At 59.7% G+C, this 54,273-nt stretch carries 60 protein-coding genes and 4 tRNA genes (1 of these 64 running past the window's edge); 59 read left to right on the top strand and 5 right to left on the bottom strand.

The features are described 5' to 3' along the window. The first annotated feature begins 206 nt into the window (after positions 1–206). The 49 genes from M0D67_RS23745 to dsbD all read left to right on the top strand — a co-directional run bounded on the left by M0D67_RS23745 (position 207) and on the right by dsbD (position 38,258). A tRNA-Tyr gene (locus tag M0D67_RS23745) sits at positions 207–292 on the top strand. Positions 293–333: 41 nt separating this feature from the next. After that, positions 334–407 (top strand) — tRNA-Gly (locus M0D67_RS23740). Positions 408–423: 16 nt separating this feature from the next. Then, positions 424–498: transfer RNA gene (locus tag M0D67_RS23735), tRNA-Thr, on the top strand. 63 nt (positions 499–561) lie between these two features. Beyond that, complete coding sequence (gene tuf / locus M0D67_RS23730) at positions 562–1,752, top strand: elongation factor Tu (RefSeq protein WP_063497539.1); 1,191 nt, start codon at positions 562–564, stop codon at positions 1,750–1,752. A 65-nt stretch (positions 1,753–1,817) separates the two neighbouring features. After that, positions 1,818–1,893: transfer RNA gene (locus M0D67_RS23725), tRNA-Trp, on the top strand. A gap of 36 nt (positions 1,894–1,929) precedes the next feature. Further along, positions 1,930–2,310, top strand: a complete 381-nt coding sequence (gene secE, locus M0D67_RS23720; RefSeq protein WP_046567533.1) for a preprotein translocase subunit SecE — start codon at positions 1,930–1,932, stop codon at positions 2,308–2,310. Between the two features lies 1 nt (position 2,311). Then, positions 2,312–2,869, top strand: coding sequence for a transcription termination/antitermination protein NusG (gene nusG / locus M0D67_RS23715; protein WP_007180147.1), 558 nt, complete (start codon positions 2,312–2,314; stop codon positions 2,867–2,869). 165 nt (positions 2,870–3,034) lie between these two features. Continuing rightward, a complete protein-coding gene (gene rplK / locus M0D67_RS23710) occupies positions 3,035–3,466 on the top strand; it encodes a 50S ribosomal protein L11 (protein WP_025496715.1) in 432 nt (143 codons plus the stop codon). Next, positions 3,467–4,165 carry a 50S ribosomal protein L1 gene (gene rplA / locus M0D67_RS23705; RefSeq protein ID WP_011490061.1) on the top strand — a complete coding sequence of 233 codons (699 nt, stop codon included), beginning with the start codon at positions 3,467–3,469 and terminating at the stop codon, positions 4,163–4,165. 302 nt (positions 4,166–4,467) lie between these two features. Beyond that, positions 4,468–4,971, top strand: a complete 504-nt coding sequence (gene rplJ / locus M0D67_RS23700) for a 50S ribosomal protein L10 (protein WP_054043370.1) — start codon at positions 4,468–4,470, stop codon at positions 4,969–4,971. A gap of 63 nt (positions 4,972–5,034) precedes the next feature. After that, entirely contained in the window at positions 5,035–5,409 is a 375-nt protein-coding gene (gene rplL / locus M0D67_RS23695) for a 50S ribosomal protein L7/L12 (protein ID WP_054043372.1), read from the top strand. A gap of 370 nt (positions 5,410–5,779) precedes the next feature. After that, on the top strand, positions 5,780–9,886 hold the full coding sequence (rpoB, locus tag M0D67_RS23690; RefSeq protein ID WP_054043374.1) for a DNA-directed RNA polymerase subunit beta: 4,107 nt from the start codon (positions 5,780–5,782) through the stop codon (positions 9,884–9,886). Positions 9,887–9,907: 21 nt separating this feature from the next. Beyond that, complete coding sequence (gene rpoC, locus M0D67_RS23685; RefSeq protein WP_093647725.1) at positions 9,908–14,146, top strand: DNA-directed RNA polymerase subunit beta'; 4,239 nt, start codon at positions 9,908–9,910, stop codon at positions 14,144–14,146. 252 nt (positions 14,147–14,398) lie between these two features. After that, positions 14,399–16,246 carry a DNA helicase RecQ gene (recQ, locus tag M0D67_RS23680; protein WP_154566893.1) on the top strand — a complete coding sequence of 616 codons (1,848 nt, stop codon included), beginning with the start codon at positions 14,399–14,401 and terminating at the stop codon, positions 16,244–16,246. 221 nt (positions 16,247–16,467) lie between these two features. Beyond that, positions 16,468–16,848 carry a 30S ribosomal protein S12 gene (rpsL, locus tag M0D67_RS23675; RefSeq protein WP_006998493.1) on the top strand — a complete coding sequence of 127 codons (381 nt, stop codon included), beginning with the start codon at positions 16,468–16,470 and terminating at the stop codon, positions 16,846–16,848. 182 nt (positions 16,849–17,030) lie between these two features. Further along, positions 17,031–17,501 carry a 30S ribosomal protein S7 gene (gene rpsG, locus M0D67_RS23670; protein ID WP_006053291.1) on the top strand — a complete coding sequence of 157 codons (471 nt, stop codon included), beginning with the start codon at positions 17,031–17,033 and terminating at the stop codon, positions 17,499–17,501. Positions 17,502–17,635: 134 nt separating this feature from the next. Beyond that, complete coding sequence (gene fusA, locus M0D67_RS23665) at positions 17,636–19,738, top strand: elongation factor G (RefSeq protein ID WP_054043378.1); 2,103 nt, start codon at positions 17,636–17,638, stop codon at positions 19,736–19,738. Between the two features lie 47 nt (positions 19,739–19,785). Continuing rightward, positions 19,786–20,976: an elongation factor Tu gene (tuf, locus tag M0D67_RS23660; RefSeq protein ID WP_063497539.1), complete on the top strand. Its 1,191-nt coding sequence runs from the start codon at positions 19,786–19,788 to the stop codon at positions 20,974–20,976. A gap of 165 nt (positions 20,977–21,141) precedes the next feature. Continuing rightward, positions 21,142–21,453: a 30S ribosomal protein S10 gene (rpsJ, locus tag M0D67_RS23655; protein ID WP_006998489.1), complete on the top strand. Its 312-nt coding sequence runs from the start codon at positions 21,142–21,144 to the stop codon at positions 21,451–21,453. A 201-nt stretch (positions 21,454–21,654) separates the two neighbouring features. After that, the gene (gene rplC / locus M0D67_RS23650) at positions 21,655–22,314 is read left to right on the top strand and encodes a 50S ribosomal protein L3 (RefSeq protein WP_007180137.1); all 660 of its coding nucleotides are present in this window, start codon (positions 21,655–21,657) and stop codon (positions 22,312–22,314) included. Beyond that, positions 22,314–22,934, top strand: a complete 621-nt coding sequence (gene rplD, locus M0D67_RS23645; RefSeq protein WP_007180136.1) for a 50S ribosomal protein L4 — start codon at positions 22,314–22,316, stop codon at positions 22,932–22,934. Before rplC ends, rplD begins: the two co-directional genes overlap by 1 nt. Continuing rightward, entirely contained in the window at positions 22,931–23,245 is a 315-nt protein-coding gene (rplW, locus tag M0D67_RS23640; protein WP_007180135.1) for a 50S ribosomal protein L23, read from the top strand. The genes rplD and rplW overlap by 4 nt, the downstream gene beginning before the upstream one ends. A gap of 2 nt (positions 23,246–23,247) precedes the next feature. Next, positions 23,248–24,075: a 50S ribosomal protein L2 gene (rplB, locus tag M0D67_RS23635; protein WP_063497538.1), complete on the top strand. Its 828-nt coding sequence runs from the start codon at positions 23,248–23,250 to the stop codon at positions 24,073–24,075. Between the two features lie 10 nt (positions 24,076–24,085). Next, positions 24,086–24,361 (top strand): 30S ribosomal protein S19, encoded by a 276-nt coding sequence (gene rpsS, locus M0D67_RS23630; RefSeq protein ID WP_054036552.1) that lies wholly within the window; start codon positions 24,086–24,088, stop codon positions 24,359–24,361. A 7-nt stretch (positions 24,362–24,368) separates the two neighbouring features. Further along, positions 24,369–24,701 carry a 50S ribosomal protein L22 gene (gene rplV / locus M0D67_RS23625; protein ID WP_197070230.1) on the top strand — a complete coding sequence of 111 codons (333 nt, stop codon included), beginning with the start codon at positions 24,369–24,371 and terminating at the stop codon, positions 24,699–24,701. 11 nt (positions 24,702–24,712) lie between these two features. Next, positions 24,713–25,519, top strand: a complete 807-nt coding sequence (rpsC, locus tag M0D67_RS23620) for a 30S ribosomal protein S3 (RefSeq protein WP_011490053.1) — start codon at positions 24,713–24,715, stop codon at positions 25,517–25,519. A gap of 2 nt (positions 25,520–25,521) precedes the next feature. Beyond that, positions 25,522–25,938: a 50S ribosomal protein L16 gene (gene rplP / locus M0D67_RS23615; RefSeq protein ID WP_007180131.1), complete on the top strand. Its 417-nt coding sequence runs from the start codon at positions 25,522–25,524 to the stop codon at positions 25,936–25,938. A gap of 10 nt (positions 25,939–25,948) precedes the next feature. Further along, positions 25,949–26,143, top strand: coding sequence for a 50S ribosomal protein L29 (gene rpmC, locus M0D67_RS23610; protein WP_007180130.1), 195 nt, complete (start codon positions 25,949–25,951; stop codon positions 26,141–26,143). After that, positions 26,140–26,412, top strand: coding sequence for a 30S ribosomal protein S17 (rpsQ, locus tag M0D67_RS23605; protein ID WP_007180129.1), 273 nt, complete (start codon positions 26,140–26,142; stop codon positions 26,410–26,412). The genes rpmC and rpsQ overlap by 4 nt, the downstream gene beginning before the upstream one ends. A gap of 290 nt (positions 26,413–26,702) precedes the next feature. Continuing rightward, a complete protein-coding gene (gene rplN / locus M0D67_RS23600) occupies positions 26,703–27,071 on the top strand; it encodes a 50S ribosomal protein L14 (RefSeq protein ID WP_006052212.1) in 369 nt (122 codons plus the stop codon). A gap of 9 nt (positions 27,072–27,080) precedes the next feature. After that, positions 27,081–27,389, top strand: coding sequence for a 50S ribosomal protein L24 (rplX, locus tag M0D67_RS23595; RefSeq protein ID WP_028199569.1), 309 nt, complete (start codon positions 27,081–27,083; stop codon positions 27,387–27,389). Positions 27,390–27,406: 17 nt separating this feature from the next. Next, on the top strand, positions 27,407–27,946 hold the full coding sequence (gene rplE / locus M0D67_RS23590) for a 50S ribosomal protein L5 (RefSeq protein ID WP_006052214.1): 540 nt from the start codon (positions 27,407–27,409) through the stop codon (positions 27,944–27,946). A gap of 7 nt (positions 27,947–27,953) precedes the next feature. Continuing rightward, a complete protein-coding gene (gene rpsN, locus M0D67_RS23585; RefSeq protein WP_006052215.1) occupies positions 27,954–28,259 on the top strand; it encodes a 30S ribosomal protein S14 in 306 nt (101 codons plus the stop codon). A 14-nt stretch (positions 28,260–28,273) separates the two neighbouring features. After that, on the top strand, positions 28,274–28,669 hold the full coding sequence (rpsH, locus tag M0D67_RS23580; protein WP_006052216.1) for a 30S ribosomal protein S8: 396 nt from the start codon (positions 28,274–28,276) through the stop codon (positions 28,667–28,669). Between the two features lie 18 nt (positions 28,670–28,687). Next, a complete protein-coding gene (gene rplF / locus M0D67_RS23575; protein ID WP_028199570.1) occupies positions 28,688–29,218 on the top strand; it encodes a 50S ribosomal protein L6 in 531 nt (176 codons plus the stop codon). Positions 29,219–29,230: 12 nt separating this feature from the next. Continuing rightward, entirely contained in the window at positions 29,231–29,596 is a 366-nt protein-coding gene (rplR, locus tag M0D67_RS23570; protein WP_006052218.1) for a 50S ribosomal protein L18, read from the top strand. A 14-nt stretch (positions 29,597–29,610) separates the two neighbouring features. Next, on the top strand, positions 29,611–30,129 hold the full coding sequence (rpsE, locus tag M0D67_RS23565) for a 30S ribosomal protein S5 (protein ID WP_006052219.1): 519 nt from the start codon (positions 29,611–29,613) through the stop codon (positions 30,127–30,129). 10 nt (positions 30,130–30,139) lie between these two features. Next, entirely contained in the window at positions 30,140–30,322 is a 183-nt protein-coding gene (gene rpmD, locus M0D67_RS23560; RefSeq protein ID WP_007180126.1) for a 50S ribosomal protein L30, read from the top strand. Positions 30,323–30,351: 29 nt separating this feature from the next. Beyond that, on the top strand, positions 30,352–30,786 hold the full coding sequence (gene rplO, locus M0D67_RS23555; RefSeq protein ID WP_054036556.1) for a 50S ribosomal protein L15: 435 nt from the start codon (positions 30,352–30,354) through the stop codon (positions 30,784–30,786). Between the two features lie 46 nt (positions 30,787–30,832). Beyond that, entirely contained in the window at positions 30,833–32,179 is a 1,347-nt protein-coding gene (gene secY, locus M0D67_RS23550) for a preprotein translocase subunit SecY (protein WP_007180124.1), read from the top strand. 8 nt (positions 32,180–32,187) lie between these two features. Beyond that, positions 32,188–32,406: a translation initiation factor IF-1 gene (gene infA / locus M0D67_RS23545; RefSeq protein WP_004521905.1), complete on the top strand. Its 219-nt coding sequence runs from the start codon at positions 32,188–32,190 to the stop codon at positions 32,404–32,406. Between the two features lie 20 nt (positions 32,407–32,426). Further along, complete coding sequence (gene rpmJ / locus M0D67_RS23540) at positions 32,427–32,543, top strand: 50S ribosomal protein L36 (RefSeq protein ID WP_004199844.1); 117 nt, start codon at positions 32,427–32,429, stop codon at positions 32,541–32,543. Between the two features lie 41 nt (positions 32,544–32,584). Further along, positions 32,585–32,950: a 30S ribosomal protein S13 gene (rpsM, locus tag M0D67_RS23535; protein WP_006052223.1), complete on the top strand. Its 366-nt coding sequence runs from the start codon at positions 32,585–32,587 to the stop codon at positions 32,948–32,950. A gap of 28 nt (positions 32,951–32,978) precedes the next feature. Further along, on the top strand, positions 32,979–33,383 hold the full coding sequence (gene rpsK, locus M0D67_RS23530) for a 30S ribosomal protein S11 (RefSeq protein ID WP_006052224.1): 405 nt from the start codon (positions 32,979–32,981) through the stop codon (positions 33,381–33,383). A 156-nt stretch (positions 33,384–33,539) separates the two neighbouring features. Beyond that, positions 33,540–34,163, top strand: a complete 624-nt coding sequence (gene rpsD, locus M0D67_RS23525; protein ID WP_007180123.1) for a 30S ribosomal protein S4 — start codon at positions 33,540–33,542, stop codon at positions 34,161–34,163. 124 nt (positions 34,164–34,287) lie between these two features. Next, positions 34,288–35,265 carry a DNA-directed RNA polymerase subunit alpha gene (rpoA, locus tag M0D67_RS23520; RefSeq protein WP_006052226.1) on the top strand — a complete coding sequence of 326 codons (978 nt, stop codon included), beginning with the start codon at positions 34,288–34,290 and terminating at the stop codon, positions 35,263–35,265. A gap of 183 nt (positions 35,266–35,448) precedes the next feature. Beyond that, on the top strand, positions 35,449–35,841 hold the full coding sequence (gene rplQ / locus M0D67_RS23515; protein WP_006052227.1) for a 50S ribosomal protein L17: 393 nt from the start codon (positions 35,449–35,451) through the stop codon (positions 35,839–35,841). Between the two features lie 196 nt (positions 35,842–36,037). Continuing rightward, a complete protein-coding gene (gene cutA, locus M0D67_RS23510; protein ID WP_266239790.1) occupies positions 36,038–36,364 on the top strand; it encodes a divalent-cation tolerance protein CutA in 327 nt (108 codons plus the stop codon). Continuing rightward, the gene (gene dsbD / locus M0D67_RS23505; RefSeq protein WP_266239772.1) at positions 36,357–38,258 is read left to right on the top strand and encodes a protein-disulfide reductase DsbD; all 1,902 of its coding nucleotides are present in this window, start codon (positions 36,357–36,359) and stop codon (positions 38,256–38,258) included. Before cutA ends, dsbD begins: the two co-directional genes overlap by 8 nt. Positions 38,259–38,405: 147 nt before the next feature. On the opposite strand, the gene hemB is transcribed toward dsbD, so the two are convergent. Together hemB and yihA are read right to left on the bottom strand one after the other, a co-directional pair. After that, positions 38,406–39,404, bottom strand: a complete 999-nt coding sequence (hemB, locus tag M0D67_RS23500; protein WP_093643376.1) for a porphobilinogen synthase — start codon at positions 39,402–39,404, stop codon at positions 38,406–38,408. Positions 39,405–39,655: 251 nt separating this feature from the next. Then, positions 39,656–40,309, bottom strand: coding sequence for a ribosome biogenesis GTP-binding protein YihA/YsxC (yihA, locus tag M0D67_RS23495; protein ID WP_171926348.1), 654 nt, complete (start codon positions 40,307–40,309; stop codon positions 39,656–39,658). A 216-nt stretch (positions 40,310–40,525) separates the two neighbouring features. Between yihA and M0D67_RS23490 the strand changes: the two genes are divergently transcribed. The 5 genes from M0D67_RS23490 to msrQ all read left to right on the top strand — a co-directional run bounded on the left by M0D67_RS23490 (position 40,526) and on the right by msrQ (position 46,640). Next, positions 40,526–41,179 carry a cytochrome c gene (locus M0D67_RS23490; RefSeq protein ID WP_154567036.1) on the top strand — a complete coding sequence of 218 codons (654 nt, stop codon included), beginning with the start codon at positions 40,526–40,528 and terminating at the stop codon, positions 41,177–41,179. 114 nt (positions 41,180–41,293) lie between these two features. Then, the gene (locus tag M0D67_RS23485; protein WP_266239771.1) at positions 41,294–43,516 is read left to right on the top strand and encodes a cytochrome c biogenesis protein ResB; all 2,223 of its coding nucleotides are present in this window, start codon (positions 41,294–41,296) and stop codon (positions 43,514–43,516) included. Between the two features lie 4 nt (positions 43,517–43,520). Then, positions 43,521–44,732, top strand: coding sequence for a c-type cytochrome biogenesis protein CcsB (gene ccsB / locus M0D67_RS23480; RefSeq protein ID WP_171926350.1), 1,212 nt, complete (start codon positions 43,521–43,523; stop codon positions 44,730–44,732). 199 nt (positions 44,733–44,931) lie between these two features. Then, positions 44,932–45,927, top strand: a complete 996-nt coding sequence (msrP, locus tag M0D67_RS23475; protein WP_171926351.1) for a protein-methionine-sulfoxide reductase catalytic subunit MsrP — start codon at positions 44,932–44,934, stop codon at positions 45,925–45,927. A gap of 11 nt (positions 45,928–45,938) precedes the next feature. Beyond that, positions 45,939–46,640, top strand: a complete 702-nt coding sequence (gene msrQ / locus M0D67_RS23470; protein ID WP_093643389.1) for a protein-methionine-sulfoxide reductase heme-binding subunit MsrQ — start codon at positions 45,939–45,941, stop codon at positions 46,638–46,640. Positions 46,641–46,722: 82 nt separating this feature from the next. Here the strand turns inward: msrQ and lysA are convergent, their stop codons facing one another. Next, positions 46,723–47,985, bottom strand: coding sequence for a diaminopimelate decarboxylase (gene lysA / locus M0D67_RS23465; protein ID WP_266239769.1), 1,263 nt, complete (start codon positions 47,983–47,985; stop codon positions 46,723–46,725). 9 nt (positions 47,986–47,994) lie between these two features. Continuing rightward, on the bottom strand, positions 47,995–48,330 hold the full coding sequence (locus M0D67_RS23460; protein ID WP_154560930.1) for a lipoprotein: 336 nt from the start codon (positions 48,328–48,330) through the stop codon (positions 47,995–47,997). A gap of 35 nt (positions 48,331–48,365) precedes the next feature. Between M0D67_RS23460 and cyaY the strand changes: the two genes are divergently transcribed. Further along, complete coding sequence (cyaY, locus tag M0D67_RS23455) at positions 48,366–48,683, top strand: iron donor protein CyaY (RefSeq protein ID WP_054036574.1); 318 nt, start codon at positions 48,366–48,368, stop codon at positions 48,681–48,683. A 79-nt stretch (positions 48,684–48,762) separates the two neighbouring features. On the opposite strand, the gene M0D67_RS23450 is transcribed toward cyaY, so the two are convergent. Next, positions 48,763–51,162, bottom strand: coding sequence for a penicillin-binding protein 1A (locus tag M0D67_RS23450; protein ID WP_171926354.1), 2,400 nt, complete (start codon positions 51,160–51,162; stop codon positions 48,763–48,765). A gap of 253 nt (positions 51,163–51,415) precedes the next feature. Between M0D67_RS23450 and pilM the strand changes: the two genes are divergently transcribed. From pilM to pilQ, 4 genes are all read left to right on the top strand, one after another. Next, positions 51,416–52,408, top strand: a complete 993-nt coding sequence (gene pilM / locus M0D67_RS23445; protein ID WP_171926355.1) for a type IV pilus biogenesis protein PilM — start codon at positions 51,416–51,418, stop codon at positions 52,406–52,408. Further along, a complete protein-coding gene (locus M0D67_RS23440) occupies positions 52,408–53,133 on the top strand; it encodes a fimbrial assembly protein (protein ID WP_171926393.1) in 726 nt (241 codons plus the stop codon). Before pilM ends, M0D67_RS23440 begins: the two co-directional genes overlap by 1 nt. After that, positions 53,130–54,053, top strand: a complete 924-nt coding sequence (locus M0D67_RS23435) for a hypothetical protein (RefSeq protein WP_171926356.1) — start codon at positions 53,130–53,132, stop codon at positions 54,051–54,053. Before M0D67_RS23440 ends, M0D67_RS23435 begins: the two co-directional genes overlap by 4 nt. A 176-nt stretch (positions 54,054–54,229) precedes the next feature. Then, positions 54,230–54,273 carry the 5' portion of a type IV pilus secretin PilQ gene (gene pilQ / locus M0D67_RS23430; RefSeq protein WP_266239768.1) on the top strand. Its footprint extends 1,573 nt past the window's final position, so only the first 44 of its 1,617 coding nucleotides appear in the window; it begins with the start codon at positions 54,230–54,232; its stop codon lies beyond the right edge, outside the window.

The raw sequence follows: 54,273 nt of genomic DNA, 5'->3' as shown, positions 1-54,273 counted from the left end.
CACGCCGATGATAGTGCGGATTCCCGTGTGAAAGTAGGTAATCGTCAGGCTCCCCTGCAAGACCAGAAACCCCACCCCACAAAGGTGGGGTTTCTGCGTTTACGGTCGGAGCTGGAATCACTATATAAGTGAGAGCTATGAGTTTGGAACGGTCAAGCAAGCCTTGACAGCAAGCGGTTGTTCCCTCATAATCATCAGTTCTCTGCGGAGGGGTGCCCGAGTGGCTAAAGGGGGCAGACTGTAAATCTGTTGGCTTACGCCTACGTTGGTTCGAATCCAACCTCCTCCACCAGAATGCAAGCTGTAGCAGTAGTTGGGAATCCATGGATCCTTGCGGGTGTAGCTCAATGGTAGAGCAGAAGCCTTCCAAGCTTACGACGAGGGTTCGATTCCCTTCACCCGCTCCAGTAACAAAGAAGTAGCGCCCATGTGGCTCAGTGGTAGAGCACTCCCTTGGTAAGGGAGAGGTCGGCAGTTCGATCCTGCCCATGGGCACCAGAAGTACTCGGTGATTGTTTGCGCGCGGCGCAACGTACGGATAAATCCTCTTAGGAGTCGAAAATGGCCAAGGGTAAGTTTGAGCGGACCAAGCCGCACGTGAACGTCGGCACGATCGGTCACGTTGACCACGGCAAGACCACGCTGACGGCAGCGATCACGACGGTGCTGACCAAGAAGTTTGGCGGCGAAGCGAAGGCATACGACCAGATCGACGCGGCGCCGGAAGAAAAGGCACGTGGTATCACGATCAACACGGCACACGTCGAGTACGAAACGGCTAACCGCCACTACGCCCACGTCGACTGCCCGGGCCACGCTGACTATGTGAAGAACATGATCACGGGCGCAGCGCAGATGGACGGCGCGATCCTGGTGTGCTCGGCTGCAGACGGCCCGATGCCGCAAACGCGTGAGCACATCCTGCTGGCGCGTCAGGTTGGCGTTCCGTACATCATCGTGTTCCTGAACAAGTGCGACATGGTGGACGACGCTGAGCTGCTGGAACTCGTCGAGATGGAAGTTCGCGAACTTCTGTCGAAGTACGACTTCCCGGGCGACGACACGCCGATCATCAAGGGTTCGGCCAAGCTGGCGCTGGAAGGCGACACGGGCGAGCTGGGCGAAGTGGCGATCATGAATCTGGCCGACGCGCTGGACACGTACATCCCGACGCCGGAGCGCGCAGTTGACGGTGCGTTCCTGATGCCGGTGGAAGACGTGTTCTCGATCTCGGGTCGCGGCACGGTGGTGACGGGGCGCGTTGAGCGCGGCGTCGTGAAGGTTGGCGAGGAAATCGAAATCGTCGGTATCAAGCCGACGGTGAAGACGACCTGCACGGGCGTGGAAATGTTCCGCAAGCTGCTCGACCAGGGTCAGGCAGGCGACAATGTGGGTATCCTGCTGCGCGGCACGAAGCGTGAAGACGTGGAGCGTGGCCAGGTTCTGGCGAAGCCGGGTTCGATCAACCCGCACACGCACTTCACGGCTGAAGTGTACGTGCTGAGCAAGGACGAAGGCGGCCGCCACACGCCGTTCTTCAACAACTATCGTCCGCAGTTCTACTTCCGTACAACGGACGTGACGGGCTCGATCGAGTTGCCGAAGGACAAGGAAATGGTCATGCCGGGCGACAACGTGTCGATCACGGTGAAGCTGATCAACCCGATCGCGATGGAAGAAGGTCTGCGCTTCGCAATCCGCGAAGGTGGCCGTACGGTCGGCGCAGGTGTGGTCGCTAAGATCCTCGAGTAACGCCAGAAAGTTCTCGTTGATCGGTAGTTTCGGGGTTGGCGGTGTCGTCAACCCCAAAATGGTTTAGGGGTATAGCTCAACTGGCAGAGCGTCGGTCTCCAAAACCGAAGGTTGGGGGTTCGATTCCCTCTGCCCCTGCCAACTCTCGCGCTGTATATGGCGCTTCGTTAAGGTGTTATGGCGAATCCTTCCGTCGAAACTGTAAATACATCCGGCGACAAGCTGATGCTCGTCGCGGGCGTATTGTTGGTCTTGGCCGGGTTCGTGGGGTTCTTCTGGCTCAGCGGCCAGGAATGGTACGTCCGCGGAGCCGCCTTGGCTGTTGGCGCTATCGCGGGTGTTGCAGTCGGTCTTCTCTCCGCGCCTGGCAAGGGTTTCATCGCTTTCGCCAAAGACTCGTACAAAGAAGTTCGCAAGGTTGTCTGGCCGACTCGTAAAGAGGCCACCCAGACAACGCTCGTAGTGTTCGGCTTTGTGTTCGTTATGGCGATCTTTCTTTGGATTAGCGACAAATCCATCGAATGGGCGATTTTCTCGGTGATTCTGGGTTGGAAATGATATGAGTGATACTCCGGCATCCCCGAGCGGCAAACGTTGGTACGTGGTGCACGCCTACTCCGGCATGGAGAAGAGCGTGCAACGTGCGCTTCAAGAGCGCATCGAACGTGCCGGCATGCAAGACCAGTTTGGTCAAATCCTCGTTCCGACTGAAGAAGTGGTCGAGGTGAAAGGCGGTCACAAATCGGTGACCGAGCGTCGTTTCTTCCCGGGCTATGTGCTTGTGGAAATGGAAATGACAGACGAAACGTGGCACCTCGTGAAGAACACGGCCAAGGTGACGGGTTTCGTAGGCGGTGCGCGTAATCGTCCGAGCCCGATTTCCCCGCGGGAAGTCGAGAAGATCATGTCGCAAATGCAGGAAGGCGTGGAAAAGCCGCGTCCGAAGACCCTGTTCGAAGTCGGCGAGATGGTGCGGGTGAAGGACGGTCCGTTCACGGATTTCAACGGCAGCGTCGAAGAAGTGAACTACGAAAAGTCGCGCGTCCGTGTTTCCGTTACAATCTTCGGCCGCGCAACGCCGGTCGAGCTGGAATTCGGCCAGGTCGAAAAGTTGTAATCCAGAATTCTACGGGGCGCACCGGTCGGTGCGTTCCGTATTTCGCGCTTACGGTCCGCGTAATGGCCGTTGAGGAGCGTAAGTAGTCTGTTTTTTGGCGAACGCGCGCTACTACTCACTGAATGTCCGCTTGTACTAGGGCGGCGTTCCTAAGAGGTTTTCAAAATGGCAAAGAAAATCATCGGCTTTATCAAGCTGCAGATTCCTGCAGGTAAAGCCAACCCGTCGCCGCCGGTCGGTCCGGCACTGGGCCAGCGCGGCCTGAACATCATGGAGTTCTGCAAGGCGTTCAACGCGCAGACTCAAGCTATGGAACCGGGTCTGCCGATTCCGGTCGTGATCACCGCGTTCGCGGACAAGAGCTTCACGTTCGTTCTGAAGACGCCGCCGGCTACGGTTCTGATCAAGAAGGCAGCGAAGATCGACAAGGGTTCGGCCAAGCCGCATACCGACAAGGTCGGCAAGATCACCCGCGCTCAAGCTGAAGACATCGCCAAGACCAAGATGCCCGATCTGACGGCAGCTGATCTGGACGCAGCGGTTCGTACGATCGCTGGTAGCGCCCGCTCGATGGGCATCACCGTGGAGGGCGTGTAAATGGCTAAGCTTTCAAAACGTCTGCAAGCATTTGCAGCCAAGGTTGATCGTCAAAAGCTGTACGCGATCGACGAAGCTCTGTCGCTCGTGAAGGAATGCGCAAGCGCGAAGTTCGACGAGTCGATCGACGTTGCAGTGCAACTCGGCATCGACGCGAAGAAGTCGGACCAAGTGGTTCGTGGCTCGGTCGTGCTGCCGGCTGGCACCGGTAAGTCGGTTCGCGTGGCTGTGTTCGCACAAGGCGAAAAGGCTGAGCAAGCTCGTGCAGCCGGCGCGGAAGTCGTCGGTATGGAAGACCTGGCTGAACAAGTCAAGGCTGGCAAGCTCGACTTCGACATCGTGATCGCTTCGCCGGACACGATGCGCGTTGTCGGTACGCTCGGTCAGATCCTCGGCCCGCGCGGCCTGATGCCGAACCCGAAGGTTGGCACGGTTACGCCGGACGTCGCGACTGCAGTCAAGAACGCCAAGGCTGGTCAGGTGCAATTCCGTGTCGACAAGGCCGGTATCATCCACGCCACGATCGGCCGTGCTTCGTTCGAGCCGACGGCTCTGCGTAGCAACCTGAACGCTCTCGTCGACGCGCTGCAAAAGGCGAAGCCGGCAACGAGCAAGGGTGTGTACCTGCGTAAGGTTGCACTGTCGAGCACGATGGGCGTTGGCGTTCGCGTCGACCAGGCATCGCTCGCAGCACAGTAATAAATTTCATCGCCTCGATGTGAGTCGAGGTGGTTTTATGGGCTTTGGGCGGTCGCAAGATGGCAGTTTGCATCGAGCGACCGGTTGTCAAAGACCGTTGGCGGGAACGCAGCAGGTAGGCGAACCCTTAATGCAAAGCCAACGCAGATGGCGAACCCGAAAAGGTTTTGTAGTGATGAAACCGTTGGATGTCCGCAGCAATGTGGGCATCGAGCGGTCGAAATACTCCTGACTGGTCGGACGCCGTTATTGAACGCGGTACACAAGGCGCACGCTGCGTGTATCGAATCTGGAGGTTAACCGTGCCACTCAATAAAGAAAGCAAGCAGGCCGTCGTTGCTGAGGTTGCCGCGCAAGTCGCGAAAGCCCAGACCGTGGTTCTGGCTGAGTATCGTGGGATCACGGTTGGCGATCTGACCAAGCTGCGCGCGAAAGCGCGTGAGCAACAGGTTTACCTTCGCGTGTTGAAAAACACGCTGGCGCGTCGCGCTGTTGAAGGTACCCCGTTTGCTTCTTTGGCAGAGCAGATGACCGGTCCCCTGATCTACGGCATCTCGGAAGATGCCATTGCCGCTGCTAAGGTCGTCAACGACTTCGGCAAGAGCAATGACAAGTTGATCATCAAGGCTGGTTCCTACGAAGGCAAGGTGATGGACAAGGCTGGCGTGCAAGCGCTGGCAAACATCCCGAGCCGCGAAGAACTGCTCTCCAAGCTGTTGTACGTTATGCAAGCACCTGTTTCCGGCTTTGCGCGCGCTCTGGCCGCGCTGGCAGAAAAGAAACAAGGCGAAGAAGCTGCTGCGTAACGCACTTCAGTCGAGCGTGATTGATCGCTGGCTGTATCCGAATTCAATTTAGGAGTATTTCAAATGGCAATCGCAAAAGATGACATCCTCGAGGCAGTAAGCTCGATGTCGGTTCTGGAACTGAACGAGCTGGTCAAGGCGTTCGAAGAAAAGTTTGGCGTGTCGGCAGCTGCTGTTGCAGTGGCAGGCCCGGCAGGCGGCGGCGCTGCTGCTGCTGCTGAAGAGCAAACCGAATTCACGGTCAACCTGACGGAAGTCGGCGCGAACAAGGTTTCGGTCATTAAGGCTGTTCGTGAACTGACGGGTCTCGGCCTGAAGGAAGCGAAGGACCTGGTCGACGGTGCACCGAAGCCTGTTAAGGAATCGGTACCGAAGGCTGCTGCTGAAGAAGCCAAGAAGAAGTTGGAAGAAGCCGGCGCGAAGGCTGAAATCAAGTAAGTTTCGGCGCGTTGTGCGAAGGCTGGCGGTTTTCCACCGCCGGCCTTTTTGTGCTTTGTGGGAACCATGTTTTTGTCAGCCGGTTTCGGCAAGAACAGGGGTCCCAGAAGCCAAAGAAAATCGCCTATCGGCAATATTGACCGGCGCTTCTCTTTGTCTTCTGAAGCGACTGCAGAAGGCAAGTTTGGTCGGGTAGCGGGCAACATAGGCATCCGCTGCCGTCAGCCAGCGGTTGGTAGCGGCCAACCACCAAGCTTCTAGGCTCGTTCAAGCCATCGGACGGCCATCGGGTCTCAGTCGGTGAACACTCGGGTTGTCTCATCAAGGTATCCTGCCTCGACAACAATGCCCGCCGTGATTCGGAGATCGTATGCAATATTCCTTCACCGAGAAGAAGCGCATTCGCAAGAGTTTTGCGAAGCGCCCCATCGTTCACCAAGTACCTTTCCTGCTGGCTACCCAGCTTGAATCATTCAGCACGTTTCTGCAAGCAGACACGTCATCCACGCAGCGCAAGCCGGAAGGCCTGCAAGCTGCGTTCACGTCCGTTTTTCCGATTGTTTCGCATAACGGGTTCGCTCGTCTAGAGTTCGTCAGCTACATGCTGTCGCCGCCGGCATTCAACATCAAGGAATGTCAGCAGCGCGGTTTGACGTACTGCTCAGCACTGCGCGCGAAAGTGCGCCTGGTGCTGCTCGACAAGGAATCGCCGAGCAAGCCGGTCGTCAAGGAAGTGAAGGAACAGGAAGTGTACATGGGCGAAATTCCGCTCATGACGCCGACGGGTTCGTTCGTCATCAACGGCACGGAACGCGTGATCGTTTCGCAGTTGCATCGCTCGCCTGGCGTGTTCTTCGAACACGACAAGGGCAAGACGCACAGCTCGGGCAAGCTCCTGTTCTCGGCCCGTATCATTCCTTACCGCGGCTCGTGGCTCGACTTCGAATTCGATCCGAAGGACGTGCTGTACTTCCGCGTTGACCGCCGTCGCAAGATGCCGGTCACGATCCTGCTGAAGGCTATTGGCCTGACGCCGGAACAGATCCTCGCAAACTTCTTCGTGTTCGACAATTTCACGCTGATGCCGGAAGGCGCGCAGATGGAATTCGTGCCGGAGCGTCTGCGTGGTGAAGTCGCACGTTTCGACATTACGGACCGTGATGGCAACGTGATCGTCCAGAAGGACAAGCGGATCAACGCCAAGCACATTCGCGATCTCGACAACGCGAAGACGAAGTTCATCTCGGTGCCGGAAGACTATCTGCTCGGCCGCGTGCTCGCGAAGAACGTTGTCGACGGCGACACGGGTGAAGTCATCGCTAACGCGAACGACGAAATCACCGAAACCGTCCTCGAAAAGCTCCGCGAATCGAAGATCAAAGACATCCAGACGCTCTACACGAACGATCTGGATCAAGGTCCGTACATCTCGTCGACGCTGCGTATCGACGAAACCGCGGACAAGATGGCTGCACGCATTGCGATCTACCGCATGATGCGTCCGGGCGAACCGCCGACCGAAGAAGCGGTCGAGGCGCTGTTCAACCGTCTGTTCTACAGCGAAGACGCATACGACCTGTCCAAGGTGGGTCGTATGAAGTTCAACCGCCGTGTCGGTCGCGACGAAATCGTCGGCCCGATGACGCTGCAAGACGACGACATCCTCGCAACGATCAAGATCCTGGTCGAACTGCGTAACGGCAAGGGCGAAGTGGACGACATCGACCACTTGGGCAATCGTCGTGTGCGTTGCGTCGGCGAACTGGCGGAAAACCAGTTCCGCGCAGGTCTCGTGCGTGTCGAACGTGCTGTGAAGGAACGCCTCGGCCAGGCCGAAAGCGAAAACCTGATGCCGCACGACCTGATCAACTCGAAGCCGATTTCGTCGGCGATTCGCGAGTTCTTCGGTTCGTCGCAGCTGTCGCAGTTTATGGACCAGACCAACCCGCTGTCGGAAATCACCCACAAGCGCCGTGTATCGGCACTTGGCCCGGGCGGTTTGACGCGTGAGCGCGCTGGCTTTGAAGTCCGCGACGTGCACCCGACCCACTACGGCCGTGTGTGCCCGATTGAAACGCCGGAAGGTCCGAACATCGGCCTGATCAACTCGCTCGCACTGTACGCGCACCTGAACGAATACGGCTTCCTCGAAACGCCGTATCGCAAGGTTGTGGACAGCAAGGTGACGGATCAGATCGATTACCTGTCGGCGATCGAAGAAGGCCGTTACGTGATCGCTCAGGCGAACGCGGCGGTTGCTGCTGATGGCTCGCTGACCGACGAACTGGTGTCGTCGCGTGAAGCAGGCGAAACGCTGATGGTGACGCCGGACCGCATCCAGTACATGGACGTGGCGCCGTCGCAGATCGTCTCGGTGGCAGCATCGCTGATTCCGTTCCTCGAGCACGATGACGCGAACCGCGCATTGATGGGTTCGAACATGCAGCGTCAGGCTGTGCCGTGTCTGCGTCCTGAAAAGGCCGTGGTCGGTACGGGTATCGAACGCACGGTGGCAGTCGACTCGGGTACGACGGTTCAGGCATTCCGCGGTGGTGTGGTCGATTACGTCGACGCAGGCCGTATGGTGATCCGCGTGAACGACGATGAAGCCGTTGCTGGCGACGTCGGCGTGGACATCTACAACCTGATCAAGTACACGCGTTCGAATCAGAACACGAACATCAACCAGCGCCCGATCGTAAAGGTCGGCGATATCGTGTCGCGTGGCGACGTGCTGGCTGACGGTGCATCGACCGACCTCGGCGAACTGGCTCTCGGCCAGAACATGCTGGTCGCGTTCATGCCGTGGAACGGCTACAACTTCGAAGATTCGATCTTGATCTCGGAGAAGGTGGTTGCTGACGACCGTTACACGTCGATCCACATCGAAGAACTGAACGTCGTAGCTCGCGATACGAAGCTCGGACCGGAAGAAATCACGCGCGACATCTCGAACCTGGCTGAAGTGCAACTCGGCCGTCTCGACGAGTCGGGCATCGTCTACATCGGCGCTGAAGTCGAAGCAGGCGACGTGCTGGTCGGTAAGGTCACGCCGAAGGGCGAAACCCAACTGACGCCGGAAGAAAAGCTGCTGCGCGCGATCTTCGGTGAAAAGGCTTCGGACGTGAAGGATACGTCGCTGCGCGTGCCGTCGGGCATGAGCGGCACGGTCATCGACGTGCAAGTGTTCACGCGTGAAGGCATTCAGCGCGACAAGCGTGCGCAACAGATCATCGACGATGAACTGAAGCGTTATCGCCTCGACCTGAACGACCAGCTGCGTATCGTGGAAGGCGATGCATTCCAGCGTCTCGCACGTATGCTGACCGGCAAGGTCGCAAACGGTGGTCCGAAGAAGCTCGCGAAGGGCACGAAGATCGAACAGGCTTACCTGGAAGATCTCGACCATTACCATTGGTTCGACATCCGCCTCGCGGACGAAGAAGCAGCGGCACAGCTCGAGGCTATCAAGGACTCGATCGAACAGAAGCGTCACCAGTTCGATCTGGCGTTTGAAGAAAAGCGCAAGAAGCTCACGCAAGGCGACGAATTGCCGCCGGGCGTGCTGAAGATGGTCAAGGTGTATCTGGCTGTTAAGCGTCGTCTGCAGCCTGGCGACAAGATGGCCGGCCGTCACGGTAATAAGGGTGTGGTGTCGAAGATCGTTCCGATCGAAGACATGCCGTACATGGCCGACGGCCGTCCGGCTGACGTCGTTCTGAACCCGCTCGGCGTGCCGTCGCGGATGAACGTGGGTCAGGTTCTCGAAGTGCATCTGGGTTGGGCCGCGAAGGGCCTCGGCTGGCGTATTGCAGAAATGCTGCAACGTCAGGCGAAGATCGCTGAACTGCGCGAATTCCTGACCAAGATCTACAACGAGTCGGGCCGCGCTGAAGAGCTGGACAGCTTCACGGACGACGAAATCGTCGAACTGGCGAAGAACCTGCGCGAAGGCGTTCCGTTTGCCACGCCGGTGTTCGACGGTGCGACGGAAGAAGAAATGTCGCGCGCGCTGGATCTGGCATTCCCGGACGACATCGCGAAGAACCTCGGCATGACGCCGTCGAAGAACCAGGTGCGTCTGTATGACGGCCGCACGGGTGAGATGTTCGAACGTACGGTGACTGTCGGCTACATGCACTACCTGAAGCTGCACCACTTGGTCGACGACAAGATGCACGCGCGTTCCACGGGCCCGTACTCGCTCGTGACGCAGCAGCCGTTGGGCGGTAAGGCGCAGTTCGGTGGCCAGCGTTTCGGTGAAATGGAAGTGTGGGCGCTCGAAGCGTACGGCGCATCGTACGTGTTGCAAGAAATGCTGACGGTGAAGTCGGACGACGTGGCGGGCCGGACCAAGGTGTATGAGAACCTGGTCAAGGGCGATCACGTGATCGACGCCGGCATGCCGGAATCCTTCAACGTGCTCGTGAAGGAAATCCGCTCGCTCGGTATCGATATCGACCTCGACCGCAACTAATCGGACTACGGAGAGAAAGCAATGAAAGCTCTGCTCGATCTATTCAAGCAAGTCCAACAGCCTGAAGTTTTTGACGCGATCAAGATCGGTCTGGCCTCGCCAGACAAGATCCGTTCGTGGTCGTTCGGTGAAGTCAAGAAGCCGGAAACCATCAACTACCGGACGTTCAAGCCGGAACGCGATGGTCTGTTCTGCGCGAAGATTTTCGGGCCGATCAAAGACTACGAATGCCTTTGCGGCAAGTACAAGCGCCTGAAGCATCGTGGCGTGATCTGTGAAAAGTGCGGCGTCGAAGTGACGCTCGCGAAGGTGCGTCGCGAACGGATGGGCCACATTGAGCTGGCCTCGCCGGTCGCTCACATCTGGTTCCTGAAGTCGCTGCCGTCGCGTCTGGGCATGGTGCTCGACATGACGCTGCGCGACATCGAACGCGTGCTGTACTTCGAAGCATACGTGGTGATCGATCCGGGCATGACGCCGCTGAAAGCGCGGCAGATCATGACGGAAGAGGATTACTACAACAAGGTCGAAGAGTACGGTGACGAATTCCGTGCCGAGATGGGCGCGGAAGGCGTTCGCGAACTGCTGCGCGCGATCAACATCGACGAACAGGTCGAGATGCTGCGCACTGAACTCAAGAACACGGGTTCGGAAGCGAAGATCAAGAAGTATGCGAAGCGCCTGAAGGTGCTCGAGGCCTTCCAGCGTTCGGGCATCAAGCCTGACTGGATGGTGCTCGAAGTGCTGCCGGTGCTGCCGCCGGAACTGCGTCCGCTGGTGCCGCTGGATGGTGGCCGCTTCGCGACGTCGGACCTGAACGACCTGTATCGCCGCGTGATCAACCGTAACAACCGGTTGAAGCGTCTGCTCGAACTGAAGGCGCCTGAAATCATCGTCCGCAACGAAAAGCGGATGCTGCAGGAAGCCGTCGATTCGCTGCTCGACAACGGTCGTCGCGGTAAGGCAATGACCGGCGCGAACAAGCGTCCGCTGAAGTCGCTCGCTGACATGATCAAGGGTAAGGGCGGTCGTTTCCGTCAGAACTTGCTCGGTAAGCGCGTCGACTACTCGGGCCGTTCGGTGATCGTCGTCGGCCCGACGCTGAAGCTGCATCAGTGCGGTCTGCCGAAGCTGATGGCGCTCGAACTGTTCAAGCCGTTCATCTTCAACAAGCTCGAAGTGATGGGTGTTGCTACCACCATCAAGGCTGCGAAGAAGGAAGTCGAGAACCAGACGCCGGTGGTGTGGGACATCCTCGAAGAGGTGATCCGCGAACATCCGGTCATGCTGAACCGTGCGCCGACGCTGCACCGTCTTGGCATTCAGGCTTTCGAGCCGGTGCTGATCGAAGGTAAGGCTATCCAGCTGCACCCGCTCGTTTGCGCGGCGTTCAACGCCGACTTCGACGGTGACCAGATGGCTGTGCACGTGCCGCTGTCGCTCGAAGCGCAGATGGAAGCGCGTACGCTGATGCTGGCGTCGAACAACATCCTGTTCCCGGCCAACGGCGATCCGTCGATCGTGCCGTCGCAGGATATCGTGCTCGGCCTGTACTACGCGACGCGTGAAGCAGTGAACGCCAAGGGCGAAGGCCTGACGTTCACCGGCGTGTCGGAAGCACTGCGTGCTTACGAGAACAAGGAAGTCGAGCTGGCCTCGCGCGTCAACGTGCGGATCACGGAAATGGTCCACAACGAAGACAAGTCGGAAGGCGCACCGGCGTTCGTGCCGAAGATCTCGCTGTACGCGACGACCGTCGGCCGCGCAATCCTGTCGGAAATCCTTCCGCCGGGCCTGCCGTTCTCGGTGCTGAACAAGCCGTTGAAGAAGAAGGAAATCTCGCGCCTCATCAACACCGCATTCCGCAAGTGCGGTCTGCGCGAAACGGTGATTTTCGCCGACCAGTTGATGCAGTCGGGTTTCCGTCTGGCAACGCGCGCCGGTATTTCGATTTGCGTCGACGACATGCTCGTGCCGCCGCAGAAAGAACAGATCGTCGGCGATGCAGCCAAGAAGGTGAAGGAATACGACCGTCAGTACATGTCGGGTCTCGTCACGTCGCAAGAGCGCTACAACAACGTGGTCGACATCTGGTCGGCAACGTCGGAAGCGGTCGGCAAGGCGATGATGGAACAGCTGTCGACGGAACCGGTGGTCGATCGCGACGGCAACGAAACGCGTCAGGAGTCGTTCAACTCCATCTACATGATGGCGGACTCGGGTGCTCGTGGTTCCGCAGTTCAGATTCGTCAGCTGGCCGGTATGCGTGGCCTGATGGCGAAGCCGGACGGCTCGATCATCGAGACGCCGATTACGGCGAACTTCCGTGAAGGCCTGAACGTGTTGCAGTACTTCATCTCGACCCACGGTGCACGTAAGGGTCTGGCTGATACGGCACTGAAGACGGCAAACTCGGGTTACCTGACGCGTCGTCTGGTCGACGTGACGCAGGATCTGGTGGTGGTCGAGGACGATTGCGGTACGTCCAACGGCGTCGCCATGAAGGCGTTGGTCGAAGGCGGTGAAGTCGTCGAAGCGTTGCGTGACCGTATCCTCGGCCGCGTGACGGTGGCTGACGTCGTCAATCCGGAAACGCAGGAAACGCTGTACGAAACGGGCACGTTGCTCGACGAAGACGCGGTCGAAGAAATCGAACGCCTCGGCATCGACGAAGTGCGCGTGCGTACGCCGCTGACTTGCGAAACGCGTTACGGTCTGTGCGCAGCCTGCTATGGCCGCGACCTGGGTCGTGGCTCGTCGGTGAACGTCGGTGAAGCAGTTGGCGTGATCGCTGCTCAGTCGATCGGTGAACCGGGCACGCAGCTCACGATGCGTACGTTCCACATCGGTGGTGCGGCATCGCGTGCAGCAGTGGCTTCGTCGGTTGAAGCCAAGTCGAACGGTACGGTGCGTTTCACGGCGACGATGCGTTACGTCACCAACGCGAAGGGCGAGCAGATCGTCATCTCGCGTTCGGGCGAAGCGATGATCACCGACGACCACGGCCGCGAGCGCGAACGTCACAAGGTGCCGTACGGCGCGACGCTGTTGCAACTGGATGGTGCTCAGATCAAGGCCGGTACGCAACTGGCGACGTGGGATCCGATGACGCGTCCGATCATCACCGAGTACGGTGGTACGGTGAAGTTCGAAAACGTCGAAGAAGGCGTGACGGTTGCCAAGCAGATCGACGATGTGACGGGTCTCTCGACGCTGGTCGTGATCGACGTGAAGCGCCGCGGTTCGCAAGCGTCGAAGACGGTGCGCCCGCAGGTCAAGCTGCTCGACGCGAACGGCGAAGAAGTCAAGATCCCGAACACCGAGCACTCGGTGCAGATCGGCTTCCAAGTTGGCGCTCTGATCACCGTGAAGGACGGTCAGCAAGTGCAGGTCGGTGAAGTGCTGGCACGTATCCCGGTTGAATCGCAAAAGACTCGCGACATTACCGGTGGTCTGCCGCGTGTGGCCGAACTGTTCGAAGCGCGCTCGCCGAAGGACGCCGGCATTCTGGCGGAAGTCACGGGCACGACGTCGTTCGGTAAGGACACGAAGGGCAAGCAGCGTCTCGTTATCACGGACCTCGAAGGCAATCAGCACGAGTTCCTGATCGCGAAGGAAAAGCAGGTTCTGGTGCACGATGGTCAGGTCGTCAACAAGGGCGAAATGATTGTCGATGGTCCGGCTGATCCGCACGACATTCTGCGTTTGCAGGGCGTCGAAGCGCTGGCGCGCTACATCGTTGACGAAGTGCAGGACGTGTATCGTCTGCAGGGCGTGAAGATCAATGACAAGCACATTGAAGTGATCGTCCGTCAGATGCTGCGCCGCGTGCAGATCGTCGATAACGGTGACACGCGCTTCATCATGGGCGAACAGGTCGAGCGCTCGGATATGCTCGACGAGAACGACCGGATGGCTGCGGAAGGCAAGATCCCGGCAACCTACGACAACGTGCTGCTCGGTATCACGAAGGCATCGCTGTCGACCGATTCGTTCATCTCCGCGGCGTCGTTCCAGGAAACGACCCGCGTGCTGACCGAAGCGGCGATCATGGGCAAGCGCGACGATTTGCGCGGGCTGAAGGAAAACGTGATCGTTGGTCGTCTGATTCCGGCTGGTACGGGTCTCGCGTTCCACAAGGCACGCAAGAGCAAGGAACTGTCCGACCGCGAGCGTTTCGATCAGATCGCAGCAGAAGAGTCGTTCGAATTCGGTACGCCGGAAACCCCGGCTGCCGAACAGCAGCACTCAGGCGAGTAAGTCCGGGCGGCGCAAGCCGCTTGGGCTCACAAGCCAGCGAAGCCGCTCAGTTTCGACTGAGCGGCTTTTTTTTGTCGACAGGAGTTAGTGCTTTAGCACTTACTCCTGTCCCATGCACCGCGGGCGCCTCATTTTTGTGCGTTTTTTGTGGATTCGTCGGCCGAACGGCTAACGTTGTCGCAAAGCGCGGGCGCAGCACGAATGCGTTGGTAAAATTCGTGTCACCGGCATCACGCTGCTTCTCTCCAATTCATGTCCCGTTCGCTCGAAATCCTCAACGAAGTTTTTGGCTACCCCGCATTCCGAGGACAGCAAGGCGAAATTGTCGAACACGTCGCTGGCGGAGGCGATTGTCTCGTGTTGATGCCAACGGGCGGCGGCAAATCGTTGTGCTATCAGATCCCGTCGCTGGTGCGGCGGGAGGCAGGCTGCGGAGCGGGGATCGTCGTGTCCCCGCTGATTGCATTGATGCAGGACCAGGTCGCTGCCCTGAAGGAAGTCGGCGTTAGGGCTGCGTATCTGAATTCGACGCTGTCGAGCGCCGAAGCGATGGCCACTGAGCGTGCGCTGCGCGAAGGCGAAATCGATTTGCTGTACGTGGCGCCGGAACGGTTGATGACGCCCCGTTTCCAGGAGTTGCTCGAGCGCACGCGCATCGGGCTGTTCGCCATCGACGAAGCGCATTGCGTGTCGCAATGGGGTCACGATTTCCGTCCTGAGTATATTCAGCTGTCGGTGCTGCACGAGCGCTTTCCGAACGTGCCGCGCATCGCGCTCACCGCGACCGCTGACGCGATCACGCGCGACGAAATCATCCACCGTCTCGCGCTCGATGACGCGCGCATCTTTGTATCAAGCTTCGATCGCCCGAACATCCGCTATCGCATCGTCGAAAAGGACAATGCGCGCACGCAGTTGCTCGACTTTATTCGCGCTGAACACTCGAAACCGGACGGTACGACCGACGCCGGCGTTGTCTATTGCCTGTCGCGTCGCAAGGTCGAAGAAACGGCTGAGTGGCTGAAAGAGAAGGGGATGCGCGCGTTGCCGTACCACGCCGGCATGGAGTTCGAAATTCGCCAGAAGCATCAGGAGATGTTCCAGCGCGAGGAAGGCATCGTGATGTGCGCGACGATCGCGTTCGGTATGGGGATCGACAAGCCGGACGTGCGCTTCGTGGCTCACCTTGATTTGCCGAAGAGTGTCGAAGGGTACTACCAGGAAACCGGGCGCGCCGGCCGCGACGGCATGCCGGCGAACGCCTGGATGGCGTATGGTCTAGGCGACGTCGTGCAGCAGCGCAAGATGATTGACGAGTCCGACGCCGACGACGCGCATAAACGTGTTCAGACCGGCAAGCTCGACGCGTTGCTCGGGCTGTGCGAGGCGGCGACTTGCCGCCGGGTGCGGCTGCTCGCGTATTTCGGCGAGTCGAGCAAGCCGTGTGGCAACTGCGATAACTGCATCGAACCGCCCGACACGTGGGACGCGACGCGCGAAGCGCAGATGGCGTTGTCATGTGTGTTCCGCGCGCAGCGGGCGAGTGGCTTTCACTTTGGCGCAGGGCACCTGATCGATATTCTGCGTGGCAACCGTAGCGAGAAGATCTTGCAGCGCGGCCACGAGAAGCTCACCACTTTTGGGATCGGGGCGGCACTCGGCGAGCCGGAGTGGCGCGCCATTTTTCGCCAGCTCGTCGCATTTGGCTACCTCGCCGTCGACCACGAAGGCTTCGGCTCGCTGGTGCTGACCGAAGCCGCCAAAGCAGTGCTGAAGAGCGAGCAGAACGTAACAATGCGTCGCTACGTGAAACCGACGCGTACCCGCCAGTCTTCCAGCCGCACCAGCGAACGCGCCGACCCGACGATCGGCATGGGTCCGCGCGAGCGCGCCCGCTGGGAGCGCCTGCGCGCCTGGCGCACGGAGACTGCGAAAAGCGACGGCGTGCCGGCCTACGTCATCTTCCACGACGCCACGCTGGCCGAAATTGCCCGCAACGGCCCTGATTCCATTGAGGATTTGCGCGGCATTCCGGGCATGGGCGCCCGCAAACTGGACCGTTTCGGCGACGAATTGCTGGAAGTCGTCGGCGCCGACTAAGCGCCAGCGAGCGCAGTTTGAGGTCGGCAGGCGTGCGAAACATTGCAACCTGTTGACTCCCTTAGCATTTTCGGAATATTATGCTAGGTTCCGGTTCTTGGAATGCCTGTGTGCGAAGTCAATTCGTGCGCCGACCCCTCGGCCCGGAAGTTCGATGCGCAATCGTTTCTGCTTTGCCCGGAAACAGATGCGTCGATTTTGTTCAATTTCAGGAATAAACAATGCCAACCATCAATCAACTGGTTCGCAAAGGCCGCGCGTCGGAAACGACGAAGAGCAAGAGCCCGGCTTTGCAGGACTGCCCCCAGCGTCGCGGCGTGTGCACCCGTGTGTACACCACGACGCCGAAGAAGCCTAACTCGGCACTGCGTAAGGTTGCCAAGGTTCGTCTGACGAACGGCTTCGAAGTTATTTCGTATATCGGTGGTGAAGGCCACAACCTGCAGGAACACTCGGTCGTGCTGATTCGCGGCGGCCGTGTTAAGGACTTGCCGGGTGTGCGTTACCACATGGTTCGTGGCTCGCTGGATACCCAGGGCGTCAAGGATCGTAAGCAGGCTCGCTCGAAGTACGGTGCGAAGCGTGCCAAGGCTGGCAAGTAATTAGCCGGCCAGTGTAGTTTCAGGTCGCCTGTAAAGGCGGTAATAGCGGTGGTGCCGGAATCGCCGGTGCTGTCGAGTAAGTGGTCACCCGACCAGGCTGGTAAGTCGTTAGAGATGAATCGGGTTAGTTGGTGGCCGCGGGGCTAAAAAATAGCTCCAACTGAAAAGTTAAAGGAAGAAACATGCCGCGTCGTCGCGAAGTCCCCAAGCGGGAAGTGTTGCCGGATCCGAAATTCGGTAACGTAGATGTAGCTAAGTTCATGAACGTGCTGATGCTCTCCGGCAAGAAGTCGGTTGCTGAGCGCATCGTGTACGGCGCTTTCGAACAGATCCAGACCAAGGGTGGCAAGGACCCGCTGGAAGTGTTCACGGTAGCGCTCAACAACGTCAAGCCGGTGGTGGAAGTTAAGAGCCGCCGCGTTGGTGGTGCGAACTATCAGGTTCCGGTCGAAGTGCGTCCGTCGCGTCGTATGGCATTGGCGATGCGTTGGTTGCGTGAAGCCGCGAAGAAGCGCAGCGAGAAGTCGATGGCCCTGCGTCTGGCAGGTGAACTCTCCGAAGCGGCCGAAGGCCGTGGCGGCGCGATGAAGAAGCGCGACGAAGTTCACCGGATGGCAGAAGCCAACAAGGCGTTCTCGCACTTCCGTTTCTAAGCTTCCCGAACCCGGGTTTAGCAGAAAAAGCGGAAAGAAATTCCGGGCGGGTGCGCTTACAAAGCGCCTCGCCCGTTTGTGTTACAGCGCGATGGGTATTTTCTCGCATCGCGTCATCCCAATAGAGGATCAAAGTGGCTCGCAAGACACCTATCGAGCGCTACCGTAACATCGGTATTAGCGCTCACATCGACGCCGGCAAAACGACGACGACCGAGCGCATCCTGTTCTACACCGGCGTGAACCACAAGATTGGTGAAGTTCACGACGGCGCTGCCACCATGGACTGGATGGAGCAGGAGCAGGAACGCGGCATCACGATCACGTCCGCTGCTACCACGGCATTCTGGAAAGGCATGGCCGGCGACCGCGCTGAGCACCGCATCAACATCATCGACACCCCGGGCCACGTTGACTTCACGATTGAAGTTGAGCGCTCGATGCGCGTGCTCGACGGCGCATGCATGGTGTATTGCGCAGTGGGCGGCGTGCAGCCCCAGTCGGAAACCGTGTGGCGTCAGGCTAACAAGTACAAGGTTCCCCGTCTCGCGTTCATCAACAAGATGGACCGCACCGGCGCGAACTTCTTCAAGGTCTACGACCAGCTCAAGCTGCGTCTGAAGGCGAACCCGGTTCCGGTCGTGGTGCCTATCGGCGCTGAAGAATCGTTCACGGGCGTGGTCGATCTGCTGAAGATGAAAGCGATCATTTGGGACGAAGCGTCCCAAGGCACGAAGTTCTCGTACGAAGAAATCCCGGCAGAACTCGTCGACACGTGCAATGAATGGCGCGAGAAGATGGTCGAAGCTGCGGCTGAATCGAGCGAAGACCTGATGAACAAGTACCTCGAAGAAGGTGAGTTGACGGAAGCAGAAATCGTCAAGGGTCTGCGCGACCGTACGATCGCTTGCGAAATCCAGCCGATGCTGTGCGGTACCGCGTTCAAGAACAAGGGCGTGCAACGCATGCTGGACGCCGTGCTCGACTTCCTGCCGTCGCCGATCGACATTCCGCCGGTTACGGGCGAACTCGAAAACGGTGAAAAGGCTGAACGTCGCGCGGCTGACGACGAGAAGTTCTCGTCCCTCGCATTCAAGATCATGACCGACCCGTTTGTCGGCCAGCTGATCTTCTTCCGTGTGTACTCCGGCACGACGAAGTCGGGCGACACGCTGCTGAACGCGACCAAGGACAAGAAGGAACGTCTCGGTCGTATTCTGCTGATGCACGCAAACCAGCGTGAAGAAATCAAGGAAGTGCACGCAGGCGACATCGCTGCGGCTGTCGGCCTGAAAGACGCAACCACGGGCGACACGCTGTGCGATCCGCTGCACCCGATCGTGCTCGAACGCATGATTTTCCCGGAGCCGGTGATTTCGCAGGCTGTTGAGCCGAAGACGAAGCCGGACCAGGAAAAGATGGGTCTGGCCCTGAACCGTCTGGCTCAGGAAGATCCGTCGTTCCGCGTTCAAACGGACGAAGAATCGGGTCAAACCATTATTTCGGGCATGGGCGAGCTCCACCTGGAAATTCTGGTCGACCGGATGAAGCGTGAATTCGGCGTCGAAGCAACCGTCGGCAAGCCGCAAGTGGCGTATCGTGAAACGATCCGCGGCAAGGCGGAAGACGTTGACGGTAAGTTCGTCAAGCAGTCGGGTGGTCGCGGCCAGTACGGTCACGCGGTCATTACGCTCGAGCCGAATGAGCAGGGCAAGGGCTACGAGTTCCTGGACGAGATCAAGGGCGGTGTGATTCCGCGTGAATACATCCCGGCAGTCGACAAGGGTATCCAGGAAACGCTGAAGGCTGGCGTGCTGGCAGGCTTCCCGGTCGTTGACGTGAAGGTTCACCTGACGTTCGGTTCGTACCACGACGTCGACTCGAACGAAAATGCGTTCCGCATGGCCGGTTCGATGGCGTTCAAGGAAGCAATGCGCAAGGCTCAACCGGTCATCCTCGAACCGATGATGGCTGTGGAAGTCGAAACGCCTGAAGATTACATGGGCAACGTGATGGGCGATCTGTCGGGTCGTCGCGGCATCGTTCAGGGCATGGACGACATGGTTGGCGGCGGCAAGATCGTTCGCGCCGAAGTCCCGCTGTCGGAAATGTTCGGCTACTCGACCTCGCTGCGTTCGCTGACCCAAGGTCGTGCAACGTACACGATGGAGTTCAAGCATTACTCCGAAGCACCGCGTAACGTGTCGGAAGCGATCATCAACGCCAAGTCGAAGTAATCGCGCGGCAAGTCATTCAACGATTAACTTTTTGAAAGAAGAGAAACATGGCTAAAGGTAAATTCGAACGGACCAAGCCGCACGTGAACGTCGGCACGATCGGTCACGTTGACCACGGCAAGACCACGCTGACGGCAGCGATCACGACGGTGCTGACCAAGAAGTTTGGCGGCGAAGCGAAGGCATACGACCAGATCGACGCGGCGCCGGAAGAAAAGGCACGTGGTATCACGATCAACACGGCACACGTCGAGTACGAAACGGCTAACCGCCACTACGCCCACGTCGACTGCCCGGGCCACGCTGACTATGTGAAGAACATGATCACGGGCGCAGCGCAGATGGACGGCGCGATCCTGGTGTGCTCGGCTGCAGACGGCCCGATGCCGCAAACGCGTGAGCACATCCTGCTGGCGCGTCAGGTTGGCGTTCCGTACATCATCGTGTTCCTGAACAAGTGCGACATGGTGGACGACGCTGAGCTGCTGGAACTCGTCGAGATGGAAGTTCGCGAACTTCTGTCGAAGTACGACTTCCCGGGCGACGACACGCCGATCATCAAGGGTTCGGCCAAGCTGGCGCTGGAAGGCGACACGGGCGAGCTGGGCGAAGTGGCGATCATGAATCTGGCCGACGCGCTGGACACGTACATCCCGACGCCGGAGCGCGCAGTTGACGGTGCGTTCCTGATGCCGGTGGAAGACGTGTTCTCGATCTCGGGTCGCGGCACGGTGGTGACGGGGCGCGTTGAGCGCGGCGTCGTGAAGGTTGGCGAGGAAATCGAAATCGTCGGTATCAAGCCGACGGTGAAGACGACCTGCACGGGCGTGGAAATGTTCCGCAAGCTGCTCGACCAGGGTCAGGCAGGCGACAATGTGGGTATCCTGCTGCGCGGCACGAAGCGTGAAGACGTGGAGCGTGGCCAGGTTCTGGCGAAGCCGGGTTCGATCAACCCGCACACGCACTTCACGGCTGAAGTGTACGTGCTGAGCAAGGACGAAGGCGGCCGCCACACGCCGTTCTTCAACAACTATCGTCCGCAGTTCTACTTCCGTACAACGGACGTGACGGGCTCGATCGAGTTGCCGAAGGACAAGGAAATGGTCATGCCGGGCGACAACGTGTCGATCACGGTGAAGCTGATCAACCCGATCGCGATGGAAGAAGGTCTGCGCTTCGCAATCCGCGAAGGTGGCCGTACGGTCGGCGCAGGTGTGGTCGCTAAGATTCTCGAGTAAAATCAAGGGTTGAAGTTGCAGTAAGTGGTGCCCGGAGCCGGGCGCCAGCACCATGGCGTGTCGATAGGAGTTGGCGCTTCAGCGCTTACTCCTATCCCAGCCCGGCTCTACGTTCTTTTACTATCTGGCGGCGCAATACCGCCTCGCTCTTTCCAAGGAATTGTCATGCAGAACCAGAAAATCCGCATTCGCCTGAAGGCTTTCGACTATCGCCTGATCGATCAATCGGCAGCCGAAATCGTCGACACGGCAAAGCGGACTGGCGCAATCGTTCGTGGTCCGGTGCCCCTGCCGACCCGCATTCAACGTTTCGACATCCTGCGTTCGCCGCACGTCAACAAGACGTCGCGCGATCAGCTCGAAATCCGTACGCACCAACGTCTGATGGACATCGTCGATCCGACGGACAAGACCGTTGACGCACTGATGAAGCTGGACCTGCCGGCTGGCGTGGACGTGGAAATCAAGCTGCAATAAGGCTTCCAGAGGTTGCCTGGCGTGCCGGGCAACGCTAAGTCATTGATTGCTTGCGGAAAACGAAAAGCCTCGCTATAATGCAAGGCTTTTCGCGCATTTGCGCAAAAAAGTCGGTGTGCTGCAGCGTGATTTCACGCCCGAAACGGCACCGGCATTTTGTAAATTAGCCCCGACCAATCGCAGTCGGGAATGGAGAAAACGATGAGCCTTGGACTCGTAGGTCGCAAGGTTGGCATGACCCGTATCTTCACGGCAGAAGGGGATTCGATTCCCGTTACCGTGCTGGACGTGTCCGACAACCGCGTGACGCAGATCAAGACTGTTGAAACCGACGGCTACACCGCCGTGCAGGTTGCATTCGGTACGCGCCGTGCATCGCGCGTGACGAAGCCGTTGGCCGGTCATCTCGCCAAAGCCGGTGTTCAAGCCGGTGAAATCCTCAAAGAATTCCAGATCGATGCTGCCAAGGCTGCCGAGTTGTCGAACGGCACCGTGGTCGGTCCCGACCTGTTCGAAGTGGGCCAGAAGGTCGACGTGCAAGGCGTGTCGATCGGTAAGGGCTACGCCGGTACCATCAAGCGTTACAACTTCGCATCCGGCCGTGCATCGCACGGTAACTCGCGCTCGCACAACGTGCCGGGTTCGATCGGTATGGCGCAGGATCCGGGTCGTGTTTTCCCGGGTAAGCGCATGACCGGTCACATGGGTGACGATACGGTAACCGTGCAAAACCTCGAAATCGCTCGTATCGACGCTGACCGCAAGCTGTTGCTGGTCAAGGGCGCCGTTCCGGGTGCGAAGGGTGGCAAGGTATTCGTTACGCCGGCCGTGAAGACGCGTGCCGTGAAAGGAGCGAAATAATGGAACTTAAGCTCCTGAATGCCAATGGTCAGGAAGGTGCAGGCGTTAGCGCGTCGGACGTAGTGTTCGGCCGCGATTACAACGAAGCCCTGATTCACCAGGTTGTGGTGGCGTATCAAGCGAATGCCCGTAGCGGCAACCGCGCGCAGAAAGACCGTGAGCAAGTCAAGCACACGACCAAGAAGCCGTGGCGCCAGAAGGGTACGGGCCGCGCCCGTGCCGGTATGTCGTCGAGCCCGTTGTGGCGCGGCGGTGGCCGGATTTTCCCGAATTCGCCCGAGGAAAACTTTTCGCACAAGGTCAACAAGAAGATGCATCGCGCAGGTCTCTGCTCGATCTTCTCGCAGCTGGCCCGCGAAGGCCGCATCTCGGTGGTCGACGAGCTGACGCTCGAAGCGCCGAAGACGAAGCTGCTGGCCGAAAAATTCAAGGCGATGGGTCTCGACTCCGTGCTGGTGATTACCGACACGGTTGACGAAAACCTGTACCTCGCGTCGCGCAACCTCGCCCATGTGGCAGTTGTCGAGCCGCGTTACGCCGACCCGCTGTCGCTGATCTACTTCAAGAAGATCCTGATCACGAAGGCTGCGGTCGCCCAGATCGAGGAGTTGCTGTCATGAGCGAGATTCGCAAGAACGATCATCGTTTGATGCAGGTCCTGCTCGCGCCGGTGATCTCCGAAAAGGCGACGCTGGTGGCCGACAAGAACGAGCAAGTTGTGTTCGAAGTCGCGCCCGATGCCACGAAGCAGGAAGTGAAAGCTGCAGTCGAGCTGCTGTTCAAGGTGGAAGTCAATTCCGTCAACGTGCTGGTCTCGAAGGGCAAAGCCAAGCGCTTTGGCCGCTTCATGGGCAAGCGCAAGGACGTGAAGAAGGCGTACGTCTGCCTGAAGCCCGGCCAGGAAATCAACTTTGAAGCGGAGGCCAAGTAATCATGGCAATCGTTAAAGTTAAGCCGACTTCGCCGGGTCGCCGTGCGATGGTCAAGGTGGTCAACAAGGATCTGCATAAGGGCAAGCCGTTCGCACCGCTGCTCGACTCGCAATCCACGACCGCCGGCCGTAACAACAACGGCCACATCACCACGCGTCACAAGGGTGGTGGTCACAAGCATCACTACCGTGTCGTCGATTTCCGTCGCAACAAGGACGGCATTCCGGCAAAGGTCGAACGTCTTGAGTACGATCCGAACCGTAGCGCGAACATCGCGCTGGTTCTGTACGCAGACGGCGAGCGCAAGTACATCATCGCTCCGAAGGGTGTGACGGTTGGCCAGCAACTGATGTCGGGTTCGGAAGCTCCGATCCGGGCAGGCAATACGCTGCCGATCCGCAACATTCCGGTCGGTACGACGATCCACTGCATCGAAATGCTGCCGGGCAAGGGCGCGCAAATGGCGCGTTCGGCTGGCACGTCGGCGATGTTGCTGGCTCGTGAAGGCATCTACGCACAGGTCCGCCTGCGCTCTGGTGAAATCCGCCGCGTTCACGTTGAATGCCGCGCGACGATTGGTGAAGTTGGCAACGAAGAGCACAGCCTCCGTCAAATCGGTAAGGCTGGCGCGAACCGCTGGCGCGGTATCCGCCCGACGGTGCGTGGCGTTGCAATGAACCCGGTCGATCACCCGCACGGTGGTGGTGAAGGCAAGACGGCTGCAGGTCGCGATCCGGTGAGCCCGTGGGGCACGCCTGCTAAGGGCTATCGCACCCGCAGCAACAAGCGCACGACGAGCATGATCGTCCAGCGCCGTCACAAGCGTTAAGGAGTAGGCAATGGCACGTTCTGTAAAAAAAGGTCCGTTCTGCGACGCCCATTTGCTGAAGAAAGTTGAGTCGGCAGCCGCTGCGCGTGACAAGAAGCCGATCAAAACATGGTCGCGTCGTTCGACGATTCTGCCGGATTTCATCGGTTTGACGATTGCTGTGCACAACGGCCGTCAACACGTTCCGGTGTACATCTCGGAAAACATGGTCGGCCACAAGCTTGGCGAGTTTGCATTGACCCGGACGTTCAAGGGTCACGCAGCCGACAAGAAGGCTAAGAAATAAGGGGCTCATGATGGAAGTGAAAGCAATTCATCGCGGTGCCCGCATCTCGGCGCAGAAAACGCGCCTTGTGGCTGACCAGATCCGCGGTTTGCCGGTCGACAAGGCGCTGAACGTTCTGACGTTCTCGCCGAAGAAGGCTGCGGGAATCGTGAAAAAGGTCGTGCTGTCGGCGATCGCGAATGCGGAGCATAACGAAGGCGCCGATATCGACGAGCTCAAGGTAACGAGCATCATGGTCGACAAGGCTGCATCGCTCAAGCGTTTTACTGCGCGCGCTAAAGGCCGCGGTAACCGCATCGAGAAGCAATCCTGTCACATCACTGTGACGGTCGGGAATTAAGGGGTCATACGATGGGACAGAAAATTCATCCGACTGGCTTCCGTTTGGCCGTCAGCCGCAATTGGGCGTCGCGTTGGTACGCGAACAACAACAATTTCGCGGCGATGTTGCAGGAAGACATCGGTGTTCGTGAATACCTGAAGAAGAAGCTGAAAAACGCTTCGGTTGGTCGCGTCGTTATCGAGCGTCCGGCGAAAAACGCGCGCATCACGATTTATAGCTCGCGTCCGGGTGTCGTCATCGGTAAGAAGGGCGAGGATATCGAGCTGCTGAAGTCGGAACTGCAACGCCGCATGGGCGTTCCGGTCCACGTCAACATCGAAGAAATCCGCAAGCCGGAAACGGATGCGCAACTGATCGCTGACTCGATCACGCAACAACTCGAGCGTCGGATTATGTTCCGCCGCGCGATGAAGCGTGCGATGCAAAACGCAATGCGTCTGGGTGCTCAAGGCATTAAGATCATGAGCGCTGGCCGCCTGAACGGTATCGAAATCGCTCGTACGGAATGGTATCGCGAAGGTCGCGTGCCCCTTCATACGCTGCGTGCTGATATCGACTACGCAACTTCGGAAGCGAAGACGACGTACGGCATCATCGGCGTGAAGGTGTGGGTCTACAAGGGCGACACGCTCGGCCGCAACGACGCACCGGTGGTTGAAGAAGTCGCCGAAGAAAAGCGTCCGCGCCGCAACGCACGTCCGGGTGGCGATCGTCGTCCGCGTCGCGATGGTGAAGGTGGTGGCCCGGCAGGTGCACGCCGTGGCGCTCCCCGTCGTGCTGGCGGTGCCGGCGACGGCGGGAAGACTGGAGAATAACGATGCTGCAACCGAAACGCAGAAAATATCGCAAAGAGCAGAAGGGTCGTAACACCGGTATCGCTACCCGCGGCAACGCGGTGTCGTTCGGTGAGTTCGGCCTGAAGGCTATCGGTCGTGGTCGCTTGACCGCGCGCCAGATTGAAGCGGCACGTCGTGCGATGACGCGTCACATCAAGCGTGGTGGCCGCATCTGGATCCGCATCTTCCCGGACAAGCCGATCTCGCACAAGCCGGCTGAAGTACGTATGGGTAACGGTAAAGGTAACCCTGAGTACTACGTCGCGGAGATTCAACCGGGCAAGATGCTGTACGAAATGGACGGCGTAACCGAAGAGCTGGCACGCGAAGCGTTCCGTCTGGCTGCAGCTAAGCTGCCGCTCAAGACGACGTTTATCGTGCGTCAGCTCGGCGCCTAAGGAGTAAATGATGAAGGCTTCCGAACTTCACCAGAAAGATCAGGCCGCGCTCAACAAGGAGCTGTCGGACCTGTTGAAGGCGCAATTCGGCCTGCGCATGCAACTCGCGACCCAGCAGCTCACGAACACGAGCCAACTGAAGAAGGTTCGTCGCGACATCGCACGTGTGCGGACCGTCCTGACTGAGAAGGCGAACCAGAAATGAACGATAGCGTAAAAACCTCGCTCAAGCGGACGCTGGTCGGCAAGGTCGTCAGCAACAAGATGGACAAGACGGTCACCGTGCTGGTTGAGCACCGCGTGAAGCACCCGATCTACGGCAAGTACGTTGTGCGTTCGAAGAAGTACCACGCGCACGACGATGCGAACACGTACAACGAGGGTGACCTCGTTGAAATCCAGGAAACGCGTCCGATTTCGAAGACGAAAGCTTGGGTTGTGGCTCGCCTGGTCGAGGCTGCTCGCGTCATCTGACGCCGCAAAGTTGTAGAAGTAGTTGAAATCGCAGTAAGTTTCGCTTGCAAGACCGAGATTATTTGTTATAATCTCGGTCTTCCCTCTTTTATGGGAGCCCCGTCGCGGGCGAAGTTGGTGGGGGAAGCGGTTCAGGCGCCAGTCTGTTCCGAAGGATTCACCGGATTGCGATGGCGGGTTTCGTTTGCCGTCGCTGCTGTTCATACCCAAGCAGCCGATTGGCTGACGGGACCAAGACTGACCGGGTACGCCATGGTGGTGTGACCGGATTAAGTTGGGATAGATAAACCATGATCCAGACCGAAACTCGGCTTGAAGTGGCCGACAACACCGGTGCGCGTGAAGTCATGTGCATCAAGGTTCTCGGCGGCTCGAAGCGTCGTTATGCCAGCATTGGCGACATCATCAAGGTGACCGTCAAAGAAGCAACGCCGCGCGGGCGCGTGAAGAAAGGCGAAATTTACAACGCCGTGGTGGTTCGCACCGCCAAGGGCGTGCGCCGTCAGGACGGCTCGCTGATCAAGTTCGATGGCAATGCTGCAGTGCTGTTGAATGCCAAGCTCGAACCTATTGGCACCCGTATTTTCGGGCCTGTTACGCGCGAGTTGCGCAGCGAACGATTCATGAAGATCGTTTCGTTGGCACCTGAAGTGCTGTAAGGAGTCGCGATGAACAAGATTCGCAAAGGTGACGAAGTTATCGTCATCACCGGCAAAGATAAAGGCAAGCGCGGCGTCGTGCTGTCCGTTGGCGAAGACAAGGTAATTGTCGAGGGCATCAACCTCGTCAAGAAGCACGTCAAGCCGAACCCGATGAAGGGTACGACGGGTGGTGTGGAAGCCAAGACGATGCCGCTGCAAATTTCGAACGTCGCATTGGTCGACGCGAATGGCAAGGCGTCGCGTGTAGGCATCAAGGTCGAGGGAGACAAGAAAGTCCGTTTCCTTAAGACGACCGGTGCCGTGCTGAGCGCCTGACGCTGCGGAGTAAAAAAATGGCTCGTTTGCAAGAGTTTTACAAAGAGAAGGTTGTACCCGGCCTCATCGAGAAGTTCGGTTACAAGTCCGTGATGGAAGTGCCGCGCATCACCAAGATCACCCTGAATATGGGCCTTGGCGAAGCGGTTGCTGACAAGAAGATCATCGAAAACGCCGTTGGCGACCTGACGAAGATCGCAGGCCAGAAGCCGGTGATCACGAAGGCACGCAAGGCAATCGCTGGCTTCAAGATCCGTCAGGGCTATCCGATCGGTGCAATGGTCACGTTGCGTGGTCAGGCAATGTACGAATTTCTGGACCGTTTCGTGACGGTTGCGCTCCCCCGTGTGCGCGACTTCCGTGGCGTGTCGGGTCGTGCGTTCGATGGTCGCGGCAACTACAACATCGGTGTGAAAGAGCAGATCATTTTCCCCGAAATCGACTACGACAAGATCGACGCACTGCGTGGGCTGAACATCAGCATCACGACAACTGCGAAGACCGACGACGAAGCAAAGGCTCTGCTCGCCAGCTTCAAGTTCCCGTTCAGAAACTGAGGTTACCGTGGCTAAACTGGCACTGATCGAACGTGAAAAGAAGCGTGCTCGCCTGGCCGCTAAGTACGCTCCCAAGCGTGCTGAGCTGAAAGCGATCATTGGCGATATGAGCAAGTCGGACGAAGAGCATTACGCAGCACGTCTGGAACTGCAACAACTGCCGCGCAACTCTAACCCGACCCGTAAGCGCAATCGTTGCGCAATTACCGGTCGCCCACGTGGCACGTTCCGTAAATTCGGGCTGGCGCGTAACAAGATTCGCGAAATCGCGTTCCGCGGCGAGATCCCTGGCCTGACCAAGGCGAGCTGGTAATAGGAGAAACGTAAATGAGCATGAGTGATCCTATCGCCGATATGCTGACTCGCATCCGCAATGCGCAGATGGTTGAGAAAGTTTCGGTGACAATGCCCTCGTCGAAAGTCAAGGTTGCGATTGCGCAGGTCCTGAAGGACGAAGGCTATATCGATGATTTCGCAGTGAAGTCCGAAGGTGCGAAGTCTGAATTGAACATCGTGTTGAAGTACTACGCTGGCCGTCCGGTGATCGAGCGCATTGAACGCGTTTCGAAGCCTGGTCTGCGTGTGTACCGCGGCCGTAACGACATCCCCGTGGTCATGAATGGCCTCGGCGTGGCAATCGTGTCGACGCCGAAGGGCGTGATGACGGACCGCAAGGCGCGTGCAACGGGCGTTGGCGGCGAAGTCATCTGCTACGTCGCTTAAGGCCGAAAGGAGAGAAACATGTCTCGAGTAGGTAAAAGCCCGATCGCGCTGCAAGGCGCAGAAGTGGCCCTGAGCGACGAACGCATTACCGTCAAGGGCCCGCTGGGTACGATTTCGCAGGCTGCAAACAGCCTCGTGAAGGTGGTGAACGACAACGGCACGCTGAAATTCGAGCCGGTGGACGAAAGCCGCGAAGCGAATGCGATGTCGGGCACGATGCGCGCACTGGTTGCGAACATGGTGAACGGCGTGACGAAGGGTTTCGAGCGCAAGCTGACGCTGGTTGGCGTCGGTTACCGCGCACAGGCGCAAGGCGACAAGCTGAACCTGTCGCTGGGTTTCTCGCACCCCGTGGTGCACCAGATGCCGGAAGGCGTCAAGGCTGAAACCCCGACGCAAACCGAAATCGTGATCAAGGGGATCAATAAGCAACAAGTTGGCCAGGTCGCTGCAGAAGTGCGCGGCTATCGCCCGCCGGAGCCCTACAAGGGCAAGGGTGTGCGTTACGCCAACGAGGTTGTGATCCTCAAAGAAACGAAGAAGAAGTAAGGGTGCGCAATCATGGATAAGACTCAATCTCGCCTGCGCCGCGCTCGTCAGACGCGTATCAAGATCGCTGAGCTGCAGGTCGCGCGTCTCGCCGTGCATCGCACGAACACGCACATCTATGCGCAAGTGTTCTCGCCGTGCGGCACCAAGGTGCTCGCCAGCGCGTCGACGCTCGAAGCCGAAGTGCGTGCGCAACTGGCTGATCAGACTGGCAAGGGCGGCAACGTCGCTGCTGCGACCCTGATCGGTAAGCGCATTGCAGAAAAGGCTAAGGCTGCCGGCATCGAATCCGTCGCCTTCGACCGTTCGGGTTTCCGTTACCACGGCCGCGTGAAAGCGCTGGCTGATGCGGCGCGCGAAGCCGGACTCAAGTTCTAAGGGAAGAATTCGTCATGGCAAAGATGCAAGCGAAAGTTCAGGCTGACGAACGCGACGACGGCCTGCGCGAAAAGATGATTTCGGTCAACCGCGTGACCAAGGTTGTGAAGGGCGGCCGGATTCTCGGTTTTGCCGCACTGACCGTGGTTGGTGACGGTGATGGCCGCGTCGGTATGGGCAAGGGCAAGGCGAAGGAAGTGCCGGTCGCTGTTCAGAAGGCGATGGAACAGGCTCGCCGCAACATGTTCAAGGTGCCGCTTAAGAACGGTACCCTGCAACACGAAGTGCACGGTAAGCACGGCGCATCGATGGTCCTCCTCGCCCCGGCGAAGGACGGTACCGGTGTGATCGCTGGCGGCCCGATGCGCGCAGTGTTCGACGTGATGGGCGTGCAGAACGTTGTGGCCAAGAGCCACGGTTCGACGAACCCGTACAACCTCGTTCGTGCAACGCTCGACGGTCTGCGTAAGCAGTCGACGCCGGGTGATATCGCGGCGAAGCGCGGCAAGTCCGTCGAAGATATTCTGGGCTAAGGTGGACACCATGTCTGATAAAACTGTCAAGGTCCAGCTCGTCAAGAGCCTGATCGGCACCCGTGAAACGCACCGTGCAACGGTGCGTGGCTTGGGCCTGCGCCGACTCAACTCGGTTAGCGAGTTGCAGGACACGCCGGCTGTGCGCGGCATGATCAACAAGGTTTCGTACCTCGTTAAGGTCATCAGCTAAGCGGCTGACCAGGACTCAAGGAGTTGATAATGGAATTGAATAACCTGAAGCCGGCTGAAGGCTCGAAGCACGCTAAGCGTCGCGTCGGCCGTGGCATCGGCTCCGGTCTGGGCAAGACGGCTGGCCGCGGTCACAAGGGTCAGAAGTCGCGTTCGGGCGGCTTTCACAAGGTTGGCTTCGAAGGCGGTCAAATGCCGCTGCAACGTCGCCTGCCGAAGCGTGGCTTCACCTCGCTGACGAAGGAATTCGTCGGTGAAGTGCGTCTCTCTGATCTGGAAAAGCTGCCGGTCGACGAAATCGATCTGTTGGCTCTGAAGCAAGCCGGCCTGCTCGGCGAGCTGATCAAGAGCGCCAAGATCATCGCGACGGGCGAGCTTAAGCGCAAGATCGTTGTGAAGGGTCTGGGTGCGACGAAGGGTGCGCGCGCTGCTATTGAAGCAGCCGGCGGCTCTTTTGCCGAGTAACGCGCAAGTTATTTGCCGTCACTAGCATTTGCATCGGAGAAGGTACTTGGCTAACAGTCCGAGTCTCGCAAAACCCGGTCGCAGCGCGGCGAAGTTCGGCGATCTGCGTCGGCGTGCAGTGTTCCTGCTGCTGGCGTTGATCGTCTACCGTATCGGCGCGCACATTCCGGTGCCGGGTATTGACCCGGACCAGCTGGCAAAGTTGTTCCAAAGCCAGTCGGGCGGCATCCTTGGCATGTTCAACATGTTCTCGGGTGGTGCACTTTCGCGGTTCACGATTTTTGCGCTGGGGATCATGCCGTACATTTCGGCGTCGATCATCATGCAGTTGCTGGCGATTGTCTCGCCGCAACTCGAAGCGCTGAAAAAGGAAGGGCAGGCGGGGCAACGGAAGATTACGCAGTACACGCGTATCTTTACGGTCCTGCTGGCGACGTTCCAGGCGTTCGGCATCGCCGTCGCACTGGAAAATCAGCCGGGCCTGGTGATCGATCCGGGGATGGTATTTCGGCTGACGACGGTCGTGACGCTGGTGACCGGCACGATGTTCCTGATGTGGCTGGGTGAGCAGATCACGGAACGCGGGCTTGGTAACGGTATCTCGATCATCATTTTCGGCGGTATTGCGGCGGGTTTCCCGAACGCAATTGGTGGTCTTGTCTCACTGGTGCAAACCGGTTCGATGAGCCCGATATCCGCGATTATCGTGGTCGCGCTGATTGCTGCTGTGACGTATCTGGTTGTGTTCATCGAACGCGGCCAGCGCAAGATTCTTGTGAACTACGCCAAGCGGCAGGTCGGTAACAAGATTTACGGTGGACAGTCTTCACATCTGCCGCTGAAGTTGAATATGTCGGGCGTGATTCCGCCGATCTTTGCATCGTCGATCATTCTCTTCCCGGCAACCATCCTGAACTGGTTTAGTTCGGGGTCGCGTACCAGCTGGTTCGCAGACACGTTGCACAACGTGGCCGAAGCCCTTAAGCCCGGTCAACCCGTGTACGTGTTGCTGTACGCGTTGGCGATCGTCTTCTTCTGCTTCTTCTACACCGCACTGGTGTTCAACAGCAGAGAAACGGCCGACAACCTGAAAAAGAGTGGCGCTTTCGTCCCAGGCATCCGCCCGGGCGATCAAACGGCGCGATACATCGACCGCATCCTGACGCGTCTGACGCTGGCTGGTGCGATCTACATCGTGTTTGTTTGTCTGCTGCCTGAATTTTTGGTACTGCGCTGGAACGTGCCGTTTTATTTTGGTGGAACGTCGCTGCTGATCATTGTCGTCGTCACAATGGATTTCATGGCGCAGGTGCAGTCGTACGTTATGTCGCAACAGTATGAATCGCTGCTGAAGAAAGCTAATTTCAAAGGCGGCGGCGTCCCGATGCGTTGAAAGGACTTATGGCCAAAGACGATGTTATCCAGATGCAGGGTGAAGTCATCGAAAACCTGCCTAACGCTACCTTTAGGGTGAAGCTGGAAAACGGCCATGTCGTATTGGGACACATATCCGGCAAGATGCGGATGCACTACATCCGAATCTTGCCGGGCGACAAGGTAACGGTTGAATTGACGCCTTACGATCTGTCGCGTGCGCGGATCGTGTTCCGGGCGAAGTGATTTGAAAAAAGGGTAATATCATGAAAGTGATGGCATCGGTTAAGCGCATTTGCCGCAATTGCAAGATCATCAAGCGCAAAGGCGTTGTGCGCGTGATTTGCAGCTCTGATCCGCGCCACAAACAGCGTCAAGGCTGAACGCCGCGCTTTTTGCTGCGCTTTTTGTTTGAGGAAAAACAATGGCTCGTATCGCAGGGGTTAACATCCCGAATCACCAGCATACCGAAATCGGCCTGACGGCAATTTACGGTATCGGCCGCACGCGCTCGCGCGACATCTGCGTCGCTGCTGGTGTGGCATTTTCGAAGAAGGTCAAGGACCTGAACGACGCAGACCTCGAAAAGCTGCGTGAAGAAGTCGGCAAGTTCATCGTTGAAGGCGATCTGCGCCGTGAAACGACGATGAACATCAAGCGCCTGATGGATCTCGGCTGCTACCGTGGCGTGCGTCATCGCAAGGGCCTGCCCCTGCGTGGCCAACGCACGCGTACGAATGCCCGTACGCGCAAGGGTCCGCGTCGTGCAGCGCAATCGCTGAAGAAGTAAGCGGAACTGACAGTTACAGGAAAACGTAATGGCTAAGGCTTCGAACAACTCCGCGGCGCAACGCGTTCGCAAGAAGGTCAAGAAGAACGTCGCCGAGGGCGTGGTTCACGTTCACGCGTCGTTCAACAACACCATCATCACGATCACCGATCGTCAAGGCAATGCACTTGCCTGGGCAACGTCGGGTGGTCAGGGCTTCAAGGGTTCGCGTAAATCGACCCCGTTTGCAGCCCAGGTGGCAGCCGAATCGGCTGGCCGCGTGGCGATGGAATACGGCGTGAAGAACCTCGAAGTGCGTATCAAGGGCCCCGGTCCTGGCCGCGAATCGGCGGTGCGCGCGTTGCATGGTCTTGGCATCAAGATCACCGCGATCTCCGACGTGACGCCGGTCCCGCACAACGGCTGCCGTCCGCCGAAGCGTCGTCGTATCTAAGACGCTGTTTTCGCTAGCGCCTGTTGCCGCCGGTGTTCAAGCCGGCGACCACAGGCTGCTTGCGCTATTGAATTGACTAAGCCCACCGTTCGACCCAAAGGGTTCGGACTAGCGCGAGTGCATGCATTCGTGTGATCAATCATAGAAGGAATCAACGTGGCACGTTATATCGGCCCTAAGGCCAAGCTGTCCCGCCGTGAAGGCACTGACCTCTTCCTGAAGAGCGCCCGTCGTTCGCTCGCTGACAAGTGCAAGCTTGACAGCAAGCCTGGCCAACACGGCCGCACGTCGGGTGCACGTACGTCCGACTACGGCACGCAGCTGCGCGAAAAGCAAAAAGTGAAGCGCATCTACGGTGTCCTCGAGCGTCAATTCCGCCGTTACTTCGCTGAAGCCGACCGCCTGAAGGGCAACACGGGTGAAAACCTGCTGCAATTGCTCGAATCGCGTCTCGACAACGTCGTGTATCGCATGGGCTTCGGCTCGACGCGCGCTGAAGCACGTCAGCTCGTGAGCCACAAGGCGATCACGGTGAACGGCGTGGTGTCGAACATCCCGTCGATGCAAGTGAAGGCAGGCGACGTCGTCGCAGTGCGCGAACAAAAGAAGAAGCAGGCGCGTATTCTCGAAGCGCTGTCGCTGGCCGAGCAAGGCGGTCTGCCGAGCTGGGTCGCTGTCGATTCGAAGAAATTCGAAGGTACGTTCAAGCAGAAGCCGGAACGCAGCGACATCGCTGGCGATATCAACGAAAGCCTGATCGTCGAATTGTATTCGCGGTAATCGGATTAACGGCCGGGGCACCCTGATTGCGTTGCGCAAGGGGGCGTCTCGGCTGTTTATTTTCAGGTTGTTACCGGTCAGCCTTATCGGTGTAACGAGCCGAGGGTATTGAAAAGGAAAACCTATGCAAACCAGTTTGTTGAAGCCCAAGATCATCGCTGTTGAATCGCTTGGTGAGAGCCACGCGAAAGTGGTCATGGAACCGTTTGAACGCGGTTACGGCCACACCTTGGGTAACGCGCTTCGGCGCGTGCTGCTGTCGTCAATGATCGGCTACGCGCCGACCGAAGTGACGATCGCAGGCGTCGTACATGAGTATTCGACGCTCGACGGTGTGCAAGAGGATGTGGTCAACCTGTTGTTGAACCTGAAGGGCGTGGTCTTCAAACTGCATAACCGTGACGAAGTGACGGTTACGCTGCGCAAGGAAGGCGAAGGCGTTGTCACTGCTGGCGACATCGAACTCGCGCACGATTGCGAAGTGATCAACCCGGATCACGTGATTGCGCATCTGTCGAAGGGCGGCAAGCTCGACGTGCAGATCAAGGTCGAAAAGGGCCGTGGCTATGTGCCGGGCAATGTGCGTCGTTACGGCGAAGAGTCGGCCAAGATCATCGGCCGTATCGTGCTGGACGCGTCGTTCTCGCCGGTTCGCCGCGTGAGCTACGCCGTTGAAAGCGCGCGCGTCGAACAGCGTACCGACCTCGACAAGCTCGTGATGAACATCGAGACCAACGGTGTGATCTCGCCGGAAGAAGCGATCCGTCAATCGGCGCGTATTCTGGTGGATCAACTGTCGGTGTTCGCTGCACTGGAAGGCACTGAAGCAACGGCGGAAGCGCCGTCGCGTGCGCCGCAGATCGATCCGATCCTGCTGCGTCCGGTTGATGATCTCGAACTGACGGTTCGTTCCGCGAACTGCCTGAAGGCCGAGAACATTTACTACATCGGCGACCTGATCCAGCGTACGGAAAACGAGTTGCTCAAGACCCCGAATCTGGGGCGCAAGTCGTTGAACGAAATCAAGGAAGTACTGGCGTCGCGTGGTTTGACGCTCGGCATGAAACTCGAAAACTGGCCGCCGGCAGGTTTGGACAAGTAAGTCGAGAAGTAATCTCGGGATAAGACCCCCGCCGCTGCACTGGCAAAGACGCGGATTTTCCTTTAAAATCCGCGTCTTGGCTTTTTTCACTACCGGCCCGTGCACTCGCCACCGTTGGGAAACCGAGGGTAGACCGAGCGCGATAGAAGAGCTGGACCAAAACTTTGAATCAAAGGAATTAACATGCGTCACCGTCATGGTTTGCGGAAACTGAACCGCACGAGCAGCCACCGTCTGGCAATGCTCCGTAACATGTCCAACTCGTTGATCGAGCACGAAGTCATCAAGACGACGCTGCCGAAGGCGAAAGAACTCCGTAAAGTCGTCGAGCCGCTGATCACGCTCGGCAAGAAGCCGTCGCTGGCAAATCGTCGTCTGGCGTTCAACCGCCTGCGCGATCGTGACTCGGTCACGAAGCTGTTCGAAGTCCTCGGCCCGCGTTACGCTACCCGTCCGGGCGGCTACCTGCGCGTCCTGAAGTTCGGCTTCCGCGTCGGCGACAACGCACCGATGGCACTGGTCGAATTGCTGGACCGTCCGGAAGTTGAAGAAGTTGAAGTGCAAGAAGCTGAGTAAGCTTTTTAGCATCGAAGAAAAAGCCAGGCGCCAAGCCTGGCTTTTTTGTTTATAGCGGCGAATTTCACTGCGGCATGTCGATCGCGGCGGCCAAATGCCGCATGCTTGCTGCGTGGGCGTCTGCGGCACCGCGAGGCTAGGTGATACGATATTGGCACTTGAATCGTGTCTGTCTGGAGCCTTCGTGAGCGTGAGCTTGAATGTGACCTTGATTCTGACCACGGTACCGGATGCTGCCATTGCTCAAAAGCTCGCCGCGGATGCGTTGGCCGCGCGGCTATGCGCCTGCGTCACGCAGTTGGGCACTGTGCAGTCCAGCTATCACTGGCAGGGCGCCGTCGAAACGACGCAGGAGATCCAATTGCTGTTCAAGACCAGCGCGGCACGCGCGCTCGAGCTCGAGCAGTACATTCAGGCCCACCATCCCTACGACACGCCGGAAATCCTCTCGTGGCAAGCTACGGCATCGGTCGCGTACGGCCAGTGGATTGCTGCTGAAACCCAACGTCCTCTCCATGTTTAACGGTCTAAATCGACGTGCGCGTCACGCGTTGCGCGTAGTCTTCTTCCTGTTCGGCTGCCTGATATTCGCGCAGTTCGGCACGCTTGCCCGCGCTGCGGACGACTTCCTCGATCCCGCCGTCGCCTTCAAATTCAGCGCGACCGAGAAACCGGGCGAAGTCGACGTCACGTACAAGATCGCGGACGGTTACTACATGTACCGTGAGCGCTTCGCGTTCGCGACCCGCAACGGCACGACGGCGATTGGCGAGCCCCAATTGCCGGCCGGTCATGTCAAGTTCGATCAGACCTTTAACAAGAACGTCGAGACGTATCGCAATGATCTGACGATCCGCATCCCGGTGAAACAGGCCCAAGGCCCGTTCGACCTGACGGTCACGTCACAGGGCTGTGCCGATGCAGGCATCTGCTATCCGCCGATGGAGCGCGTGTACCACGTGAGCGGCGAGGCTTTGCAGCCGGCCGGCAGTGCGGCGGCTACCGGCGGCTCTACGCAGCAATCCGCAGCAGCCGGCGCGCCGTGGTATGAGCGCGCCACCAGCGCCGACTATGCGCAATCGCTGCTGCAAGGCGGTGGCTTTTTCGCGATCATCGGGCTCTATTTCTTGGCCGGCGCCGTGCTCAGCCTGCTGCCGTGCTCGTATCCGATGATCCCGATCCTGTCGGCGATCATTATTGGCGAAGGCGCGCGGGTGACGCGCGCCCGCGGCTTTGCTTTGTCGCTGGCCTATGTGATCGGCATGGCGCTCGTGTACACGGCGCTTGGCATCGCGGCCGCGCTCGTTGGGCAGAGTCTTGGTGCGTGGCTGCAGAATCCGTGGGTGCTCGGTACGTTCGGCGTATTGCTGACCGTTTTCGCCTTGACGCTGATCGCGGGCTTCGATGTCGCGTTGCCGCAGCGCTGGCAGGACGGCGTGTCGCGCGCGTCGACCGGACGTTCCGGCGGCAAGTTTGCCGCTGTGGCGGTAATGGGTGCCCTGTCCGCGCTGGTGGTCGGGGCCTGCATGACCGCGCCGCTTTTTGCCGTGCTGGCATTCATTGCGCATACGGGCGACGCGTTGCTCGGCGGCGCGGCGCTGTTCTCGATGGGACTCGGTCTCGGCGTACCGCTCCTGATTATCGGCCTTGGCGCTGGTACCTTGCTGCCGCGCGCCGGCGCTTGGATGGACGGCGTCAAGGTGTTTTTCGGCGTAGTGTTGCTTGCGGCGGCCCTGTGGATCGTCTGGCCGGTGCTTGGTGCGACCGCGACCATGCTGTTGAGCGCGCTGTGGTTGCTGATCGCTGCAGCCGGGCTTGGTCTTTTCTCGGCCTCGACGGCGGGCGCTTCGGTGTGGCGCCGGCTCGGCCGTGGTATTGGCGCAGCGCTGGCAATCTGGGCGGCGGTGCTGCTGGTCGGCCTTGCTGCTGGTTCGTCCGATCCGCTGCGTCCGCTAGCGGTCTTGGCCGCACGTGGGGGCGGGGAAGCAAGCGTGGCAAACACCTCTAACAAGCCGAATACAGCGCCACAGAGCGATCTGACGTTCGCTTCGGTGCGTTCCTCGAGCGAGCTCGACGAGGCCGTCAAAACGGCTGCGCAGCCCGCTATGCTCGATTTTTACGCAGACTGGTGCGTGAGCTGCAAAGAGATGGAGAAGTTCACGTTCAGCGATCCGCGCGTTCAGGCGAAGTTGAAGCAGATGAACCTGCTGCGCGCCGACGTCACCGCGAATAACGCCGACGATCAGATGCTGCTCAAGCGCTTCAGCCTGTTCGGCCCGCCCGGCATCATCTTTTTCGACCAGGGCGGCAAGGAAGTGCTGCGCGTCGTCGGCTACGAGTCCGCGGACAAGTTTTTGCGCACCCTCGATCGTGCGAACGCGCCCCGGGGCGTAACGCAAAGCAGCTCGCCCGCCTGAGCGGGCAAAGAAACCCGCGCCGACACGCCCGTAGAAGACGCACGCCAGAACACGCATAAAAAAACGGAGGCACGACTTAAAAAGTCGGCCTCCGTTTTTTTGGGGCGCTTTCAAAGACTAGCGCCGCCGGCAAAGCGACACGTCAAATCACTTCTGTGAGCGCAAAATCCGCGCGGCATCTAGCGCGAAGTAGGTCAGCACGCCATCCGCGCCTGCTCGCTTGAACGCCAGCAGCGATTCCATCATCGCCTTGTCGTGATCGAGCCAGCCGTTCTGCGCGGCCGCCTTCAGCATCGCGTATTCACCGCTGACCTGATACACGTAGGTCGGAAACTTGAACTCGTCCTTCACACGACGCACGATGTCCAGATACGGCATGCCGGGTTTGACCATCACCATATCCGCGCCTTCTTCGATGTCCGCTTGCACTTCGCGCAGCGCTTCATCCGAATTGGCCGGATCCATCTGGTAGGTCATCTTGTTGCCCTTGCCGAGGTTCGTCGCGGAACCGACGGCATCGCGGAACGGGCCGTAAAACGCCGACGCGAACTTGGCCGCGTAAGCCATGATGCGCGTGTGGATATGTCCCTCGCTCTCGAGCATTTCGCGGATCGCGCCAATGCGGCCGTCCATCATGTCCGAGGGCGCAACGATATCGACGCCCGCTTCAGCTTGCACACGCGCCTGTTCCACGAGGATCTCGACGGTCTCGTCGTTGATCACGTAGCCCGCTTCGTCCAGCACGCCATCCTGGCCGTGGCTCGTGTACGGATCGAGCGCGACGTCGGTCAGCACGCCGAGGTCGGGAAAGTTCTTTTTCAGTTCGCGAACCGCGCGCGGAATCAGGCCAGCCGGGTTGGTCGCTTCGCGGCCATCAGGCGTCTTCAAGGAAGGATCGATGGCCGGAAAGAGCGCCAGTACCGGCACGCCCAGCTCGACACATTGCTCGGCCACGCCCATCAGCAGATCCACCGACACTCGCTCGACGCCCGGCATCGACGGTACGGCTTGCCGCACGTTGGTGCCTTCGACGATAAACACGGGATAGATCAGATCGTTGGTGGTAAGGATGTTTTCTCGCATCAGACGGCGCGAGAAGTCGTCACGGCGCATGCGGCGCGGACGGTAGTGCGGAAAGAAGCTCATAACCGAATCGAAGAAACGTGGATGTGTGGAGTGGACAAGTAGCGCCTGCCTCCGCTCCCGGAAACTTTTCGAGACAATGGTATATCATACCGATCGAGCAAGGCGCCCTGCGCTGACCTCCCCGCTTCTCCTCCCTGAGCGGGTGCCTGTCGTTTTTTCGATTAGGCTGTTTGACCCGCCGTTAAAGCGGCGGGTTTTTTTATGGGCGGCCTGAATGGCGTTTTTTGCCTGGGCTCGTACCCGCCGCGAGATTACTGCGGCGCGTCTGCTTCGCCCTTAGCCTCGGGGATCAGCCAGCTTTCGATCAGTTCGTGCGCTTCGTCGATGCCGACGCGCTTGAGCGCCGAGAACAACTGTGCGGTCAATTCGCCCTGGTAGCCGGCGGCGCGATATTCGGCCAAACCTTTCTGCGTTGCGCGCAAGGCGTTGACGCTTTCCTGACGCGTCAATTTGTCGCACTTCGTCAGCAGCGTGTGGATCGGCTTGCCGGTCGGCGCGAACCACTCGATCATCCGCCGGTCCAGATCCGTCAACGGGCGGCGCGAGTCCATCATCAGGATCATGCCGCGCAGTTGCGAGCGCGACTGCAGGTAGGTGGAGAGCAGCGCTTCCCAGTGGGCCTTGGCCGCGCCCGGCACTTCCGCATAACCGTAGCCCGGCAGGTCGACCAGGTGCGCGGTCGGCTCGTCCTCCTTGCCCACCGAGAAATAATTGATGTGCTGGGTGCGGCCAGGCGTCTTACTGGCGAACGCCAGACGCTTCTGATTGCACAGAATATTGATGGCCGTGGACTTGCCCGCATTCGAGCGTCCCGCAAAGCAGATCTCGGGTTGCGCGGTGGCCGGCAGATCACGTAAGTGATTGACGGTCGTGAAAAAGCGGGATTGGTGGAGCAGGAAGGACATGATCAGGCCGGTATTCGAGACGCCGGGGAACCCGGAGTGGGGACGGGTCAAGCCCGACTGGCGTCTTAGCGATTAGCGAGTTATTGTACAATACGATGGTTTACTGAAAACCTGAGGGGGCCAGCCCGCGTGCCTTGGCGGCTCTTTGCGGTCACTCAGTCGCTGTCGTATCTTGCAAAACCTCTAAAATCCCACAAGACGAGACAGGGTGTGCGAATGAATCGACTGTGCAAGACTCTGATGGTGCTTCAAGTAGCGGCAGGTCTTTCAGGTTTGGCAATTCAGGCACGAGCAGCAGATCCGGCAAAGCCGGACGTCAATCGGGGGCAGGCAATCGCAGTGCAGGTTTGCGCGTCATGTCACGGTGCAGACGGCAACAGTGCTGGTGGTGCGTATCCGAAGCTGGCAGGTCAGCATCCCGAGTATCTCGTCAAGCAACTGATGGATTTCAAAACGCAGCCGGGGGCCAAGCAGCCCGCGCGCAACAATGCGATCATGGCGGGCATGGCCGCGGCGCTGTCCGATCAGGACGTGGTCAACGTGGCGGCTTATTTCTCGACGCAGACCCCGAAACCAGGTTACGCGCATAGCAAGGACACCGTCCCGCTCGGTCAGAAGATTTATCGCGGTGGGATTGCGGACAAGGGAGTACCGGCGTGCGCGAGTTGCCACGGACCGACCGGTCAGGGGATTCCGTCGCAGTATCCGCGTCTGTCGGGGCAGTGGGCCGAATACACGGTGGCGCAGTTGACCGCGTTCACGCAGGGCTCGGGCGCACGTAACAACAATGAGGCGATGCACGCAGTCGGATCGCGTCTGTCGGACAGCGAGATCAAGGCTGTAGCCGATTACATCGCGGGCTTGCACTAAGAAGTCCGCACGCAAGCAACCGGCCCGGCGAGGCCGGTACAAAACAAGAAAAGGGTGAGGGTGTCGTGTCTACGACAGCCCTTCACCCTTTTTTGCTGTTCAGTCGGAGTATGAATGAGCTTCACCACGTCGGGTTTGCAGTCGAAGTCGGGCAATCGCTTCACGCGCAGCATCATCGAGGTATTGAGTTCGATGCGCTTCGCGATCTCGTTGCTCGTGATCCTGTCGATCGCCAGTATTATCGGCACCGTCCTCACGCAGGACGATCCGTATCCCAACTACGTCAATCAGTTCGGCCCGTTCTGGGCGGACATCTTCCGCTCGCTGAGCCTGTACACGGTGTACAGCTCGTGGTGGTTCATGCTGATTCTCGGCTTCCTGATGGTGTCGGTGTCGCTGTGCGTGATCCGCAATGCGCCGAAAATGGTCGCGGACGCCAAGAGCTGGAAAGACAAGGTCCGCGAAGGCAGCTTGCGCGCGTTCCATCATAAGGGCGAGTTCGCGGTGCACGGCAAGCGCGCGCAGACCGCGGCGGTACTCGCCAAACTCTCGGCCAAGCTCGGCTACAAGTTCGTCACACGTGAGTCGGACGGTGCAACGCTGATCGCAGCGAAGCGCGGCGCGCTGACCAAGTTCGGCTACATCTCGGCGCACATTGCGATTGTGGTGATCTGTCTGGGCGGCCTGCTCGACAGCAATCTGCCGATCAAGCTGCAAATGTGGCTGTTCGACAAGTCGCCGATCCGCGCCAACACGGTGATCAACGACATTCCGCCGGAACATCGTCTGTCGCAATCGAACCCGACTTTTCGCGGCTATGCGTGGGTGCCGGAAGGGCAGCATGTGTCGACGGCGATCCTTAACCAGCCGGACGGCTCGCTGATCCAGGACCTGCCGTTCTCGATCGAGCTGAACAAGTTCATCGTCGACTACTACTCAACGGGCATGCCGAAGCTGTTTGCGAGCGACATCGTCGTGGTCGACCATAAGACGGGCGCACGCGTGCCGGCACGCGTCGAAGTGAACAAGCCGTTCACCTACGACGGCGTGTCGATCTATCAGTCGAGCTTCCAGGACGGCGGCTCGCAGATGCAAATGACCGCGTACCCGATGTCCGGTGCGAGTGCGAAGACCGCGCCGTTCGGCGGCACGATCGGCGGCAACGCGCCGTTGGGCACGGCCACGCCGCTGGCTGACGGCCAGACCGTCGAATTCACCGATTTCCGCGCGATCAACGTCGAAAACGTCTCCAATGGCAGCGGCCAGAACGATGCACGTGGCGTTGCCGCGCATCGGTCGCTGAAAGAAGCGTTTGACGAGCGTCTCGGCTCCGGTGCCAAGAGCTCGAAGCCGCTCGATCTGCATAACGTCGGTCCGTCGGTGCAGTACAAGGTGCGCGACAAGGACGGCCAGGCGCGCGAGTACAACAACTACATGCTGCCGGTGGACGTCGCGGGCGAAAAGATGTTCCTCGCCGGCATGCGCCTGAATCCGGACGATCCCTTCCGCTACCTGCGGATTCCCGCCGACACCCGTGGGACCGTCAAGGAATGGATGAACCTGCGCGCCACGCTTGAAAATCCGGCCATGCGCGCGACGGCCGCTCACCGTTTCGCGCTGCGCTCGGTGCCGGGTTCGAATACCGAACTGCAACAGCACCTGGAAGAAAGCGCGTTGCGTGTCCTGACCCTGTTTGCGGGTGCGGACAACGGTATCAAGATGCCGAACGGCCAGACGGTCGGCGGCTTCCAGGCGGTCGCCGGGTTCATCGACCATTCGGTGCCGAAGGGCGAGCAGGAAAAAGCCGCGGGCCTGCTGCTGCGCATGCTGGAAGGCGCGACGTGGGACCTGTGGCAACTGTCGCGTGAGCAGCTGGGCGAGCCGGACGCGCAGGCCAATGCGGACGCCAGCCGCTTCGTTCAGAGTTCGATCAATGCGATATCCGACAGCTTTCTGTATGGTTCGCCGGTCTATTTGCAGCTTGACTCATTCAAGCAGGTGCAAGCTTCGGTATTTCAGTTGACGCGCGCGCCGGGCAAAAAAGTCGTGTATCTTGGCAGCCTGCTCCTCGTGTTGGGCATCTTTTCGATGTTCTACGTCCGCGAACGGCGCCTCTGGTTCTGGCTCAAAGATACCGATCACGGCACGAATGTCGTGATGGCGATGTCGAGCGCGCGCAAAACGCTCGATTTCGAAAAGGAGTTCGTTCAAACGCGCGACGCTGTGGGCGCCGCGTTGGGCGCCAAACTCACTGAAGCATCCGACGCCGCCGACGCCTCCGACAAACCCGGCCATGCCGGCGCGCCGTCCGCACGCTCACAAGATTCGACCCGGTAAGATCATGGACTTGACTCAGGTTTCTTCATCCTCCTCTTCACCCTCGCGGCCGCAGAAGTCGTTCGCGAACGAGGCACTCAACGTTGCTGAGTATGACGAGCGGCCGTTTCTGAAACGGCTCGGCATCGTCGACTGGCTGTTCGCCGTCGTGATGGTCGCGGGCGCGGGGTTTGCGCTATCGCGCTATCACCCGTTCATGAACTACTACGACAAACTGGTGCTGTGCCTGGCCGTGCCGGTGTTCGTCGTACTCGGCTGGCGCTGGAAGCCGGTGCGTCCGCTGATGGTGGGCATTGCCGCGCTGTCGTTGCTGGCAATCCAGATCTATCAGGGCGATCTGTCGCGCGCGGATAGCGCGTTCTTCCTTAAGTATTTCCTGTCGAGCCAGTCCGCGATTCTGTGGATGAGCGCGCTCTTCGTCTTCGCCACCGTCTTCTACTGGATCGGCCTGCTGTCGCGCTCGCCGACCGGTGCCGCGATCGGTTCGAAAATGACGTGGGCCGCGGTGGTGATGGGCTTTGTCGGTCTGATGGTGCGCTGGTACGAGTCGTACCTGATCGGCGCGGATGTCGGCCATATTCCAATCTCGAACCTGTACGAAGTGTTCGTGCTGTTCAGCCTGATCACCGCGCTGTTCTATCTGTACTACGAGCAGCACTACAACACGCGTGCGCTCGGCGCATTCGTGCTGCTGGTGATCAGCGCGGCGGTCGGTTTCCTGATGTGGTACTCGGTCGCGCGTGACGCCCAGCAGATCCAGCCACTCGTGCCGGCGCTGCAGAGCTGGTGGATGAAGATCCACGTGCCGGCCAACTTCATCGGCTATGGCAGTTTCGCGCTGTCGGCAATGGTCGCGGTCGCGTATCTCGCGAAAGAGCGCGGCGTGCTGGCAGACCGTCTGCCGCCGCTCGATGTGCTCGACGACCTGATGTACAAGTCGATCGCCGTCGGCTTCGCGTTCTTCACGATCGCGACGATCCTCGGCGCGTTGTGGGCCGCGGAAGCGTGGGGCGGCTACTGGAGCTGGGACCCGAAGGAAACGTGGGCGCTGATCGTGTGGCTGAACTACGCGGCCTGGCTGCATATGCGCCTCATGAAGGGCCTGCGCGGCGCGGTGGCGGCATGGTGGGCACTGACTGGCCTGCTGGTGACGACCTTCGCGTTCCTCGGCGTCAACATGTTCCTGTCGGGGCTGCATAGCTACGGCAAGCTGTAAGATCGGCCGTTCTGAGCCGACTAAAAACCGCCGAGTGCTTCGCACCGGCGGTTTTTTTACGTCCGGCGGAATATTTGCAGCATCCAGTGTGTTTGTTAGATCAGCACCCAAGGATGGCTGGGCGAGTGGCTAAACGAGCCGATTCATCAATATGGCCCCGTAAGATAGACAACCCGATGGGCCGGCAAGGAGCAGCACGATGTGGATCAAGCGAAGCGATAGAACTCAACTCGTCGGCGATGACATCGCACGCAGCGAAATCACGCCTCAGCATGTCTTCGAGAACCGGCGGCGTGTGTTGCAGGCAGCGGGTGCGTTGGCGCTCGGTAGTCTGATCGGCGTAAATGGCGAAGCGCTAGCCGCGTATTCGTCGCCGGATCCGAAGGCGCAGAAGCTCATGGCGAAGACCAACCCGAAGTTCGTCGCGCCCGACAAGATCACGCCGTACAAGGACATCACCACGTACAACAACTACTACGAGTTCGGCACTGACAAGGCGGATCCCGCGCACAACGCCGGCACCTTGCGTCCGCATCCGTGGAAGGTGAGCGTCGAGGGCGAAATCAAGAATCCGAAGGTGTACGACATCGACGAATTGCTGAAGCTCGCGCCGCTCGAGGAACGCGTGTATCGGTTGCGCTGTGTCGAAGGCTGGTCGATGGTGATTCCGTGGATTGGCGTGCCGCTCGCGGAGTTGATCAAGCGCGCGCAGCCGACCGGCAACGCCAAATACGTGCAATTCATCACGCTCGCTGATCCGTCGCAAATGCCTGGTCTGTCGACGCCGGTACTCGACTGGCCGTACACCGAAGGTCTGCGAATGGACGAAGCAATGAACCCGCTGACGTTCCTGACGATGGGTCTCTACGGCCAGGTGCTGCCGAATCAGAACGGTGCGCCGATCCGTGTCGTGGTGCCGTGGAAGTACGGCTTCAAGAGCGCGAAGTCGCTGGTGAAAATCCGCTTCCTCGACAAGCAGCCGCCGACCAGCTGGAACACGTATGCGTCGAACGAATACGGTTTCTATTCGAACGTGAATCCGAACGTCGATCACCCGCGCTGGAGCCAGGCCACCGAGCGGCGCATCGGCGAAGATGGTTTCTTCACGCCCAAGCGCAAGACGTTGATGTTCAACGGCTACGGCGATCAGGTCGCGTCGCTGTATCAGGGCATGGACCTGAAGAAAAACTTTTGAGCGGCGTCATCATGGCTTCCTCCGACACGCAACCTGTTGCCGAGACCTCGCGAACAACGCCGCGTACCAAAGCGCCGGCGTCAGCGACGACAAAGCGGCCCGCCACCGGTGCGCGCTGGATCGTACCCGCGAAAATCGTGGTGTTCATTGCGGCGTGGTATCCACTTGCGCGCATCGTGCTGTTCGGCGTGACCGATCGGCTGGGCGCGAATCCGATCGAGTTCATCACGCGCTCGACGGGCCTGTGGACGCTCGTCTTTCTTTGCATCACGCTGGCGGTGACGCCGTTGCGTCGACTGACCGGCATCACTGCAATGGCCAGGTTTCGCCGGATGCTAGGTCTCTATGCATTCTTCTACGCGACGCTGCACTTCACCACATACCTGTGGTTCGACAAGTGGTTCGACGTTGCCGCGATTCTCAAGGACATCGGCAAGCGGCCTTTCATCACTGTGGGTTTCGCGGCGTTCGTGCTGCTGATCGCGTTGGCCGTTACGTCGCCGCGCGCGATGGTGCGCAAACTCGGACGCCGCTGGCAGACATTGCATCGCGCGATCTATGCGATCGGCGGGCTCGCGATCCTGCACTTCTGGTGGATGAAGGCGGGTAAGCACGACCTGATCTTGCCGAAGATCTACGGTGCGATCATGGTCGCGTTGCTGGGGTGGCGTTTGCTCGTATGGCTGCGCGAGCGGAGGGTAAAGACACGCTGAGCATCGGGTGCGGCGCGCAAATAAAAAAGGCGATGCCGCAGTGGCTTCGCCTTTTTTATTGAGGGGCTCCAGGCTTTGACGTTTACGCCGGCAAGATTGTCTCGCCCGCAAACAGCTGCTTTACCTCTTCACGTGCGCGGACCACATACGCTTGTGTACCATCAACCATCACCTCGGCCGCACGCGGACGGGTGTTGTAGTTCGAGCTCATCACAAAGCCATAGGCGCCAGCCGAGCGAATCGCCAGCAGATCGCCCGGCTCGACCGCCAGCAGACGCTCACGACCCAGCCAATCGCCGCTTTCGCAAACCGGGCCGACCACGTCGTACACGTGGGCGGGCACGTCGCGCTTAACGACAGCCTCGATCGCGTGATACGCCTCGTACATCGCCGGGCGCGCGAGATCGGTCATCGCCGCGTCGACGATGGCGAAGTTCTTTTCCGCGCCAGGCTTCAGAAACTCGACGCGTGTGAGCAGTACACCCGCATTGCCGACCAGCGAACGGCCCGGCTCGAAATACACTTCACGATGCCCATGACCGCGCGCTTCGATGCGATCCAGCACGGTGCGCACGAAGTCGCCGATTTCCGGCGGCGTTTCGTCGTCGTACGTGATGCCGAGACCACCACCTACGTCGATGTGGCGAATCTTCACGCCGTCCTGCTCGATCTGTTCGACCAGTTCGAGAACCTTGTCGACTGCGTCCAGATACGGTGCGACTTCAGTGATCTGCGAGCCGATATGGCAGTCGATGCCGACCACGTCGAGATGCGTCATTGCCGCGGCGGCGCGATACGTAGCGCGTGCATCTTCGAACGCGACACCGAATTTGTTCGACTTCAGGCCGGTGGAAATATATGGATGCGTTTTCGCGTCGACGTCAGGATTCACGCGCAGCGAGACGGGGGCCTTTTTGCCCATTTCCGCCGCCACCGCATTCAGGCGGTCGAGCTCGGGAATCGATTCGACGTTGAAGCACTTGACGCCGGCCGCGAGCGCCTGACGCATCTCGTCCGCATGCTTGCCGACGCCGGAAAACACGGTGTTTTCCGCTTTGCCGCCAGCGGCCAGCACGCGCGCCAGCTCACCGCCCGACACGATGTCGAAGCCCGCGCCAAGGCGCGCGAATACGTTCAGCACCGCGAGATTGCTATTGGCCTTGACGGCGACGTGCACGGTCGCACGGCGGCCGGCGCAAGCGCCTGCGTAGGCATTCCACGCTTCGGTGAGTGCAGCGCGCGAATAGACGTACAGCGGCGTGCCGAACTGTTCGGCGAGTGAGGCGGCGGACACGCCCTCGGCGTGCAACACGCCGTCGACGTAGTCAAATGCGGATCGAGTCATGCGAAAGTCTTATTGAGCGGGAGTGACGGCGGAAGCAGGCTGCGCTGGCGTCGCAGCAGATGCGGGAGGTGCGGCGAGTTCGCTTTCCGGCGACAACGAGAGCGGTGCGCCAGAAGTATCCGGTACGTCACCCATCGGGGAGGGGGTTCCCACACCCGATTTCACTTCATCCGGCGACGGCGGTTGCGTGCGATCGATCGGCTTGGCCGGTAGCGGCGGCACGGTGGGCAAATAGAGCGAACCGCGTTGCCCGCAGCCGGCAAGTGCACAACCTGCGAGAATGGCTAAACCCGCTACAATCGCGCGGCCGGGCGCCGCCGCGCGCATCCGAGATACGACTCGCATGACTGTCCCTGAATAAATAATCGATGGAGTTTAGCATGTCCGATAGTGATTACCTGACCCGCGCGGAAGCCGCGCTAGCCGCCATCGAACGCGCGCTCGACGACACGGAAGCCGACATCGAACTCGAGCGCAGCGGCAATGTCCTGACCCTCGAATTCGAGAACCGCACGAAGATCATCGTCAACCTGCAGCCGCCGATGAGCGAGATCTGGATCGCCGCGAAAGCGGGTGGTTTCCACTTCCGTTTCATCGACGGTGAATGGCGCGACACGCGCAGCGGCACGGAGTTTTTTGCTGCGCTGTCGGAGTACGCGACGCAGCAGGCCGGCGAGCCGGTTCACTTCGAAGCGTAAAGCGCTTGATAAAAACCGCCGCGCATCGAGCGCGGCGGTTTTTTTCTGGCGGACGTTGCCGCCTCTTCTGAGCGCGTCTTTAGTGCCCGCGGAACAGATTCATGATGTCCTGCTTTTCCTGTTCGCCGACTTGCTCGGGCGCGGCCGCGGACGCGCCGCTCGCCTCGGCATCCAGCGCTGCCTGGCTGATACCGACCGTCGAGACGAAACCGTGGCCTGGCGTGAAATCGTCGAAATACAGTTCTGAACCGAGCTCGGTCACGTCGTCGGGCATCGGCATCTTGTAGTCCGGCACGCCTTTGAGGGCGCGCGCCATGTATTCGATCCACACCGGCAACGCGAGGCCGCCCCCCGTTTCCTTATCGCCGAGACTGCGCGGGTTGTCGTAGCCTATCCACGCGATGGCCGTAAGCGTGTGCTGATAGCCGGCGAACCACGCATCGCGCGAATCGTTGGTCGTGCCGGTCTTGCCGCCGAGATCGGTACGCTTCAGCACGTTGCTCTTCGCGCCCGTGCCACGTTGCGCGACGCTTTGCAGCAGGCTGTTCATCACATACGCGTTGCGTGGTTCGATTGCGTGCGGCGCACTCTGCTCGGCGACCAGCGGTTGCGCGTGCGCCACGACGATGCCGCGCTGATCGGTGACTTCCGCGATCAGATACGGGTTGATGCGATAGCCGCCGTTAGCAAACACCGAGAATGCGCCAGCCATCTGCAAGGGGGTAACGAGTCCCGCGCCGAGCGCCATCGGCAGATAAGCCGGGTGGCGATCCGCGTCGAAGCCGAAACGCGTGATGTATTGCTGCGCGTACTTGGTGCCGATGTGGTTCAGAATGCGAATCGACACGAGGTTCTTCGACTTCTGCAGCGCGGTGCGCATGGTCATCGGACCATCGAAACCGCCGCCGTAGTTCTTCGGCTCCCACGCCTGGCCGCCCGTCTCCGCAGCGCTGAAAAAGAGCGGTGCATCGTTGATCACGGTGGCCGGTCCGAGTCCCTTTTCGAGCGAGGCCGAATAGATGAACGGTTTGAAGCTCGAACCCGGCTGGCGCCATGCCTGGGTCACGTGGTTGAACTTGTTCTTGTTGAAGTCGAAACCGCCGACCAGCGCGCGAATCGCTCCGTCTTGCGGGATCACTGAAACGAACGCGCCTTCCACTTGCGGCAACTGCGTGATCGACCAGTTGCCGTCGTCATCCTTCACGACGCGAATGATCGCGCCGGGCCGCACGCGTTGATTCGGCTGCGCGCGCGTACCGAGCGCGAACTGCGCGAAGCGCAGGCCGTCGCCCTGAATGGTCGCGACGTTGCCGTCGATGAAAGTGGCCTGCACCTGCTTCGGGCTCGCTGCCGTGACCACCGCGGCGATGATTTCACCGTTGTCGGGATGTTCGAGCAACGCGTCGTCGATGGCCTGTTCGCGGTCGTCCGCATCGGACGGCAAATCGATGAAGGCTTCGGGCCCGCGATAGCCGTGGCGCCGTTCGTAGTCCATCAGACCTTTGCGTAGCGCCCGGTAAGCGACGTCCTGATCGGCCGAGTCGATGGTGGTCACGACGTTCAGGCCGCGCGTGTACGCCTCTTCGCGATACTGCGCGTACATCATCTGCCGCACCATTTCCGCGACGTACTCCGCGTGCACGCTGAATTCCTTGCCCGCGCCCTTGACGATCAGCGGCTGCCTGCTTGCCTCGTCGTATTGTTCCTGAGTGATGTAGTGCAGTTCGTACATGCGCTGCAGGATGTACTCCTGGCGGATCTTCGCGCGCTTCGGATTGACCACCGGGTTATACGCGGACGGCGCCTTCGGCAAACCCGCCAGCATGGCGGATTCCGCCAGGGTCAGGTCCTTCAGATCTTTCCCGAAGTACACCCGCGCCGCGCTCGCGAAGCCATACGCGCGCTGACCGAGATAGATCTGATTCATGTACACCTCGAGAATCTGATCTTTCGACAGCTTCGACTCGATTTTGTACGCGAGCAGCATCTCGTAGATCTTGCGCGTGTAGGTCTTTTCACTCGACAGGAAGAAGTTGCGCGCCACCTGCATGGTGATCGTGCTGGCGCCTTGCGTGGCGTGGCCGTTGGTCAGTGCGACGAAGCCGGCTCGCGCGATGCCTGTGAGGTCGACGCCGCCGTGATCGTAGAAGCGCGCGTCTTCGATTGCCAGCACGGCTTTCTTCAGGCTATCGGGCACGTCCTGGATATGGACGATGTCGCGCCGCTCTTCACCGAATTCGCCGATCAGCACGTGGTCAGCCGTATAGATGCGCAATGGCACCTTCGGCCGGTAGTCGGTCAGCGCATCGAGCGACGGCAGGTTCGGCGTTGCTACCACCAGCGCATAACCGAGCACCAGCAGCACGCACAGGATGCCTGCAACGATCAGACCCACAAAGCCGATGATGAGCTTGAGCCACAAGGGGCGTTTGCGCTTCTGCGGCGCGGGCGGCGGAGACGTAGGAGACGTGGATTGCATATGGGCACCAAAAAACAGTCCCGCGATTATAGCCGCCTCGCTTTTCAGCTTTCGGCATGCTTACTGACAGTTCTTGACAAGTCTGCACACCGCGCGGGAATGACTTCACTGTAGCCGCTTTGATGGCAGAGAGCGCGCGCGTCGCGCAACGTTAGCCATTCGGCTGAGTGTCGCGCGGCGACGCGGCTAAGCACAATCCTCCCTCGCTACTCGCGTTCGAATGGTTCGTCGCGTGAGTCTGAGGGAGGGCGTGATGACGTTCAAAAGTTCGTGGCTTCAAGGTGTGCAACTCGGTGCGCAGCGTTTTGCTGCGGGAATCGATGTGGGTTCGCAGTCCGTGCGGCTGGTCGTGGTGAGTCAGCATTCGCGCGCACGTGCCGCGCTGCATATCGAACATGCGAGCACTGTGCCGCTCGGCGCAGGCGCAATGGCCGGCACAGAGATCGCCGACCGGCATGCGGTGGCGCGTGCGTTGCGCGACGCATTCGCGGGGCTGCCGCGCGTGTGTGCGACGCATGCATTGCGCTGCGCGATGGCGCTGCCTGCCTCGGCCACGTTGACCACTACCGTGCCGCTCACACGGCTAGCCGCGCTCGCCGGTTGCGTGGGAGACGGCGGGCATGAACTTGCCGAACTCGAGCCGGCGGTGATGAACGAAGTCGAGCGCATCGCAGGCCTCGAGCGGCATGCGTTGGCTGTCGACTGGTTCGTCGACGAAACGCGTTCGCCGATCCGTTCGGTGACGATCGCCGCAACCGCGCGCCAGCATCTCGAAGCGCGTATCGAATGCGCAGCGACCGCCGGCATCTCGCTCACCGCGATCGATGGCGAGCCGCACGCGGCTTTGCGTGCAATGCGCTACGCGGCGAGTCACGAACTCGATCCGCACGAGCCCTATGTCGCGCTCTGGATCGGCACGGACGGCGTGTATGGCTGGCGCATCGTCGACGACTGCCTGGTCGGCGAAATGCGCTACCCGGCGCCCGAACACGCCGATCTCGCCGACGCGTTGCGTGATCTCGTCCACGGCCCGGTACTCGATTGTGCGTTGTTGAGCGGCGAGGTCGATCTGCTCGACAGCGTGGGTTTCTCGATTGCGGATATCGCCGACGTGTTGGGCTGCACTGTGCTGCCGTTCGAGTGTGCGGCGCTGGGTGGGCGTGCGCGTCAACTGCACGATCCGCTGTTGCACGAGCCTGCCGCCGCGGTCGCATTCGGACTTGCGTTGCGCGGAGTGCTCGAATGATGCGCGGCCTGCAGACCCGTTTGGATCCGGCGGGCCCGGACACGCGGGCCTCTACGCGTGGCGCGCGCTTCGCACGGCCGTGGCTCGGCGGCTTCAATCTGCTGCCGTACAGGCAACGCAACGCTCGCCTCGCGCGCCGGCGGCGTTTGCTCGAATGGTTTGCCGCCGCGCTCGCCGGCTTTGCGGCCGTGTTCGCGTTAGTCGGATGGCAGGCATTCGAAAGGGCGCGGCTGGATGCGCGGCGCGCGTCGATCGAACAATCGCTCGCGCAGCTGGCCGAACCGCTCGCCGAGCACGCCAGATTGCTGCGGGTGCAGGACGAACAGCGCAAAGGCGCGGCGCGTGCGATGAACCTGTCCGAGCCGCTTACGCATTTGCGCGATTTGCTGGATGCATTGAGTTTTGAACCAGGTGACGGCGTGGTGTTGCAGCAGATGCGGCAGCGCGAGCATGAGACGGAGTTGCTCGCGACCTCGCGCGGACATATCGCATCGGCCGAGTGGCTCAAACGCTTGAGTGCGATCCGCGGCGTGAAGGGCGCCGAGGTGAGCGATCTGCGTCGCTCGGCGCCACGCAGCAGTCCGGTGGCGGCGGCCAGCGTGACCGGCCCGATCGAATTCGGAGCGCATCTGCGCTGGGGCGACCCGCCGAAGAAAACGGCCTATACGTCGGGTCTGGCCGCGCAACGTCAGATGAAATCTGAACAATCAGGAGATACGAAATGAGTACGACTTTTGTCGGGTTCGGCGGCGCGGCAAGCGCGCGGCCCGCTTTTTCCCAGTGGATGAAGCGCGCACGTGTGCCGCTCGCTGCCTGGAGTCGCCGGCGCCGTTGGGCGGTTGCATTGCTGATCGCCGCGGTGGTGTTCGGACTTGGCACGCATGGCTGGGTTGTGGCCGATCTCGGCGGGGTCGAGGCGAGCCGTACGGCATTGGAGGCGGCCACGCGGCATCTCGCAGACGCGCACCGTGCGCTGACGCAATTGCCTGCGCTGCGTCGGGAAGTTGCCGCCATGCCGGGCGCACAGTTGCCTGCGTCATGGACCTCCGCGGACGACGTGCGGATCGTATCCGAACTCGCGGCGCAAAATAGCGTCTCGTTGCTCTCGGTGGAACCGGGCGCCGCCAGCGGCTCAGGTGTCGAAAGCATGCGCCCTGTACAGTTCACCGCGCACACAGATTTCGTCCACCTGATGGCATTTCTGCGCGGCCTATCGGATCTGCCGGTGCTGATCGTGCCCGTCGACGTGACGGTCAAGCGCGATGCCGATTCGTTAGCGGTGAGGGCAACGCTGCACGTATTCAGCGCGCTGAGGCCGCTGCCTTCGACTGCGACCGCGGACGCGTTTGCCGACGAAAGCCTAGATTCGGATGACGAAGAAAACATCGTGTTCTTCGATCCGTTCTCGCTTCCACAGATGCTCGCATCCGGTGAGCCGCCGCCTGATGCTTCGCAATTGCGCCTGGTCGGCTTGCTGCACGATCGCACACGCGGACTCGCCTTGCTCGATACGCCGGATGGCGCGACCACGGTCGTGTCCGGGCAGCAACTCGGTACCGAGCGCGTCACGCGGCTCGACGCGCTTAGCATCACGCTGGCCAATGGCGGCGCGACACGCACGCTGGCACTGACGGAGACATCCTGATGAGGCTGATGAAGCCGTTCGGTCACGCAGAGTCGCGTGTCGGCGTTCGTGTGTGGTTTGGTTCTGGCGTGTGTCGCGGCTTGCCTGGAAGGATGTGTGGGGGCCCGGTTCGCAACGTGGCTCGCAGCTCGATTCACAATTCGCTTTGCGGCCTGCTTCGCGGCCTGGTCGCATGCATGGCGATAAGCCTCGGCATCGCGCACGCTTCAACCCCACCGTT

This window comes from Paraburkholderia sp. SECH4, from assembly GCF_030511745.1.
Taxonomy (GTDB): domain Bacteria; phylum Pseudomonadota; class Gammaproteobacteria; order Burkholderiales; family Burkholderiaceae; genus Paraburkholderia; species Paraburkholderia madseniana.
The sequence above is the reverse complement of the archived record's forward strand: the minus strand, read 5'-3'. Positions and strand labels throughout refer to the sequence as shown.

Coding starts and splice junctions, on each gene's coding strand:
- nusG (WP_007180147.1), top strand. CDS start 2,312: ATGAGTGATACTCCGGCATCCCCGAGCGGCAAACGTTGGTACGTGGTG.
- secE (WP_046567533.1), top strand. CDS start 1,930: ATGGCGAATCCTTCCGTCGAAACTGTAAATACATCCGGCGACAAGCTG.
- rpsC (WP_011490053.1), top strand. CDS start 24,713: ATGGGACAGAAAATTCATCCGACTGGCTTCCGTTTGGCCGTCAGCCGC.
- rpmC (WP_007180130.1), top strand. CDS start 25,949: ATGAAGGCTTCCGAACTTCACCAGAAAGATCAGGCCGCGCTCAACAAG.
- ccsB (WP_171926350.1), top strand. CDS start 43,521: ATGGACTTGACTCAGGTTTCTTCATCCTCCTCTTCACCCTCGCGGCCG.
- rplC (WP_007180137.1), top strand. CDS start 21,655: ATGAGCCTTGGACTCGTAGGTCGCAAGGTTGGCATGACCCGTATCTTC.
- rplA (WP_011490061.1), top strand. CDS start 3,467: ATGGCTAAGCTTTCAAAACGTCTGCAAGCATTTGCAGCCAAGGTTGAT.
- yihA (WP_171926348.1), bottom strand. CDS start 40,309: ATGTCCTTCCTGCTCCACCAATCCCGCTTTTTCACGACCGTCAATCAC.
- recQ (WP_154566893.1), top strand. CDS start 14,399: ATGTCCCGTTCGCTCGAAATCCTCAACGAAGTTTTTGGCTACCCCGCA.
- M0D67_RS23460 (WP_154560930.1), bottom strand. CDS start 48,330: ATGCGAGTCGTATCTCGGATGCGCGCGGCGGCGCCCGGCCGCGCGATT.
- rplO (WP_054036556.1), top strand. CDS start 30,352: ATGGAATTGAATAACCTGAAGCCGGCTGAAGGCTCGAAGCACGCTAAG.
- M0D67_RS23490 (WP_154567036.1), top strand. CDS start 40,526: ATGAATCGACTGTGCAAGACTCTGATGGTGCTTCAAGTAGCGGCAGGT.
- hemB (WP_093643376.1), bottom strand. CDS start 39,404: ATGAGCTTCTTTCCGCACTACCGTCCGCGCCGCATGCGCCGTGACGAC.
- rpsK (WP_006052224.1), top strand. CDS start 32,979: ATGGCTAAGGCTTCGAACAACTCCGCGGCGCAACGCGTTCGCAAGAAG.
- cyaY (WP_054036574.1), top strand. CDS start 48,366: ATGTCCGATAGTGATTACCTGACCCGCGCGGAAGCCGCGCTAGCCGCC.
- rplV (WP_197070230.1), top strand. CDS start 24,369: ATGATGGAAGTGAAAGCAATTCATCGCGGTGCCCGCATCTCGGCGCAG.
- rplL (WP_054043372.1), top strand. CDS start 5,035: ATGGCAATCGCAAAAGATGACATCCTCGAGGCAGTAAGCTCGATGTCG.
- rplP (WP_007180131.1), top strand. CDS start 25,522: ATGCTGCAACCGAAACGCAGAAAATATCGCAAAGAGCAGAAGGGTCGT.
- M0D67_RS23440 (WP_171926393.1), top strand. CDS start 52,408: ATGCGCGGCCTGCAGACCCGTTTGGATCCGGCGGGCCCGGACACGCGG.
- msrQ (WP_093643389.1), top strand. CDS start 45,939: ATGGCTTCCTCCGACACGCAACCTGTTGCCGAGACCTCGCGAACAACG.
- rplF (WP_028199570.1), top strand. CDS start 28,688: ATGTCTCGAGTAGGTAAAAGCCCGATCGCGCTGCAAGGCGCAGAAGTG.
- rpsM (WP_006052223.1), top strand. CDS start 32,585: ATGGCTCGTATCGCAGGGGTTAACATCCCGAATCACCAGCATACCGAA.
- rpsE (WP_006052219.1), top strand. CDS start 29,611: ATGGCAAAGATGCAAGCGAAAGTTCAGGCTGACGAACGCGACGACGGC.
- rplN (WP_006052212.1), top strand. CDS start 26,703: ATGATCCAGACCGAAACTCGGCTTGAAGTGGCCGACAACACCGGTGCG.
- lysA (WP_266239769.1), bottom strand. CDS start 47,985: ATGACTCGATCCGCATTTGACTACGTCGACGGCGTGTTGCACGCCGAG.
- rplX (WP_028199569.1), top strand. CDS start 27,081: ATGAACAAGATTCGCAAAGGTGACGAAGTTATCGTCATCACCGGCAAA.
- rplD (WP_007180136.1), top strand. CDS start 22,314: ATGGAACTTAAGCTCCTGAATGCCAATGGTCAGGAAGGTGCAGGCGTT.
- rplR (WP_006052218.1), top strand. CDS start 29,231: ATGGATAAGACTCAATCTCGCCTGCGCCGCGCTCGTCAGACGCGTATC.
- rpsH (WP_006052216.1), top strand. CDS start 28,274: ATGAGCATGAGTGATCCTATCGCCGATATGCTGACTCGCATCCGCAAT.
- M0D67_RS23485 (WP_266239771.1), top strand. CDS start 41,294: ATGAGCTTCACCACGTCGGGTTTGCAGTCGAAGTCGGGCAATCGCTTC.
- pilM (WP_171926355.1), top strand. CDS start 51,416: ATGACGTTCAAAAGTTCGTGGCTTCAAGGTGTGCAACTCGGTGCGCAG.
- M0D67_RS23450 (WP_171926354.1), bottom strand. CDS start 51,162: ATGCAATCCACGTCTCCTACGTCTCCGCCGCCCGCGCCGCAGAAGCGC.
- rpsL (WP_006998493.1), top strand. CDS start 16,468: ATGCCAACCATCAATCAACTGGTTCGCAAAGGCCGCGCGTCGGAAACG.
- rplB (WP_063497538.1), top strand. CDS start 23,248: ATGGCAATCGTTAAAGTTAAGCCGACTTCGCCGGGTCGCCGTGCGATG.
- tuf (WP_063497539.1), top strand. CDS start 562: ATGGCCAAGGGTAAGTTTGAGCGGACCAAGCCGCACGTGAACGTCGGC.
- rpmJ (WP_004199844.1), top strand. CDS start 32,427: ATGAAAGTGATGGCATCGGTTAAGCGCATTTGCCGCAATTGCAAGATC.
- rplQ (WP_006052227.1), top strand. CDS start 35,449: ATGCGTCACCGTCATGGTTTGCGGAAACTGAACCGCACGAGCAGCCAC.
- rpmD (WP_007180126.1), top strand. CDS start 30,140: ATGTCTGATAAAACTGTCAAGGTCCAGCTCGTCAAGAGCCTGATCGGC.
- rpoC (WP_093647725.1), top strand. CDS start 9,908: ATGAAAGCTCTGCTCGATCTATTCAAGCAAGTCCAACAGCCTGAAGTT.
- rplK (WP_025496715.1), top strand. CDS start 3,035: ATGGCAAAGAAAATCATCGGCTTTATCAAGCTGCAGATTCCTGCAGGT.
- rplE (WP_006052214.1), top strand. CDS start 27,407: ATGGCTCGTTTGCAAGAGTTTTACAAAGAGAAGGTTGTACCCGGCCTC.
- infA (WP_004521905.1), top strand. CDS start 32,188: ATGGCCAAAGACGATGTTATCCAGATGCAGGGTGAAGTCATCGAAAAC.
- rpsJ (WP_006998489.1), top strand. CDS start 21,142: ATGCAGAACCAGAAAATCCGCATTCGCCTGAAGGCTTTCGACTATCGC.
- rpsG (WP_006053291.1), top strand. CDS start 17,031: ATGCCGCGTCGTCGCGAAGTCCCCAAGCGGGAAGTGTTGCCGGATCCG.
- M0D67_RS23435 (WP_171926356.1), top strand. CDS start 53,130: ATGAGTACGACTTTTGTCGGGTTCGGCGGCGCGGCAAGCGCGCGGCCC.
- msrP (WP_171926351.1), top strand. CDS start 44,932: ATGTGGATCAAGCGAAGCGATAGAACTCAACTCGTCGGCGATGACATC.
- dsbD (WP_266239772.1), top strand. CDS start 36,357: ATGTTTAACGGTCTAAATCGACGTGCGCGTCACGCGTTGCGCGTAGTC.
- tuf (WP_063497539.1), top strand. CDS start 19,786: ATGGCTAAAGGTAAATTCGAACGGACCAAGCCGCACGTGAACGTCGGC.
- rpsQ (WP_007180129.1), top strand. CDS start 26,140: ATGAACGATAGCGTAAAAACCTCGCTCAAGCGGACGCTGGTCGGCAAG.
- rpoB (WP_054043374.1), top strand. CDS start 5,780: ATGCAATATTCCTTCACCGAGAAGAAGCGCATTCGCAAGAGTTTTGCG.
- rplW (WP_007180135.1), top strand. CDS start 22,931: ATGAGCGAGATTCGCAAGAACGATCATCGTTTGATGCAGGTCCTGCTC.
- rpoA (WP_006052226.1), top strand. CDS start 34,288: ATGCAAACCAGTTTGTTGAAGCCCAAGATCATCGCTGTTGAATCGCTT.
- rpsS (WP_054036552.1), top strand. CDS start 24,086: ATGGCACGTTCTGTAAAAAAAGGTCCGTTCTGCGACGCCCATTTGCTG.